50 protein-coding genes (2 of these 50 cut by a window edge) are annotated in these 55,481 nt (G+C 72.4%); 32 read left to right on the top strand and 18 right to left on the bottom strand.

The genetic code is table 11. The annotated features are described in order from the left end of the window. Positions 1–988 carry the 5' portion of a SpoIIE family protein phosphatase gene (locus ACZ7MX_RS19760; protein ID WP_472133788.1) on the bottom strand. It extends 686 nt beyond the left edge of the window, so 988 of the gene's 1,674 nt are visible here — the first part of the coding sequence; its start codon is at positions 986–988; the stop codon falls past the left edge of the window. A 211-nt stretch (positions 989–1,199) separates the two neighbouring features. Next, positions 1,200–1,916 (bottom strand): TetR/AcrR family transcriptional regulator, encoded by a 717-nt coding sequence (locus ACZ7MX_RS19755; RefSeq protein WP_472133986.1) that lies wholly within the window; start codon positions 1,914–1,916, stop codon positions 1,200–1,202. A gap of 749 nt (positions 1,917–2,665) precedes the next feature. On the opposite strand from ACZ7MX_RS19755, the gene ACZ7MX_RS19750 reads away from it, so the two are divergent. The 6 genes from ACZ7MX_RS19750 (at position 2,666) to ACZ7MX_RS19725 (ending at position 11,197) form a co-directional block, all read left to right on the top strand. Continuing rightward, positions 2,666–4,225 (top strand): APC family permease, encoded by a 1,560-nt coding sequence (locus ACZ7MX_RS19750; RefSeq protein ID WP_472133786.1) that lies wholly within the window; start codon positions 2,666–2,668, stop codon positions 4,223–4,225. A gap of 174 nt (positions 4,226–4,399) precedes the next feature. Further along, positions 4,400–6,130 carry an amidohydrolase gene (locus ACZ7MX_RS19745; RefSeq protein WP_472133784.1) on the top strand — a complete coding sequence of 577 codons (1,731 nt, stop codon included), beginning with the start codon at positions 4,400–4,402 and terminating at the stop codon, positions 6,128–6,130. A 209-nt stretch (positions 6,131–6,339) separates the two neighbouring features. Beyond that, a complete protein-coding gene (locus tag ACZ7MX_RS19740) occupies positions 6,340–7,809 on the top strand; it encodes an MFS transporter (RefSeq protein WP_472133782.1) in 1,470 nt (489 codons plus the stop codon). Positions 7,810–8,008: 199 nt separating this feature from the next. Beyond that, positions 8,009–9,334, top strand: a complete 1,326-nt coding sequence (locus ACZ7MX_RS19735; RefSeq protein ID WP_472133780.1) for an ABC transporter substrate-binding protein — start codon at positions 8,009–8,011, stop codon at positions 9,332–9,334. Then, positions 9,331–10,269: a carbohydrate ABC transporter permease gene (locus tag ACZ7MX_RS19730; protein WP_472133778.1), complete on the top strand. Its 939-nt coding sequence runs from the start codon at positions 9,331–9,333 to the stop codon at positions 10,267–10,269. Before ACZ7MX_RS19735 ends, ACZ7MX_RS19730 begins: the two co-directional genes overlap by 4 nt. Continuing rightward, on the top strand, positions 10,262–11,197 hold the full coding sequence (locus tag ACZ7MX_RS19725) for a carbohydrate ABC transporter permease (RefSeq protein ID WP_472133776.1): 936 nt from the start codon (positions 10,262–10,264) through the stop codon (positions 11,195–11,197). The genes ACZ7MX_RS19730 and ACZ7MX_RS19725 overlap by 8 nt, the downstream gene beginning before the upstream one ends. Positions 11,198–11,312: 115 nt before the next feature. Here the strand turns inward: ACZ7MX_RS19725 and ACZ7MX_RS19720 are convergent, their stop codons facing one another. Further along, positions 11,313–11,723 (bottom strand): organic hydroperoxide resistance protein, encoded by a 411-nt coding sequence (locus ACZ7MX_RS19720; protein WP_030416450.1) that lies wholly within the window; start codon positions 11,721–11,723, stop codon positions 11,313–11,315. Between the two features lie 127 nt (positions 11,724–11,850). On the opposite strand from ACZ7MX_RS19720, the gene ACZ7MX_RS19715 reads away from it, so the two are divergent. The 4 genes from ACZ7MX_RS19715 to ACZ7MX_RS19700 all read left to right on the top strand — a co-directional run bounded on the left by ACZ7MX_RS19715 (position 11,851) and on the right by ACZ7MX_RS19700 (position 15,978). Then, positions 11,851–12,300 (top strand): MarR family winged helix-turn-helix transcriptional regulator, encoded by a 450-nt coding sequence (locus tag ACZ7MX_RS19715; RefSeq protein ID WP_472133774.1) that lies wholly within the window; start codon positions 11,851–11,853, stop codon positions 12,298–12,300. Positions 12,301–12,529: 229 nt separating this feature from the next. After that, positions 12,530–13,795, top strand: a complete 1,266-nt coding sequence (locus ACZ7MX_RS19710) for a beta-ketoacyl-[acyl-carrier-protein] synthase family protein (protein WP_472133772.1) — start codon at positions 12,530–12,532, stop codon at positions 13,793–13,795. A gap of 9 nt (positions 13,796–13,804) precedes the next feature. Next, a complete protein-coding gene (locus ACZ7MX_RS19705; RefSeq protein WP_472133770.1) occupies positions 13,805–14,731 on the top strand; it encodes an alpha/beta fold hydrolase in 927 nt (308 codons plus the stop codon). A 530-nt stretch (positions 14,732–15,261) separates the two neighbouring features. Further along, positions 15,262–15,978: a transglycosylase SLT domain-containing protein gene (locus tag ACZ7MX_RS19700; protein ID WP_472133768.1), complete on the top strand. Its 717-nt coding sequence runs from the start codon at positions 15,262–15,264 to the stop codon at positions 15,976–15,978. An 86-nt stretch (positions 15,979–16,064) separates the two neighbouring features. Here the strand turns inward: ACZ7MX_RS19700 and ACZ7MX_RS19695 are convergent, their stop codons facing one another. Next, positions 16,065–16,256, bottom strand: coding sequence for a hypothetical protein (locus ACZ7MX_RS19695; RefSeq protein WP_472133766.1), 192 nt, complete (start codon positions 16,254–16,256; stop codon positions 16,065–16,067). A gap of 706 nt (positions 16,257–16,962) precedes the next feature. On the opposite strand from ACZ7MX_RS19695, the gene ACZ7MX_RS19690 reads away from it, so the two are divergent. From ACZ7MX_RS19690 to ACZ7MX_RS19680, 3 genes are all read left to right on the top strand, one after another. Next, entirely contained in the window at positions 16,963–17,619 is a 657-nt protein-coding gene (locus ACZ7MX_RS19690; protein ID WP_472133764.1) for a transglycosylase SLT domain-containing protein, read from the top strand. Positions 17,620–17,997: 378 nt separating this feature from the next. Further along, positions 17,998–18,870, top strand: a complete 873-nt coding sequence (locus ACZ7MX_RS19685; protein ID WP_472133762.1) for a lysozyme — start codon at positions 17,998–18,000, stop codon at positions 18,868–18,870. Positions 18,871–19,118: 248 nt separating this feature from the next. Next, entirely contained in the window at positions 19,119–19,568 is a 450-nt protein-coding gene (locus ACZ7MX_RS19680; RefSeq protein WP_472133760.1) for a spore-associated protein A, read from the top strand. Positions 19,569–19,617: 49 nt separating this feature from the next. Here ACZ7MX_RS19680 and ACZ7MX_RS19675 read toward each other — a convergent pair whose 3' ends face one another. The 3 genes from ACZ7MX_RS19675 to ACZ7MX_RS19665 all read right to left on the bottom strand — a co-directional run bounded on the left by ACZ7MX_RS19675 (position 19,618) and on the right by ACZ7MX_RS19665 (position 24,386). Continuing rightward, positions 19,618–21,060, bottom strand: a complete 1,443-nt coding sequence (locus ACZ7MX_RS19675; RefSeq protein WP_472133758.1) for a phytoene desaturase family protein — start codon at positions 21,058–21,060, stop codon at positions 19,618–19,620. 51 nt (positions 21,061–21,111) lie between these two features. Beyond that, positions 21,112–22,629: an SDR family oxidoreductase gene (locus ACZ7MX_RS19670; protein ID WP_472133756.1), complete on the bottom strand. Its 1,518-nt coding sequence runs from the start codon at positions 22,627–22,629 to the stop codon at positions 21,112–21,114. A 665-nt stretch (positions 22,630–23,294) separates the two neighbouring features. Beyond that, complete coding sequence (locus ACZ7MX_RS19665; RefSeq protein ID WP_472133754.1) at positions 23,295–24,386, bottom strand: LacI family DNA-binding transcriptional regulator; 1,092 nt, start codon at positions 24,384–24,386, stop codon at positions 23,295–23,297. A 284-nt stretch (positions 24,387–24,670) separates the two neighbouring features. On the opposite strand from ACZ7MX_RS19665, the gene ACZ7MX_RS19660 reads away from it, so the two are divergent. From ACZ7MX_RS19660 to ACZ7MX_RS19635, 6 genes are read left to right on the top strand one after another with little or no spacing between them, the layout of a single operon-like run. Beyond that, a complete protein-coding gene (locus tag ACZ7MX_RS19660) occupies positions 24,671–25,966 on the top strand; it encodes an ABC transporter substrate-binding protein (RefSeq protein WP_472133752.1) in 1,296 nt (431 codons plus the stop codon). Positions 25,967–25,978: 12 nt separating this feature from the next. Then, positions 25,979–26,848, top strand: coding sequence for a carbohydrate ABC transporter permease (locus ACZ7MX_RS19655; RefSeq protein WP_472133750.1), 870 nt, complete (start codon positions 25,979–25,981; stop codon positions 26,846–26,848). Continuing rightward, positions 26,845–27,708 carry a carbohydrate ABC transporter permease gene (locus tag ACZ7MX_RS19650; RefSeq protein ID WP_472133747.1) on the top strand — a complete coding sequence of 288 codons (864 nt, stop codon included), beginning with the start codon at positions 26,845–26,847 and terminating at the stop codon, positions 27,706–27,708. The genes ACZ7MX_RS19655 and ACZ7MX_RS19650 overlap by 4 nt, the downstream gene beginning before the upstream one ends. Before the next feature lie 50 nt (positions 27,709–27,758). Then, positions 27,759–29,066: a glycoside hydrolase 5 family protein gene (locus ACZ7MX_RS19645; RefSeq protein ID WP_472133745.1), complete on the top strand. Its 1,308-nt coding sequence runs from the start codon at positions 27,759–27,761 to the stop codon at positions 29,064–29,066. Continuing rightward, the gene (locus ACZ7MX_RS19640) at positions 29,063–31,147 is read left to right on the top strand and encodes an endo-beta-N-acetylglucosaminidase (protein ID WP_472133743.1); all 2,085 of its coding nucleotides are present in this window, start codon (positions 29,063–29,065) and stop codon (positions 31,145–31,147) included. The genes ACZ7MX_RS19645 and ACZ7MX_RS19640 overlap by 4 nt, the downstream gene beginning before the upstream one ends. Before the next feature lie 55 nt (positions 31,148–31,202). Continuing rightward, a complete protein-coding gene (locus ACZ7MX_RS19635) occupies positions 31,203–34,247 on the top strand; it encodes an alpha-mannosidase (RefSeq protein ID WP_472133741.1) in 3,045 nt (1,014 codons plus the stop codon). 24 nt (positions 34,248–34,271) lie between these two features. Here the strand turns inward: ACZ7MX_RS19635 and ACZ7MX_RS19630 are convergent, their stop codons facing one another. Further along, positions 34,272–34,544 (bottom strand): hypothetical protein, encoded by a 273-nt coding sequence (locus tag ACZ7MX_RS19630; RefSeq protein ID WP_472133740.1) that lies wholly within the window; start codon positions 34,542–34,544, stop codon positions 34,272–34,274. A gap of 229 nt (positions 34,545–34,773) precedes the next feature. Between ACZ7MX_RS19630 and ACZ7MX_RS19625 the strand changes: the two genes are divergently transcribed. From ACZ7MX_RS19625 to ACZ7MX_RS19615, 3 genes are all read left to right on the top strand, one after another. Next, the gene (locus ACZ7MX_RS19625) at positions 34,774–35,799 is read left to right on the top strand and encodes an alpha/beta hydrolase (RefSeq protein ID WP_472133738.1); all 1,026 of its coding nucleotides are present in this window, start codon (positions 34,774–34,776) and stop codon (positions 35,797–35,799) included. A gap of 77 nt (positions 35,800–35,876) precedes the next feature. After that, complete coding sequence (locus tag ACZ7MX_RS19620; RefSeq protein WP_472133736.1) at positions 35,877–36,071, top strand: antitoxin; 195 nt, start codon at positions 35,877–35,879, stop codon at positions 36,069–36,071. Positions 36,072–36,129: 58 nt separating this feature from the next. Continuing rightward, on the top strand, positions 36,130–36,708 hold the full coding sequence (locus tag ACZ7MX_RS19615; protein ID WP_472133734.1) for a GNAT family N-acetyltransferase: 579 nt from the start codon (positions 36,130–36,132) through the stop codon (positions 36,706–36,708). Positions 36,709–36,788: 80 nt separating this feature from the next. On the opposite strand, the gene ACZ7MX_RS19610 is transcribed toward ACZ7MX_RS19615, so the two are convergent. Continuing rightward, a complete protein-coding gene (locus ACZ7MX_RS19610; protein WP_030416471.1) occupies positions 36,789–36,992 on the bottom strand; it encodes a cold-shock protein in 204 nt (67 codons plus the stop codon). Between the two features lie 480 nt (positions 36,993–37,472). Here ACZ7MX_RS19610 and ACZ7MX_RS19605 point away from each other — a divergent pair, with 480 nt between their 5' ends. Further along, entirely contained in the window at positions 37,473–38,939 is a 1,467-nt protein-coding gene (locus ACZ7MX_RS19605) for an APC family permease (RefSeq protein ID WP_472133732.1), read from the top strand. 60 nt (positions 38,940–38,999) lie between these two features. Here the strand turns inward: ACZ7MX_RS19605 and ACZ7MX_RS19600 are convergent, their stop codons facing one another. Both ACZ7MX_RS19600 and ACZ7MX_RS19595 read right to left on the bottom strand, forming a co-directional pair. Further along, positions 39,000–40,346 carry a D-alanyl-D-alanine carboxypeptidase family protein gene (locus tag ACZ7MX_RS19600; RefSeq protein ID WP_472133730.1) on the bottom strand — a complete coding sequence of 449 codons (1,347 nt, stop codon included), beginning with the start codon at positions 40,344–40,346 and terminating at the stop codon, positions 39,000–39,002. 249 nt (positions 40,347–40,595) lie between these two features. Next, complete coding sequence (locus tag ACZ7MX_RS19595) at positions 40,596–41,225, bottom strand: class I SAM-dependent methyltransferase (protein ID WP_472133727.1); 630 nt, start codon at positions 41,223–41,225, stop codon at positions 40,596–40,598. A 139-nt stretch (positions 41,226–41,364) separates the two neighbouring features. Here ACZ7MX_RS19595 and ACZ7MX_RS19590 point away from each other — a divergent pair, with 139 nt between their 5' ends. Next, the gene (locus tag ACZ7MX_RS19590) at positions 41,365–41,769 is read left to right on the top strand and encodes a hypothetical protein (RefSeq protein ID WP_472133725.1); all 405 of its coding nucleotides are present in this window, start codon (positions 41,365–41,367) and stop codon (positions 41,767–41,769) included. A gap of 34 nt (positions 41,770–41,803) precedes the next feature. Here the strand turns inward: ACZ7MX_RS19590 and murJ are convergent, their stop codons facing one another. Together murJ and ligD are read right to left on the bottom strand one after the other, a co-directional pair. Continuing rightward, entirely contained in the window at positions 41,804–43,441 is a 1,638-nt protein-coding gene (gene murJ, locus ACZ7MX_RS19585; RefSeq protein WP_472133984.1) for a murein biosynthesis integral membrane protein MurJ, read from the bottom strand. Between the two features lie 63 nt (positions 43,442–43,504). Next, entirely contained in the window at positions 43,505–44,398 is an 894-nt protein-coding gene (ligD, locus tag ACZ7MX_RS19580) for a non-homologous end-joining DNA ligase (protein ID WP_472133724.1), read from the bottom strand. 30 nt (positions 44,399–44,428) lie between these two features. Here ligD and ku point away from each other — a divergent pair, with 30 nt between their 5' ends. Together ku and ACZ7MX_RS19570 are read left to right on the top strand one after the other, a co-directional pair. Continuing rightward, positions 44,429–45,523: a non-homologous end joining protein Ku gene (gene ku / locus ACZ7MX_RS19575; protein WP_472133722.1), complete on the top strand. Its 1,095-nt coding sequence runs from the start codon at positions 44,429–44,431 to the stop codon at positions 45,521–45,523. Between the two features lie 64 nt (positions 45,524–45,587). Then, positions 45,588–45,971, top strand: coding sequence for an RNA-binding S4 domain-containing protein (locus ACZ7MX_RS19570; protein ID WP_472133721.1), 384 nt, complete (start codon positions 45,588–45,590; stop codon positions 45,969–45,971). Between the two features lie 13 nt (positions 45,972–45,984). Here the strand turns inward: ACZ7MX_RS19570 and ACZ7MX_RS19565 are convergent, their stop codons facing one another. Next, on the bottom strand, positions 45,985–46,425 hold the full coding sequence (locus tag ACZ7MX_RS19565) for a YchJ family protein (RefSeq protein WP_472133719.1): 441 nt from the start codon (positions 46,423–46,425) through the stop codon (positions 45,985–45,987). A 230-nt stretch (positions 46,426–46,655) separates the two neighbouring features. Here ACZ7MX_RS19565 and ACZ7MX_RS19560 point away from each other — a divergent pair, with 230 nt between their 5' ends. Continuing rightward, positions 46,656–46,850, top strand: coding sequence for a hypothetical protein (locus tag ACZ7MX_RS19560; RefSeq protein ID WP_030412631.1), 195 nt, complete (start codon positions 46,656–46,658; stop codon positions 46,848–46,850). A 150-nt stretch (positions 46,851–47,000) separates the two neighbouring features. Beyond that, on the top strand, positions 47,001–48,695 hold the full coding sequence (locus ACZ7MX_RS19555) for a hypothetical protein (protein ID WP_472133717.1): 1,695 nt from the start codon (positions 47,001–47,003) through the stop codon (positions 48,693–48,695). 47 nt (positions 48,696–48,742) lie between these two features. Here ACZ7MX_RS19555 and ACZ7MX_RS19550 read toward each other — a convergent pair whose 3' ends face one another. Further along, positions 48,743–50,248, bottom strand: a complete 1,506-nt coding sequence (locus ACZ7MX_RS19550; RefSeq protein WP_472133715.1) for an SCO1417 family PLP biosynthesis transcription factor — start codon at positions 50,246–50,248, stop codon at positions 48,743–48,745. Between the two features lie 107 nt (positions 50,249–50,355). Between ACZ7MX_RS19550 and yczE the strand changes: the two genes are divergently transcribed. From yczE to ACZ7MX_RS19530, 4 genes are all read left to right on the top strand, one after another. After that, entirely contained in the window at positions 50,356–51,033 is a 678-nt protein-coding gene (yczE, locus tag ACZ7MX_RS19545; RefSeq protein WP_472133713.1) for a membrane protein YczE, read from the top strand. Further along, positions 51,030–51,830 (top strand): glycerophosphodiester phosphodiesterase family protein, encoded by an 801-nt coding sequence (locus ACZ7MX_RS19540; RefSeq protein ID WP_472133711.1) that lies wholly within the window; start codon positions 51,030–51,032, stop codon positions 51,828–51,830. The genes yczE and ACZ7MX_RS19540 overlap by 4 nt, the downstream gene beginning before the upstream one ends. Before the next feature lie 50 nt (positions 51,831–51,880). Next, complete coding sequence (locus ACZ7MX_RS19535; RefSeq protein WP_472133709.1) at positions 51,881–53,269, top strand: MFS transporter; 1,389 nt, start codon at positions 51,881–51,883, stop codon at positions 53,267–53,269. Positions 53,270–53,527: 258 nt separating this feature from the next. Next, positions 53,528–53,905, top strand: coding sequence for an RNA polymerase-binding protein RbpA (locus tag ACZ7MX_RS19530; protein ID WP_006601711.1), 378 nt, complete (start codon positions 53,528–53,530; stop codon positions 53,903–53,905). Positions 53,906–54,024: 119 nt separating this feature from the next. Here the strand turns inward: ACZ7MX_RS19530 and fxsA are convergent, their stop codons facing one another. The 3 genes from fxsA to lnt form a co-directional block, all read right to left on the bottom strand. Next, entirely contained in the window at positions 54,025–54,603 is a 579-nt protein-coding gene (fxsA, locus tag ACZ7MX_RS19525) for an FxsA family membrane protein (protein ID WP_472133707.1), read from the bottom strand. A gap of 79 nt (positions 54,604–54,682) precedes the next feature. Then, positions 54,683–55,438 carry a polyprenol monophosphomannose synthase gene (locus ACZ7MX_RS19520; RefSeq protein ID WP_472133704.1) on the bottom strand — a complete coding sequence of 252 codons (756 nt, stop codon included), beginning with the start codon at positions 55,436–55,438 and terminating at the stop codon, positions 54,683–54,685. Continuing rightward, a protein-coding gene (gene lnt / locus ACZ7MX_RS19515) for an apolipoprotein N-acyltransferase (protein ID WP_472133982.1) crosses the window boundary here: on the bottom strand, positions 55,435–55,481 show its 3' end. 1,627 nt of this gene lie beyond the right edge of the window; 47 of the gene's 1,674 nt are visible here — the last part of the coding sequence; the start codon falls outside the window, past its right edge; it ends in the stop codon at positions 55,435–55,437. Before lnt ends, ACZ7MX_RS19520 begins: the two co-directional genes overlap by 4 nt.

The raw sequence follows: 55,481 nt of genomic DNA, 5'->3' as shown, positions 1-55,481 counted from the left end.
GGGCCTGCCAGGGGTGGGGTGGGCCGGCCGTCCGCACCGGCTCTTGCGGGCCAGCCGCACGTTCCACCCCTCGGAAGCTGGCCGTCATCCGTTCCGCCCCCTGGGGACCTGCCACCCCTTGCGCCCCCTCAGGGCTGGCTACCCCTTCCGCTCCCTGGGGACTGACCGCCCGTTGCGTCCCCTCAGGAACGGCTGCCCCTTCCGCTCCGTGGGGACCGGCCGCCCGTTGCGTCCGTTCGGAATCGGCCGGTCGTTCCGCGCCTCGTTGAGCGGTCGGCCGTTCTGCTCCCTGGGGGCCGGCTGTGGGGGTCGTGGACCACTGGCTGCTGTCCCAGCGGACGGCTCCGTCGAGGTGGCGGGCGAGGTTGGGCAGGGTGGCCTGGCGGTGGGCGGCTGCGCGAAAGGCGCCGAGGAGGAGGGCGGCGTGGCCGTATGCGGGCAGGCCCTTGCCGCGGACGTCGCCGATGATCAGCCGGGTGCTGGCGAGGGTGCGTGCCGCGGCGAAGAGGTCGCCGCCCATTTCCGCCTCCTCCTCGGCCGGCAGGTACAGCGACGCGATCTCCAGAGGGCCGCTGCGTCCGGGCAGCGGGCGCAGCAGGACCTGCTGGGCCACCGCGGCGACCGAACGGCTCTTGATCAGGCGGCGCTCACTGCGGTCCCGGATGACGGCGAAGAGAACGACCAGCGCGGAGACGACTACCAGGGCGGCGATCTGCGCCTCGAGGTTCTCCGTGGAGAGGACGTGGCGCGCCACGCCGATGAACACCTGGGCGGCGACCGCGAGAGCCCCGATCGCAGCCGTCAGCCAGGGGCCGGCGAAGGCTGCGGTGATTGCGGGGGCCGCGACCAGGAGGGGCCCGAGGTGGATATGGGGCGGCGAGAGAAGGTCGATCGTGCAGACGGCCGCGATGAGGCCGATCGGGAGCAGCACCAGCAGATGACGCAGTTCCCGTCGTCCCCGGAGGAGCGTCAGCCGTCGAGAGGGCATGCCTCATGTTTGCACCGATGAGAGAGAAATGTCCGGGTTGATCCCATATGTGCGATCACGTTCCTCTATGGGTGAGGGATGGGTATTGGATCGGATCGCGTCGCGTGGCCAGAAGATCGAAGACCGAAGGCCGGAGACCGGAGACCGGAGACCGGAGAGCGGAGAGCGGAGTGCGGAGTGCGGAGTGCGGAGTGCGGAGAGTTGAGAAACCTCACGAAGCGCGGTTGGTCGCTTCTTGGCGTAGGGCCTTGAGGAGGAGGTCGAGGGCGGGTTCGACGGCGGAGCCGGCCATGAGGGGGAGGTGGTCGCGTACGCGGTGCAGGCTGGGGACCTCGTCGGCGGGGAGGGTGCCGTATGCGGCGTGCCAGGCCCGTTCGTCCGCCGCGCGCTGGGCGGGGGCCAGCAGCAGTACACCGGCGTCCAGCGCGGCGTGACCGAGGACCGTGTCGACGAGGGCGTGGTAGTGGCGGACCGCGCTCGCCTCGTCGAAGCCGGCCTGGAGCAGTAGGCCGATGCCGGTGTCGACGGCCCTTTGCTCATGTGGCCGGCCGGTGACGCGGAGGGTGCTGAAGACGGCGATCTGCGGGTGGCGCAGTGCGGAGCGGTAGGCACGCAGGCCGAAGTCGCGCAGGTCGGCGGCCCAGTCCCCGCTGGGCGTGAAGCCCGTCATGGATTCGCCGATGAGCCGGTCGGCCAGGGCGAGCAGCAGGTCCTCGGTGTTGCGGAAGTAGCGGTAGACGGCGGAGGGATCGGCGCCGAGCGCGGCGCCCAGTTTGCGTACCGTGAACGCCTGCGCACCGTGGGCGTCGATCAGCCGGCATGCGGTGTCGACGATGAGGTCGGCCGACAGCACCACGCCCGAGCTGGTCGGTCGGCGCCGTTTGCGCTCAGCCGGGACCCGGTCCGGTGGGACCCGGTCCGGTGGGATCCGGTCGGCCGGGATGCGGTCGGTCGGGACGCGGTCGCGGACGCGGTCACTGTCTGGCACGCCGAACCTCTTTCTGTGCTCCGTTGGGGACGCGCTGTTCCCTTCGGGATCTGCCGCCGGGTCTCGACCCGAGTCTCGGCCGGATCTCGCCCGGCCCGCCACCGCCCGATGCCTGCCCTACCGGCGCATTCTCAACCCCATAGCCCGGCGAGCTCCTTGCTCCTACCCAGGTCCACGTGTCCGGCGCCTCGTCCAACTCCTTGCCCCTTGCCCAATGCCCTGGCCTTGTACAGGTCCTTGACCTTGTCCAGGTCCTTGTCGGGCCCCGCAGTTGGGCCGCAGCAGGAAGCCCTAACAGGAGGCCCCAACAGGAGGCCGCCCTGCCTCGCTCGGGGGCGAGGCGGGGCCCAGTTAATCACCAGCCCCCTCACCCAGGTTACGTCAACACCGTTGACACAAGCTGGCGGGGGCTGTTTCATCGGCGGACATCAGCGCCCTCGCGGCCCGCTACCGGCGACCCGTACCGGCAGAGCCGCCTCATTGACGCCCATTGCCCCCTCCCTGCCGCTTCACTGCTGCCCCACTGTCGCCTCATAGCTCCACTGCCGCCTCAAGTCGCCAGTCGCCTCATAGCCACCTCGTAGCTCCCTTCGGGCGCAGCCCCTCCCCTTCCCCCTCCCGTACGCGCCCCACCCCGCCCCACCCCTCACCTCACCGCCTCGTCCCTCCCCCTCCAAGGAGTCGATGCCATGTCCTCCGCAATGCCACAGGAACCCGAGAACCGCGTGGGCATGCGCCGCGCGCTGGGGGTGAAGGACGGGGTGGCGATCGCCGCGTCCAGTACCGCGGCCACCACCAGCATCGGCATCGGGATGGGCTCGTTGGCCGCGTGCGCGGGGCGGCAGACGCCCGCGCTGTTGCTGCTGGCGTGTCTGCCCATCCTCGGCATCGCGCTCTCCTACGCCCGACTCAACCGCACCGAGCCGAACTGCGGCAGCGGCTACACCTGGGTCGGCCGGACGATCGGCCCCTGGCCCGGGTTCCTCACCGGGTGGGTGGTGCTGGTCGGCAATGTGGTGTTCATGGCGTACACGGGCGCGGTGACCGGGTCCGTGGTGCTGCAGTTCCTCAACAAGGCGGGTCTGCACAGCGTGTGGGGACTGCGGCTGGATCCGGGCTCGACCGGCATCAGTACCGCCGTGGGACTCGTCGCGCTGGTCGCCGTCACCGTGACCGCCATCACGGGCGTACGTGCCGCGACCCGGCTGCAGTGGTGGCTGCTGGTCTTCGAGTACGCGGTGCTGCTGGTCTTCTGCGGCTATGCCCTGGTCGTCGGGGACCAGCCGTTCTCGCTGTCCTGGCTGAACCCGTTCGACATCGGCTCACCCCAGGCGCTGGCGCAGGGGATGGTGCTCGCGGTGTTCATCTACTGGGGCTGGGACGCGGCGTTCAGCGTCAATGAGGAGACCCGCAGCGCCTCGGACGCGGCCCGTGGCGGGTTGATCGCCCTGGTGGTGATGGCGGGCCTGTTCCTCGTCGGCGCGGTCGCCTTCCAACGGGTGATGAGCACCGGCGAACTCGTCCGCAACGGACCGCAGGCGCTCACCTTCCTCGGCGGCAAACTGGCCCCCGAGCCCTGGGCCTCGCTGCCGTTGGCGGCGCTGATGTGTTCCGCCTTCGCCTCCCTGCAGTCGAGCGTCATCCCCACCGCCCGCGGTGCGCTGGCGATGGCGCGCGACCGGACGCTCGGCCCGGTGTGGCAGCGGCTGCACCCGCGCTACGGCTCCCCGGCCGTCGGCACGCTGGTCATCATGGCGATCGCCGCGCTGATCGCCGTCCTCGCCGTCGGCATCCCCCAGCTCAACGACATGATCCTCACCGCGGTGAACTCGATCGGTCTCACGGTGGCCCTCTACTACGGGCTCACCGCACTCGCCTGCGCGGTGCGCTTCCGCGACAGCCTGCGCCAGGGTGCGGTCCGCGCGCTGCGGGACGTGGTCGTGCCCGCGGCGAGCGCGCTGGTGCTGTTCGGGCTCGGCGGCTACCTCGTCTGGGACTACGCGACGATGAGTGACCACTTCGCGATGAGCCCGGACAACGGCTGGTTCATGCTGGCCCTGCCGGCCCTCTTCATCCTGCTGGGACTGGCGGCCGCGGCCTGGGCCAAGTGGGTACGACAGGCACCGTACTTCCGTACCGGGCAGGGGACCGACGCGGATGCGCTCACCTTGCCGATGGACGGGGACGGGGGCGGGGCCATCGCCCTGGCCTCGCCGCCTCCCCCCTTGCCCTCGCCTTCGGACGGCTGACGACCGCAGCGGCAACAATGATCAGCAAACCACCACCGGAAACCAGCAAGCCGTAGGCCGTAGGCCGCAAGCCGTAAGCCCCCATCAGCAACCGGCACGACCACCGGCGACCGGCACGACCACGACCACAATCACCAGCATCACCCCACCCAACACCCCTGGAGCACCCGCAAGATGGCCCCCCGCACTCCTGCCCCCACCTCCCCCACCACCACCGCATCCCCGACCACCGCTGCCTCCCCCACCACCGCATCCCCCTCCCCCGCCGACCTCGTCTTCCTCTCCGGTCCCGTGCACACCGTTGACGCCGCGCGCAGCCGGGCCGGGGCGGTGGCCGTGCGCGGGGAGCGGATCGTCGCCGTCGGGCACGATGCGGACGTACGGGAGTTGATCGGGCCGGGAACGGAGGTCGTCGACCTCCACGGCAAGCTGCTGATCCCCGGGTTCCAGGACGCGCATGTGCATCCGGTGGGCGGCGGAATGGAGTTGGCGCAGTGCGATCTGAGCGCTGCGGAGACCGCGGACGCGTACCGGGAGCTGATCGGCTCGTACGCGGCCGCGCACCCTCAGGCGCCGTGGATCATCGGCGGTGGCTGGTCCCTGGAGGCTTTCCCGGGCGGGATGCCCACCCGCCAGTTCCTGGACGCCCTCGTACCGGACCGGCCGGTATTCCTCGTCAACCGCGATCACCACGGTGGCTGGGCCAACTCCCGTGCCCTGGAACGCGCCGGGGTCACCGCCGGTACGCCGGACCCGTCCGACGGGCGTATCGAGCGGGAGGCCGACGGCCATCCGTCCGGCATGCTGCAGGAGGGGGCGATGCGGCTGGTGGCGGACCTGATCCCGGAGCCGACGGTCGCCGAGCGGACCGCCGGACTGCTGAGGGCGCAGCGTCTGCTGCACAGTTACGGCGTGACCGCCTGGCAGGACGCGATGCTGGGCCGCGCCCCGGGCATCGCCGACGCCGTCCCCGCGTATCTGGCCGCCCGGAGCGAGGGCCGGCTGACCGCGCGGGTGACCGGGGCGCTGTGGTGGGACCGGGCACGGGGAGCCGAGCAGATTCCCGAACTCCTCGCCAAGCGGGAGGAGTTGACGGGTGGGCGGTTGCGGGCGACGAGCGTGAAGATCATGCAGGACGGGATCGCGGAGAACCACACGGCGGCCATGCTCGGCCCCTACCTCACCGCGTGCGGCTGTGCCTCCGACAACAGCGGGATCTCGTTCATCGACCCCGAGGAGCTGCGGACGTACGTCACGCTGCTGGATGCGGAAGGGTTCCAGGTGCACTTCCATGCCCTGGGCGACCGGGCCGTGCGGGAGGCGCTCGATGCGGTCGAGGCGGCCCGGCGGACGAACGGGTGGCGCGACACCCGGCCGCATCTCGCGCATCTCCAGGTCGTCCACCCCGATGACGTGCCGCGTTTCCGCCGGCTCGGGGCGACGGCGAACATCCAGGCGCTGTGGGCGGCGCACGAGCCGCAGATGGACGAGCTGACGATTCCGTTCCTGGGGGCGCAACGGGCGTCCTGGCAGTACCCGTTCGGCGATCTGCTGCGGTCGGGGGCCACGCTCGCGGCGGGCAGCGACTGGCCGGTCAGCTCGCCCGATCCGCTCGCCGCCCTGCACGTCGCGGTCAACCGCCGCATCCCGGAGGCGTCGCCCTCGGTGCCGGCCTTCCTGCCCGAGCAGCGGCTCGACCTGGGGTCGGCGCTGGCCGCCTACACCGCGGGCAGTGCCTACGCCAACCACCTCGACGAGACCGGCAGCATCCAGCCGGGCAAGCTGGCCGACCTGGTCGTCCTGGACCGGGACCCGTTCGACGGACCGCCGGAGGAGATCGCCGCGACCCGGGTTCTGCAGACGTTCGTCGGGGGGCAGCGGGTGTACGCGGCCGATAACGCCTGAGGCAACGGAAGTCACCTCTCCCCCTGCTACTTGGGCGTTCCTCCACACCCGCGCCGCTTTCCCGGGCGTGGTTTCGGAGGACGTGCGGATAGTTCCGGATGGTCGGCCTCCGGTCTACTGAGGGCGGTCTGCGGACGGGGGAAGACGGGGGAGAGATGGGCAGGGGGTGCGGGGCCGGCACGGTTCGACGTGGCGCGGGCGGGGACGGCGTGACGGCCACGCGCTCCAGATCAGCGTGGGCCGGGGTGCGGGCGGTGGTGGGGATCGCCGGGGTGGGCCTGCCGGTGCTCTCGTTCCTGGCGCGGTTGCCGGCCGCGCTGTGTCCGATCGGCACGCTGTTGCTGCTCACCGAGGTGGACGGAATCGGCCGGGCCGGTGTCGTGGCGGGGATGCTGTGGCTCGGGCAGGCGGTGGGCGGGGCGCCGGTCGGGCGGCTGGCCGACCGGCGGGGGCACCGGCCGGTGATCCTGGTGGCCTCGCTCGTCAACGCGGGCGTGATCGTGGCGCTGGTGGGGGCCGTGCTCGCCAGTCTGCCGGCGGCGGTGCAGGCCGGGCTGGCGGGACTGACCGGGGCGACGATGCCGCAGGTGGGGCCGCTGTCCCGGACGCGGTGGAGCGTGCTGACCGCGTCCCGTGCGGAGGATCCCGGACGGCGGGAGCCCACCTCGGCCCATAGGGAGCCCACCTCGGCCCATGAGCTCGCCTCGGCGCCTGCGGAAGGCCCCGACGGTCAGGAGCTCGCCCCGGCCCATGAGCTCGCCTCGGCCCCTGCGGAGGGCCCTGACAGCCACAAGCTCACCTCGTCCCGTCCGGCAGGCCCCGACGGGAAGGAGTTGACCGGGCGTGCGCTGTCCCTGGATACGACGATCGACGAGATCAGCTTCATGGTGGGGCCGGCGCTGGCGGCCACCGTCGTGGTCCTGTTCCACCCCGCGGCGGGCCTTCTGCTGGCTGCCGTGCTCGGTGCCGTGTGCGGGGTGCTGTTCGCGGTGCATCCGACGGCTCCGGGACCGGTGCGGACCGGACGGGTGGCGGCCGCCGGGGTGCCGCTGGTGTCGTCCGGGCTGATCGTGCTGTGGGTGATGGCGCTGGGGCAGGGGGTGATCTGGGGCGGCGCGAACGCCGGTGTCAGCGCGCTGAGCAAGGAACTGGGCGATGCGGGCACGGCCGGGTTCGTGTGGGGCGGGATGGCGGTGACCAGTGCGCTGGCCGGGCTGGTCACGACGGCGTTGCCGGTGAAGCGGGATCTGACGGTCCGGCTGCGGTGGGCGATCGTGGCGCAGACGCTGCTGGTGTTGCCGCTGCTGGCGGTGGCCGGGTTCGTCGGGGCGTCGCTGGTGATCGCGGGGATCGGGGTGGCGGTGGCGCCGCATCTGATCGCGGTGTTCGGGCTCGGTGAGCGCATCGCGCCGGCCGCGCGGATGGGCGAGGCGATGGCCCTGTTGGGGTCCGGGCTGATCGTCGGGCAGTGCGTGGCGGCGGTGGTGGCCGGTCCGCTGGCCGAGGCGTACGGGTACCGGACCGCGTTCGGGCTGAGCTGCGGGGCGGGGCCGGTGGCGTGTGCGGTGGCCCTGCTGTTCGTACGGGGACCGCGGTTCGGTCCGTCGTCCCACGGGAGCGTGGGCGTTCCGCCGGCTCCGGTGGAGGCGGTGCAGGAGCCCACCGGCCGGTCGTCGTAGGGCCTGCCACGCGGCACCCGCCCTCAACTCACCTCCGCCGGAGGCGCATTGGGGGCAGCCGGTCCGCCCCCGCCCGCCGTGCACTCCCTTGACGCCTCCGCCTCTCAGGCTTTAACTCACACCGGAAGTCAAGCCTTGAGGCCGTTCAGGACCTGAACATGGCCGGCCCTCGGACTCCTCAGAGAGAGGCGTATCCGTCATGCGCATACTCCGGGTCGCGACCGTCTCCGCCCTCGTCGCCGCGCTCGCCGCGGCGGCCTCGGGCTGCGGTGGCGGTACGAGCCCAGTGGGCGGGGGCAGTAACGATTCCCCCAGGACGTTGACGTACTGGGCGTCCAATCAGGGGCCGAACGTCGAGGCGGACAGGAAGATCCTGGGTCCTGAGGTGAAGAAGTTCGAGCGGCGGACGGGGATCAAGGTGAAGCTGGAGGTCATTGCCTGGCCCGATCTGCTGAACCGGGTCCTGGCGGCCACCACGTCGGGCCAGGGCCCGGACGTGCTCAACATCGGCAACACCTGGTCGGCGTCGTTGCAGGCCACCGGCGCGCTGCTGCCGTGGGACGAGGAGAACTTCGCGGCGATCGGCGGACGGGACCGGTTCGCGGCACCGGCGTTGGCCGCGACGGGGGCGGCGGGCAAGGACCCGGCCGCGGTGCCGCTGTATTCGCTGACGTACGCGCTCTACTACAACAAGCGGGTGTTCAAGGATGCCGGGATCAGCAAACCCCCGGCGACCTGGGACGAGTTGGTCGCGGCGGGCAAGAGGGTCCGGAAGGCGTCGAAGGGCGGCAGGTGGGGGCTGGGGGCCGAGGGCGGGCAGCTGGCCAACAACGTCCACCAGGCGTTCGTGCTCGGCAAGCAGCACGGTGCGGACTTCTTCGACGCGGCCGGCAGGCCGGCGTTCACCTCGGACGGTGCGGTCGCGGCGGTCGAGCAGTACGTCGATTTCATGGCCAAGGACAAGATCATCGCGCCGGGGAACGCCGAGTACGGCCAGAACCAGTCGTTGCGGGACTTCGCGACCGGCCGGACCGCGATGGTGCTGTGGCAGGCCGCGGCGACGACGTTCGCGGCGGACGGGATGAAGCCGTCGGACTGGGGCGTCGTGCCGGTGCCGGTGCCGTCCGGCCGCCCGGGAGCCGGCCGGCGGATCAACTCGATGCTCGCCGGCATCAACGTCGCGGTCTTCAGGAACACCCACAACCTCGACGGCGCCCGGAAGTTCGTGAGGTTCCTGACGGGCGACGCCGAGCAGCGGCTGCTGAACAAGGCGTACGGTTCGATCCCGCCGGTCAAGGCCGCCCAGCGGGACCCGGCGTTCGGCCGGCAGGACACCAGGGTGCTGCGGGAGACGCTCACCAGGAGCGCCGCGCCGCTGCCGCAGATCCCCGATGAGGCGCAGTTCGAGACGTCGGTGGGCACGGCGATCAAGGACCTGTTCGCCGAGGCGGCGGCCGGGCATCCGGTGACCACGGCGTCGGTGCGGGCCCGGCTGGCCGAGGCCGAGCAGCAGATGGCGAAGTGAGCGGGCCCGCTGTGGTGCGTTTCGCCCGGCTGCGCCGTGCCGGCCTGCCGTATGTGCTGTTGCTGCCCGCGCTGGTCGTGGAGGTGCTGGTCCATCTCGTGCCGATGGTGATCGGCGTCGTGATGAGTTTCCGGGAGCTGACCCCGTTGTTCCTCGGCAACTGGGGTGCGGCGCCCTGGAAGGGGCTGGGCAACTACCGGCTGGTCGTGGACGTGGACGCTCCGGTGGGTGCCGCGTTGCTGCACTCGTTCTGGGTGACCTGTGTGTTCAGCGTGCTGGCGGTCGGGCTGTGCTGGCTGCTCGGTACCGCGGCGGCGGTCTTCCTTCAGGAGAACTTCCGCGGCCGGGGTCTGCTGCGGGCGGTGTTCCTGGTCCCGTACGCGCTGCCGGTCTATGCCGCGGTGATCACCTGGGCGTTCATGTTCCAGCGGGACGGTGGGCTGGTCGATCATGTGCTGCACGACCAGTTGCACCTCACCGGCGGCCGGCCGTTCTGGCTGCTGGGCGACAACAGCTTCGTGGCGCTGCTGGTGGTGGCCGTGTGGAAGACCTGGCCGTTCGCGTTCCTGGTGGTGATGGCCGGGTTGCAGGGCATTCCGAAGGACCTGTACGAGGCGGCGGCGCTGGACGGGGCGGGGATGCTGCGGCAGCTGTGGCGGATCACGCTGCCGTCGCTGCGGCCGGTCAACCAGGTGCTGGTGCTGGTGCTGTTCCTGTGGACGTTCAACGACTTCAACACGCCGTACGTGCTGTTCGGGAAGGCCGCTCCGGGGTCCGCCGATCTGCTGTCCGTCCACATCTACCAGTCGTCGTTCGCCACCTGGAACTTCGGCACCGGTTCGGCGATGTCGGTGCTGTTGCTGCTGTTCCTGCTGGTGGTGACGGCCGGCTACCTGCTGGTGACGTCCCGCGGAAGGAAGCACGCCGATGGCTGACACCGCCGCCCGCACGCGCCGCCCGGCCGTCCGTGCGCCGCGCCCGCCGGTCCGCGGACGCCCCCGGGCCCGGCGCGGGGTCTCGCCCACCGCGCCGCCGCGGTCGTTCCGCTGGGCGCGCCGGATCTTCCTGACCGCGCTGACCGGCTTCGTGCTGCTGCCGGTGTACGTCATGCTGAGCAGCTCGCTGAAGCCGCTGCGGGACGTCTCGGGCGGGTTCCGGTGGCTGCCGAGCGGGCTGACCGTCCGGCCGTACCTCGACATCTGGCGGACCGTGCCGCTGGCGCACTACTTCGTGAATTCGCTGATCGTGGCGGGGTCGGCGACGGTCTGTTCGGTGGTGATCGCGGTGTTCGCGGCGTACGCGGTCAGCCGGTACCGGTTCCGCGGCCGGCGGGCGTTCACGGTGACGGTGCTGTCCACGCAGATGTTTCCGGGCATCCTCTTCCTGCTGCCGTTGTTCCTGCTCTACGTCAACATCGGGAACGCCACCGGTGTGGCGCTCTACGGTTCCCGGGGCGGTCTGGTCCTGACGTATCTGACGTTCTCGCTGCCGTTCTCGATCTGGATGCTGACCGGGTACTTCGCGTCGGTGCCGCGGGAGCTGGACGAGGCGGCGTACGTGGACGGCTGCGGGGCGCTGGGGGCGCTGCTGCGGGTGGTGGTGCCGGCCGCGCTGCCGGGGATCGTGGCGGTCGCGGTGTACGCGTTCATGACGGCGTGGGGCGAGCTGCTGTTCGCCTCGGTGATGACGAATGACACCACCCGCACGCTGTCGGTCGGGCTGCAGGGTTACGCCACGCAGAACGACGTGTACTGGAACCAGGTCATGGCCGCGTCGCTGGTGGTCAGCGTGCCGGTGGTGGCCGGATTCCTGCTGTTGCAGCGCTTTCTGGTCGCCGGGCTGACCGCCGGGGCCGTCAAATGACCGGCGCCGGCCAGGGAGTACGCGGCGCCGAGGAGCGAGGTCGCCGGGAACGGCGCCGCGTATCCGGACGGGGTCCGGCCGGACGGGGCGGCGGGGTGCGCCGCTCGCCGGGTGTCTACTCGATGACCAGCTCGACCGGGATGTTGCCGCGGGTGGCCTTGGAGTAGGGGCAGAACTCGTGGGTGGCCTCGACCAGCCGGCGTCCGGTCTCGCCCGCCAGGGTGTCCGGCAGCTCCACCCGCATGACGACGCCGAGGCCGAAGCCCTCGCCGTCCTTGCCGAGGGAGACCTCGGCGGTGACCGACACGTCCTTGGTGTCGAGCTTCATGCGGCGGGCGACGTTGCTCATCGCGCTGGCGAAGCAGGCCGCGTAGCCGGCGGCGAAGAGCTGCTCCGGGTTGGTGCCGGCGCCGTTGCCGCCGAGCTCGGGCGGCAGGGCCAGGGCGAGGTCGATCGTGCCGTCGGAGCTGACGGCCCGGCCCTCGCGGCCGTTGGCGGTGGCGGCGGCGGTGTACAGCGCGTCCATCGTGTGTCCCTTCACGTGCGGGGCGGCCGCTTCCCGGCCGCCCGACGGGTCCCACTGTCGCAGAGATTTAAGTTGTGCGCAACTAGATTGCGCACAACCTAAATGCCTGCCCGGCTAACCTGGAGCCATGACCACGCTTCCGCCGGACGCCGAACTGCTCCGCCTCGACCACCAGGTCTGCTTCTCCCTGCACGCCGCCTCCCGGGCGTTCGGCGGCGTCTACCGGGACGCCCTGAAGGACCTCGGCCTCACCTACCCCCAGTACCTGGTCATGCTGGTCCTGTGGGAGCACGGCGCACAGCCGGTCAAGGCCATCGGCGAGCGGCTCCGGCTGGACTCCGGCACCCTCTCCCCGCTGCTCAAGCGCCTGGAGACGGCCGGTCTGGTGCACCGCGAGCGCAGCACCGAGGACGAACGGTCGGTCACCGTCCACCTGACCCCGGCCGGCGACGAGCTGCGCGCGGCGGCCCTGCCGGTCCCCCGCCGGATACTGGCCGCCACCGGGCTGACCGTCGAGGAACTGCGCACCCTGCGGGGCCTGTTGGGGCGGGTGACCGGCGCACTCGACGCGTCCTGAGGCCCCCGCGCGCCGCGGCCGGCCGGCCGGCGTGCCCGGCCTTCCGGCTCCCCCATCACCCCATTGAGTTACCAGGGTTGGGGGCTCAACAGGACGAAGGCGTATAAAGAGTGGCCAAACCGCCGGGCCACCGGCGAGACCCGTCCATGACGCGGTGGGCGGCACGCCAACAAGCGGAGGAACGCCTCGTGAATGCGGCAGAAGTTGTCCACGCCCCGCCGGCCCAGGAATGTCCCGTCCAGCGATTTCCGGTCACGGCGTGACGGCCCGCCGGCAGCCGTTCTCCGCGGCGGTGACGGGGCTGGGCATGGTGACCGCGGCGGGCGCCACCGCGAAGGCCACCTGGCACTCGGTCACCCAGGACACCCGGCCCGGCGGGGTGCATCCGCACCCCGAACTCGCCGATCTGCCCTGTGACTTCATGTACACCGCCGACCTGGACACCACCGAGCAGCTCGGCGTGGCGGCCCAGCGGCTGATGGACCGCTTCTCGCAGCTCGCAGTGATCGCGGCCCGCGAGGCGATCACGGACGCCCGCCTGGACCCGGAGACCTGGGACGGCTCCCGGGTCGCGGTGGTCATCGGCTCCGCACACGGCGGCCTGCCCTACTACGACCAGCAGAGCGCGGCGATGGCCGAGCGCGGCGCCCGCCGGGTCTCCCCCAAGCTCGCCCCGCTGACCGTCGTCAACGGCGCCGCCAGCAGCGTCTGCATGGACCTCGGGGTGCGCGGCCCCAGCCTGGGCGTGGCGACGGCCTGCTCCTCCGGGACCGTCGCCCTGGGCACCGCCCATCAGCTGCTGCGCACCGGGGCCTGCGACATCGCCATCGCCGGCGGCGCCGAGTCGCCGATCTCCCGGCTGCTGATCGCCAGCGCCTGCCGCATGAAGGCGGTCTCCACCCGGCGGGAGGACCCGGCCGCGGCCTGCCGGCCGTTCGATGCCGCCCGGGACGGTTTCGTGGTCGGCGAGGGCGCCGGTCTGCTCGTACTGGAGCGGCCCGAGCACGCGGCGGCCCGCCGGGCGCCGGTCCGTGCGCACGTCAGCGGTTACGGGGCCTCCAGCGACGCCTATGCCGCGGTCGCCCCGGATCCCGACGGCAACGGCATCGAGCAGGCGCTGCGCACCGCGATGGCCGACGCGGGGGTGCGGCCCGGTGACGTCGGACACGTCAATGCGCACGGCACATCGACGGTGGTCAACGACCTGATCGAGGCCACCATGCTGCGGCGGGTGATCGGCGACCATCCGCTGGTCACGTCCACGAAGGCGATGACCGGCCACACGCTGGGCGCGGCCGGCGGCATCGAGACCGCGCTCACCGTGCTGGCGCTGGAGGAGCAGCTGGTGCCGCCGACCGCGAACCTCGACGTGCCCGATCCGCAGCTGCCGCTGGAGATCGTGCGGCAGCAGCCGCGGCGGGCGTCCTTCGACTGTGCGGTCAAGACGTCGCTCGGCTTCGGCGGGCACAACGCCGCCCTCGTGCTGACCCGCTAGGCGGCGGCCATGCACGCCGAGACGGTCCGGTCACTGTCGGTGGACGGAGTGGGCTTCGCCTACCGGCGGCTGCGCGCCGCGGCGCCGGTCACCGAGCCCGTGGTGGTGCTGGGCGGGGCGCTGCAGGGCATGTTCGGCTGGCCGCAGATGGAGGACCGGCTGGGCCCGGTGGCGGACCTGGTGACCGCCGATCTGCCCGGGATGGGCAGCGCCGATCCGCTGCCGCCGGGGCCGGCCCACGGTCTGCTGTGCGCCGCCCTGGAGCGGATCATCGACGACCTGGAGGTGCCGCGGATCAACCTCTTCGGCTTCTCCTACGGCGCGGGCCTCGCCCACGGGTGCGCCCGGCGGGTGCCCGGGCGGATCGCGCGGCTGGCCCTCGGCGGCGTTCCCGCGCACCTGAGCGGCGGGCAGCTGGCGCTGTGGCGGCGGGCCGCCGGCCACCTCGCGCGGGGTGACGCCGGCACCTTCGCGACGGTGGTCACCGAGGCCCTGATGTGCCTCGACGAGGACCGGTACGTCACCCGGCGGGCGCCGGCACGGCGGTACGTCCGGCGGTCGGTGCTGCACGCGGTGCGGCACTCGCCCCATGCGGCGGATGCGCTGGGTCGCGCACTCACCGACCGCCCGGACTTCTCCGAGGTACCGGCCGGGGTCCGCACGCTGGTCTTCAGCGGTGAGCACGACACGGTGACGTCGGCGGAGCGGCAGCGGGCCTTCGCCGCGCGGATTCCGGGCAGCCGTTTCCTGACCGTCCCCGACACGGATCACTGGGTGGTGCTCGAACGGGCCAAGGACGTCGCGGAGTTGGCGGCCCGGTTCTTCACCGACGGACCGCTGGAATGCGCCCCCGCGCTCGCCCCGGTGCCCCGCCCGGCGCCGCCACCGGCCCGTTGTCCCGCTTCGCCGGAGCTTCCTTCCGTCGCGGTGGGATAACCCCGGTTGACCGGGCGCCCGAGGTTCCCCGCGGGTTTGTCCCCGGCGATACGGGAAAGCGCCCCCTGCGGACTTCGCAGGGGGCGCTTTTTTGTCTCGCGCGGGGCTGCGGGCCTTTTGCGCGGGGATCTGTGGGCCCTTGTGCGGGGGTCTGCGGGCCGGGCCGCGGGTGTGAGCGGGGTAACTCCGGCGGGGGTCCCGAGCGGGGCGCGGGGGCGGTTCCGGGTGATGCCGGGCACGCGACGTACGTCACGTACGGCCCTTCCTAGTCGACCGGCGCAGGGGAAGTGACGCCTGCAATTCGGGGGAAATCCGGAATTTATATCGGACATCTCTCCTCAAGTCACGAAGAGAGGTAGTACAACACCTCTTTGCCACCCTCCAGGGCGGGCGCTAACCATGTTCCGGGTAGCACCGAGAACGTCTGCGAACTCCGCCGGAGCGGCGAGCGCGGCAACGACCCTCGGTCCTCACGCGCCAACCGAAGGCCGCCTCCCCCGCCACCAAGCCCTGGAAGAGGTCACATCCGCATGTCCCGCTTCGCCCTGCCCCGCGCCGCCCGCAACGTCCGCATCACCCGCGCCCACAAGGCTTCCGCGGCGCTGGTGGCCACCGCGAGCTGCGCCGCCGCGCTGGCGTTCACCGCCGCGCCGAGCGATGCCGCGACGCCGTCCGCGCACGCACCGGCCGCGGTCAAGCCGGTCAGCGCCGACGGAATGCCGCTGACCGCCAAGGACCGCGCCGACGACGGCAAGAAGGACCGGGTCGTGGCGTCGACCGTCGCCGACGGCCTGAAGGTCACCGCCGTCGAGAAGCAGGGGCACACGGCCAAGGCCGCCGCCAGCCGTTCCGTCGAGCGCAGGACGATGGCCCAGGCACCGAAGGCCACCCCCAAGGCCAAGCCGAAGGCCGCCCCCAAGCGCTACGCGAACAACCTCGACGGCTGGATCCGCCAGTCGCTCGACATCATGCACGCCAAGGGCATACCGGGCTCCTACGAGGGCCTGCACCGCAACATCATGCGCGAGTCCAGCGGCAACCCCAACGCCGTCAACGACTGGGACATCAACGCCATCAACGGCATCCCGTCCAAGGGCCTGCTCCAGGTGATCCAGCCCACCTTCGACCGCTACCACGTCTCCGGCACGGCCGACAACCTGGTCGACCCGGTGGCCAACATCACCGCCGCCGCCAACTACGCGGCGCACCGCTACGGCTCGATCGACAACGTCAACTCGGCCTACTGAGCCGCCAGTAGCACCTCCACGTCCAGTGGCCCTGCCCGCATCGCGCGGGTGGGGCCACTGCCGTTTTCCGGCCTCCGGACCGGCCGTCAGTAGCGGCCGTGCCGGGCCGGGCCGCCACCGAACAGCGCGTCGAGCACGTCGCCGGCGAAGCGAAGTCCCGCCTCTTCCCTGGGAGAGAGGTGATGGTGGTCGTCGACGGGCGCCGCGGCCGCGGACCCCGCGGCGAGGACGCCGGTCACGAGAAGGCCGGTGGCAACAACGGCGATACGACGGAACATGAGCACACCCCTACGGTGAGTGACGACTGTGTGCGTGACACTGTCAAGGAGCCGGGGCCCCGCCGTCGTGCGACAGTCCGGGGCGCTGCTGCGAACGGACCAGCAGCACCGCCGTATTGCCGTAGCGGGGGCGTCCCCAACGGCCGAGCCCGCGCGGTGCCGCGGGGCGCACGGGGCGGAAATACACCGCGGTCCGTCGTACGTGAATTGGCGCACAAATGCCGCTCTTTTGGGCTCAGCAGCAGTGCCCTGCACCACATTTATCGAATCCCGCTGGCCCACAACGGGCAGCCGGGCGGATGAATCGGCCGCGGGCGGCGCATGAAACGGTGCGGCCCGGCGGTAATTGCGGTGTGAGCCAGGCAACTTAAGCACCCCGATAACGCGGGCTTTCCGGCCGCTTCCAGGTGACCCGCGGCACGCGATGTACGTCACTTACGACCATGCCTAGTCGAGGGAATCCGCCGCTTTTCCAGGTCAACGCGGTGGGAAACGCTCATTACTTCAGAGAGCCGGGTTTTCTCACGAAGATGGGTAGTACAGAGCACCATTGCCTCGATTCCGGACCGTCGCTAAACATGGATTCCGACGCGCCGAGAGCGAGTCGCGGTGAACGCCCCAACGGCGAACGCGGCAAAGACCTCCGGTACGCAACGCGCCGCCACAGGCCGCTCCCCGATCCCGTACCTGGAAGAGGTCACTCTGCATGCCCAGCTTCACCCTGCCCCGCGCTGTCCGTATGACCCGCATCACCCGTACCCACAAGGTCGCCGTGGCCGTTCTGGCCGCCGCGGGTGCCACCTCGGGTCTGGCGCTCACCTCCGCCCCGGACACCGCACAGGCTGCGTCTGAGCACGCTCCGGCCGCGGTCAAGCCCGTCAGCGCCAACGGCCTGCCGGCCAAGAAGGCCGACGACGCCCGGACCGGCCGCCCGGTGACCGCCTCGGTCGCCGACCACATCAAGGTGACCGCCGTCGCCAAGCAGCACACCGCCCAGCAGGCCGCCAACCGCTCCGCCGAGCGCAAGGCCGTGAAGGCCTACCCGAACAACCTCGACGGCTGGATCCGCGAGGCGCTCGACATCATGCACGCCAAGGGCATCCCGGGCAGCTACGAGGGCCTGCACCGCAACATCATGCGCGAGTCCAGCGGCAACCCCAACGCCGTCAACGACTGGGACATCAACGCCATCAACGGCATCCCGTCCAAGGGCCTGCTCCAGGTGATCCAGCCCACCTTCGACCGCTACCACGTCTCCGGCACGGCCAACAAGCTGACCGACCCGGTGGCCAACATCACCGCCGCCGCCAACTACGCGGCCGACCGCTACGGCTCGATCGACAACGTCAACTCGGCCTACTGAGCCGACGGCGAGCAGCCGTCGCCGGCGATCACGCCGGCTTCACCGGACCACCGGGTCACGGGAGAGACGGATCACAAACGCGGGCCCGACCGGCTCGCCATGAGGAGCAGCTTGCGAAGCGGCGGAATGGCGCGTTCGCCGCTGCGCGCGGAGCGGGCCCCGGCACAGCCGGGGCCCGCTCTGTCCGTCCGGGGACCGGCCCGGACGGCCGGGGGTGACCGGCCCTGCCCGCCGGACGGGTGAGATGCGGGGCCGGTCGGCGGACTGACGGCCTGTTGCGCCATAGAGTCAGGCAGTTCTGCGTATAAGTCTCTTATCGGCAGAATTCTGCTCAAATCCTGCCGTACCTGACTCAACCGAAGGCCTCGGAGGCATGCGATGCCCTTGCGCAGATCCGGTCCGGCCCGCCGTAAAGTCGCCACGGCCGGAACGCTCGTTTCTCTCCTCTCCGTGCTCGCTCTGCCCGTCGCACTGCCCGGATCGGCCACGGCGACCGATGCCGCGAAGAGACCCGCCCATCCCGACGCGGACTGGATGGGCTCCACCATCGCGCTCCACGAGGGCGTCGACCGGGCCGGCGGCATCGAGCCGCGGGCGTCGTACGGCAGGAGGGGGGTGGCCGGGGTCGACGTCTCCAGCCACAATCACAAGGTCGGCTGGTGGTCGCTGCGCAGGTCGGGGGTGCGCTTCGCGTACGTCAAGGCCACCGAGGGGATCAACTACACCAACCCGTACTTCACCCAGCAGTACCGGGGCTCGTACAAGTCCGGAATGATCCACGGCGCCTACCACTTCGCGCTTCCCGACCACTCCAGCGGTGCCACCCAGGCGCGCTACTTCGTCAACCACGGCGGCGACTGGTCCCAGGACGGCAGGACGCTGCCCGGCGCGCTCGACATGGAGTACAACCCCTACGGCGCGACCTGCTACGGCAAGAGCGCCAAGGGGATGGTCAGCTGGATCCACGACTTCGTGCGCACCTACCGGGAGGAGGCCGGGCGCGACCCGGTCATCTACACGTCCACGAACTGGTGGAAGCGGTGCACCGGCAACTCCGGGAAGTTCGGCCGGAGCCATCCGCTGTGGATCCCGCGCTACGGCTCGTCCGTCGGCACGCTGCCGGGCGGCTGGCAGTACCACAGCATCTGGCAGCACACCTCCTCCGGCCACCCGGTCGGCGACCGCAACCGCTTCAACGGCAGCTACAGCCGGCTGAAGGTCCTCGCGTACGGCGACGACGAGGACGACTGACCGGCGGCCCACCCACCGCTCTGCTCCCGGCCGGTCCCCGGCGCCCGATCTCGGGGCGCCGGGGACCGGCCGCTCGCCGTCCGGCGCCCTGCCGGGCGCGCACCGGCACACCGCCCCACCGGCACCCGGCATCGACCACTCAATTCGAACAACGGGCAATTCCCGCGACGCTACAACCTTTACGTACCGCTCCGGGTCCAACACTGCGAAATGACCACGCGACGCACCCACCCGACGGGGGCATTCCCATGAAGCGTTCACGTGCCATCGCAGGATCCGCCGTACTCGCCGTGGCAGGACTCGCCACGATGGCCACGGCGACCACCGCAACCGCCGCACCGACCGCCGCCGCGTACAACGGGGCCTGCGGCAGCGGCTACCGTGTGGTGAATTCCGTACCGGTCACCGGAAAGGGGACCGTGTACCTGACGTACAGCGCGAAGACCGGAAAGAACTGTGTCGTGACCGTGCGGAACAAGCCCGGAAAGCCGGTGTACGTCTACACGTACCTCACGGCCACCGACGGCAGTTCCGAATGGGTTTACGACAGCGGGCAATACACCAGCTACGCCGGTCCGGTGTATCTCCCGGCAAAGGGCCGGTGCGTGGACTGGGGCGGCGCGATCGAGACGGTGAGCGTCAGCGTCTCGGGCTCCAACTGCGGCCGGATGGCGGCCGGCGTGGTCACCCACCGCTGACCGCGCGGCGGCCGACGGCGGTCCCCGGCAGCCCGCCCGGGGGCCGCCGTCAGCGCATGCCCAGCGCCCGCAGCGCCGAGCGCGCCGCGTTGTGGCCGCACATCCCGTGGGCGCCGGCGCCCGGCGGGGTCGCCGCCGAGCAGAGGTACACGCCGGGCACACCCGTCGCGTACGGGTCGAGCGCGATCCGCGGACGCATCGTCAGGTTCAGCGGAGTGTTGGCACCGCCGATGATGTCGCCGCCCACGAAGTTGGCGTTGCCGCGCTCCAGATCGGCGGTCGAGGTGGCGGTGAGGCCGACGATCCGCTCCCGGGTGCCGGGGGCGAACCGCTCGAACTGCGCGAGCATCGCGGCGGTGGCGTCGCCGCGGTAGCCGTGCGGCACATGGGCGTACGCGGAGACCGGGTGGACGTCGCCGGCGGAGCGGCCGGGGTCGGCGAGGTACTGCTGGGAGACCAGGAGGAACGGGCGCTCGGGCATCCGCCCGCGGTGGATCTGCCGCTCGGCGTCCGCGATCTGCGCGAAGCTGCCGCCGAGGTGGACGGTGCCGGCCCGCCGGCAGGCGTCGGCGCGCCAGGGCACCCCGCCCTCGACCGCCAGGTCGAGCTTGAAGGCGCCGGGGCCGTGCCGGTAGCGGGTGTAGGCCCGGCGTACCCGGGGCGGCAGCCGGTCGCCGATCACGGATGCCGCGGCGGCCGGCGCCAGGTCGAGCAACACCGTTGCCGCGGGCGGCAGTTGGCTCAGGGAGCGGATCGTCACGCCGGTCTCGATCCGGCCGCCGGCGGCGGTGAGGAGGCCGGCCAGCGCGCGGGCGATGGCCGCCGAGCCGCCCTTCGCGACCGGCCAGCCGAACCGGTGGCCGGCCGCGATGATCATGAGTCCGACGGATGCGGCGGCGGGCCCGTTCAGCGGTCCGAAGAGATGCGCCGCCACCCCGCCGTAGAGGCCGCGCGCCTCCTCCGTGCGGAAGCGGCCGGCGAGCGCGGTGGCGGGCTGCAGGGCCCGCAGCCCGAAGCGGGCGAGCCGGACCGGGTGCCGGGGCACCCGCAGGAGGGGCTTCATGACGGCGTCGGTGAGCACCTCGGCGTCGGCGGCCGGCGGACCGAACAGCCGCCGCCATGCCGGACCGTCGACGCCGAGCCCGTCCGCCGTCCGGGCCAGGGACCGGTACAGCGCACCCGCGCCACCGGAGTCGACCGGATGGGCGAGGTCGATCTCCGGCCAGCACCACTCCAGCCCGTGCGCCGCGACGTCCAGCGTGCGCAGCCAGGGCGACCCGGCGCCCATCACATGCGTCGAGGAGCAGTGGTCGAACAGCAGGCCGGGGGCGAACAACTCACCGCTGCGGACGCCGCCGCCGATCTCGTCGGCCGCCTCGAAGACCGTCACCTTCAGGCCGGCCTGTGCCAGCGTGACCGCCGCGGCCAGCCCGTTCGGTCCGGCGCCCACCACGACCGCCGCGTCTCGTGCCCGTCCCACCCGTTTCGTCATGCCGTCAGCATGCCAAGGCGTACGCGGAACCGGCGTGCAGGGGTGCGGAGTTCACGCCGGGCGGGTGGCGGCCGCGGCCTCGGCGGCGGCCGCGATGTTGCGGGCCATGCCGCCGAACACCACGGCGTGGAAGGGCGCGACGCACCACCAGTACGCATGGCCGGTCAGCCCGTGCGGATGGAACAGCGCCCGCTGGGCGTAGCGGGTGCGGCCCTCGGCGTCGCGGGTGACCGTCATCTCCAGCCAGGCGAGGCCGGGGAGCCGCATCTCGGCGCGCAGTCGCAGCAGCCGCCCCGGCTCGGCCGCCTCGACGCGCCAGAAGTCGAGCGAGTCGCCGACCCGGAGGCGGCCGGCGTCCCGTCTGCCGCGGCGCAGCCCCACCCCGCCGGCCAGCCGGTCCAGCCAGCCGCGCACCGCCCAGGCGAGCGGGAAGGAGTACCAGCCGTGTTCTCCTCCGATGCCCTCCACGACCTGCCAGAGCGTCTCCGGCGGGGCGTTGACGGTGACCTCCCGACGGTCGGTGTAGAGGCTGCCGCCGGCCCAGTCGGGGTCGGTGGGCAGCGGGTCGCTGGGCGCGCCCGGTACGGCGGCGCCGGACCAGCGGGTGGTGACCTGGGCGTCCCGCACCCGGCGGAGCGCCAGCTCCACCGCGTCGTCGAAGGGCAGCGGGTGGCCCGGCGGGTCCGGGTCGGGGACGTAGCGGGCGATGTCGTGTTCGTGGCAGACGACCTCGTGGCGCAGCGACTCGGCCAGGGGCCGGGCGATGCCCGGCGGGACGGGGGTGACCAGGCCGATCCAGAGGCTCGACAGGCCGGGGGTGAGCACCGGGACGGGCAGGATGAGCCGTTCCGGCAGCCCGGCGGCGCGCGCGTAACGCTGCATCATGTCGCGGTAGGTGAGGACGTCCGGGCCGCCGATGTCGAAGGTGCGGCTGACGCCGGCGGGGAGCCGGGCACAACCGACCAGGTACCTCAGCACGTCACGGACGGCGATGGGCTGGATGCGGGTGCGCACCCAGCTCGGCGTGATCATGAGCGGCAGCCGTTCGGTGAGGTAGCGCAGCATCTCGAAGGAGGCGGAACCGGAGCCGATGATGACCGCGGCGCGCAGCACGGCGGTGGGCACGCCGGAGGCCAGCAGGATGCCGGCGACCTCGGCCCGGGAGCGCAGGTGGGGTGAGAGGTCCCGCTCGGGGATGCCGCGCGGGGTGAGTCCGCCGAGGTAGACGATGCGGTGCACGCCGGCGGCGCGGGCCTCGTCGGCGAAGATCCGCGCGGCCCGCCGGTCGGTCTCCTCGAACCGCCGGCCGGTGCCGAGGGCGTGCACGAGGTAGTACGCGATGTCGACGCCGGCCAGCGCACGGCGCATCGAGCCGGCGTCGGTGACGTCGCCGCGGACGATCTCCGTCTCCCCGGCCCAGGGGTGGTCCCGCAGTTTCCCGGGCGTCCTGGCCAGCGCCCGGACGGTGTATCCGGCGGCGAGCAGCTCGGGTACCAGGCGGCCGCCGAGATAGCCGGTGGCGCCGGTGACCAGGGCCCGCGGTGCGGCGGGGGCGCCCGTGTCGGCCATGGGTGGACCTCCTCCCGTTTGCGCATTGCGGCACTTCCCACGTACCTGTCTGCGGCGCCCCGGGGCGCTGCGCTTTGCGGCGCCTCCCACGTACCAGTCTGTCCCGCCGCGGGGCGTCTCGCCGTTGCGCGCTTTGCGGCGCCCCGCACGTACCGGGCGCTGCGCTTTGCGGCGCCTCCCACGTACCTGTCTGTCCCGCCGCGGGGCTCGCTCGCCGTTGTGCGCTTTGCGGCGCCCCGCACGTACCAGTCTGTCCCGCCGTCGGGCCTGGTCGCCGTGGCGCCTGCGGCGGGCTGGGTGGGTGTCGGGTGCGGTTCTGGCCCTCCAGACTTCGTCCTCCGGTCCAGCCCCTCCCGTGAGTGGGAAAGTAAAGGCCGGTGGGGGTGCACGTGGTCCTAGGTGCGGGCAGTGAACGGAACCACGCCCGCCCCCACGAAAACTCCCACCAACGGGAGGGGACAGACCGGAGGACGAAGTCTGGAGGGCTGTCACCGCACCCGACAAACAAACGCCCGCCGCTGGGGGTACCTCCCACGCCCTTTAGGCAGTGGGGGAGCAACGGCGAGACGCCCCCCGGCGGGAGAGACGGGTACGTGCGGGGCGCCGCACAGCGCAACGGCGAGCAAGCCCCGCGGCGGGACGGCCAAGTACGTGGGAGGCACCCCTCACCCGCAGGGGCCCGTGCTCTCCCGGGCCTCCAGGTGGGGGAGTTCGCCCTGGACGGTGCGCGGCGGGCCGCCGTCGAGGACGGTGAGGAGCTCGTGGGCGGCGAGCCGGCCGAAGCCGGGGGTGTCGCGGACCAGCGCGGTCAGGCGGGGGTGGGTGACCCGGCAGAGCGCCGAGTCGTCCCAGGCCACGATGGACAGCGCGGCGGGGACGGGGATGCCGCGCTCGGCGGCCACCGAGGCGCCGGCCACCGCCATCACGTCGTTGTCGTAGATGATCGCCGTGGGCGGCCGGGCGTCGTCCAGGATGCGGCGGGTGGCCTCGGCCCCTTCCGCGTCGGAGTAGTCGGTGGTCACCGAGCGGACCTGCCGCTCGGTGAGGCCGCGGAGCGCCGCCTCGGTGCGCAGCGAGCGGATCCGGCGGGCGGTGTGGGCGAGGTCGGGCAGGCCCGCGACGTGCACGATCCGGCGGTGGCCGAGGCCGTGGAGGTGATCCAGGACGCGGGCCATGGCCCGGGCGTCGTCGGCCCAGACCGTGGGAAGCAGCGGTGGCCGCGCGGCGTCCTGCTCCTGGTCCGCCGGTGCGGGGCCGGCCGGGCCGCCGATGGCGACGGCGGGCAGGCCGAGCGTGGCGAGGAGTTCCGGGCGGGGGTCCTCGGTGCGGGGGTCGACGACGAGGACGCCGTCCACCCGGCGTTCGGCCCACCAGCGGCGGTAGAGCGCGCACTCGGTGTCGAGGTCCTCGACGACCTGGAAGAGCAGGGCGATCTTCCGGGCCGAGAGCACTTCCTGGATGCCGGAGACGAGCTGCAGGAAGAAGGATTCGACGCCCAGGGTGCGGGCGGGGCGGGCGAGGACGAGCCCGAGGGCGCCGGCGCGTTCGCCGGAGAGGGCGCGGGCGGCGCTGTTGGCCTGCCAGCCGAGTTCCTCGGCGACCCGGCGGACCCGGGCGCGGGTGTCGTCGGAGACGCCCGGCCGGTCGTTGAGCGCGAAGGAGACGGCGCTCTCCGAGACCCCGGCCCGGCGGGCGATGTCCTTGATCGTGGGCCGGCGCGCCGGCCTGCGGCGGGCGGCCTCACCGGGCGCTGTCATGGCGGGCTCTCCTCGTGCTGAACCGCATTAGTGCGGCATGGGTCCGGCTCAGTCTGATCAGCGGGGGACGGTGTGTCAAACGTGCGCCCAATCCCTCGTCGCGCCTTTTGAAGTCCCGCCCGCAGCACGGGTATTGACACTCACTAAAGCGCATTAGTAGCGTCTGCCGCGTTGTCGCCCGAGGTCCTGCGGAATACCCGCCGAAACGGCCTGGAACGCTCTCTCTCCCGGGGCCGGTGCGCGGCATTTCGTGCGGTCCGGTCCGAGCAGAGGAGCCGCCAGCCATGCGCAGAGTTACCGTTCCCCGCCGAGCCGGTGCCGCGGCCGTGGCGCTGGCCGTATCGGCGCTCACGCTGACCGCCTGTGGTGCCGGCGGCGGAGCCGGGGACGACGCCTCGGGGAAGGTCGAGGGCCAGGTCACCTTCCAGACCTGGAACCTCAAGGCGAATTTCAAGGATTACTTCGAGGGGCTCATCAAGGACTTCGAGAGGAAGTATCCGGATGCCCGGGTGAAGTGGATCGACCAGCCGGCCGAGGGATATCCGGAGAAGCTGAGTGCGGACGCGGCCGGCGGCACCCTGCCCGACGTGGTGAACGTATCACCGGATCTCGCCTATCCGCTGGCGAAGGCCGGGCTCGCACTCGACCTGGAAAAGGCCGCCGGGAAATACCGCGGAGAATATCTCGACGGGGCCTGGAAGAGCCATGAGATGCCGGGCCTGCCGGGCGTCTACGCCTTTCCCTGGTATCTGAACACCGGGCCGATGTTCTACAACAAAGAGCTCTTCAGGAAGGCCGGACTGGACCCGGACAAACCGCCGGCCACCTATGACCGGCTCTTCACGGACGCGGTGGCGATGGCGAAGAAGAGCGGCCGGAAGATAGCGATGCTCGCCGGCACACCGTCGATCGAGGACTTCGGCCGGTACGGCGTACGGCTGATGAACGCCCGGGGCACCGAGTTCACCTTCAACGAACCCAAGGGCGTCGAACTGCTTCGGCATTACCAGGAGTTGTACGCGGCCGGGGCGCTGGACTCCCAGGCGCTGACCGCACAGGCCGAGTCGGCGGGGCGGAAGTTCGAGCAGCAGTCCGTCGCCATGAACCCGGGCAGCGCGCTCGATCTGCAGAACTTCAAGAAGGACGCGCCGAGCCTGTACCGGCACATCGGCATCACCGACGCGGTCAACAACACCGGTAAGGCCAATATGTACGTCCAGGGCCTGATGGTGAACGCGCAGAGCAAGGTGAAGCCGGCGGCGGTGGCCTTCGCGCACTTCGTCACCGACAAGAAGAACCAGATGGCGTTCGCCAGGAAGGTCACGATCTTCCCGAGCACCAAGGGCTCGCTGGACGATCCGTACTTCACCAAGGAGGACGGCACCGATGCGACCCGGGTGCGGGTGGCCTCGGCCAAGTCGCTGAAGACCGCGGTGAATTACACCCCGGTGCTGCTGAGCGACCAGATGAAGACCGTGCTGCGCAATGCGGTCGCCCGGGCCGTGCAGGGCAAGCAGTCGCCCGAGGCGGCGCTGGACGGTGCGGTCGCCGAGTGCAATCGCCTGCTGAAGACCGGCTGAGCCCGGGCCGCCGTGAAAAGGCACCGTTCCGCGAGTCCCTGGCTGTTCCTCGCCCCCGGACTGCTGATCGCCCTCGCCTTCGGTCTGTATCCGTTCCTCAGCACGGTGGCGCATTCCTTCACCGATGCCCGCACGCTCACCGCGGGGCAGTTCGTCGGGGGCGCGAATTACCGCGAGCTGATCCACGACGCGATGTTCTGGACCGGGCTGCGCAACAGCGTGCTCTACGTCCTCGGGGTCGTACCGCTGCTGGTGATCCTGCCGCTGCTGCTGGCGATGCTGGTGCAGCGGCAGATTCCCGGGATCGCCTTCTTCCGGGCCGCGTTCTACACCCCGGTGGTCGCCTCCGTCGTGGTGGTGTCGCTGATCTGGGTGTGGCTGCTGGACGACCGGGGGCTGATCAACGCGCTGCTGGAGGGGCTGGGCTTCGGGACCGCCCACTTCCTCAGCGATCCGTGGCTGCTGCTGCTCAGCGCCATGGCGGTCACCGTCTGGAAGGGCCTCGGCTACTACATGATCATTTATCTGGCGGCGCTGGCCAACGTCCCCGGGGAGCTGCACGAGGCCTGTGCGGTCGACGGGGCCGGCGCGGTGCGCCGCTTCCTGACCGTGACGGTGCCCGCGCTGCGTTCCACGATGGTGCTGGTGGCCGCGCTCTCGTCGGTCAGCGCGTTCAAGGTGTTCTCCGAGGTCTATCTGATGGCCGGCCCGACCGGCGGGCCCGGCGGCGAGGACACCACGCTGGTGATGCTCGTCCAGCAGGCCGGCACCGGCCTGTCCGGCCGGGTCGGCTATGCCTCGGCGCTGTCCGTCGTGGTGTTCGTGATCACCCTGGGGCTGATGCTGCTGGTGCTGCGCGCGAACCGCAAGGAGGGGGCATGAGCGCGGCCGCGCCGCGGTACGGGCGCACCGGGCGGCGGCCGCCGCGGTGGCAGTCGGCGCTGCGCTACGCGCTGCTGCTCGCCGTACTGGCGCTGACCGTCGGGCCGTTCCTCTGGCAGCTGTCCACCTCCCTCAAGGGCCCCGGTGAGGACATCTACCGCTATCCGCCGAGCCTTCTCCCGCATCAGGTGACGCTGGCGAACTACGCGGGCGTCACCCGGATCATCCCGGTCTGGGACTTCGCCCTGAACTCCCTGAAGGTCGCGACCGCCAATGTGCTCACCAACTGCGTGGGCGCGGCGCTCGCCGGCTATGCGCTGGCCCGGCTGCGCTTCCGGGGCCGCCGGGCCGCGCTGGTGGTCTTCCTCATGGCGATGCTGGTCCCGGTCGAGAGCATCATGATCGCCCAGTTCGTGACCCTGCGGTCACTGCAGCTCAACAACACCCTGCTCGGGGTGGTGCTGCCGGGCTGCATCGGCGCGATGAACGTGCTGCTGATGCGCAATGCCTTCGCGGCGCTGCCGTACGAGGTGGAGGAGGCGGCGTTCGTCGACGGTGCCAACGCCTGGCAGCGGTTCGTGCGGATCGCGCTGCCGTCGGTGCGGGGCACCCTGGCGGTGGTGGCGATCTTCGCCTTCATGGGGGCCTGGGACGACTTCCTGTGGCCGCTGATCGTGCTGAGCGACCAGTCGAAGTTCACCCTGACCATCGGCCTGAACTTCCTGCACGGCACCTTCGCCGACAACCAGCGGCTGGTGGCGGCCGGCACCGTCATCGCCGTGCTCCCGCTGATCGTGCTCTTCGCCTGCCTCCAGCGCTCCTTCTTCCGCGGTGTCGGCGAGGGCGCCGTCAAGGGCTGAACCCGCCGGCCCGGACGTCCTTCCGCCACCTTCGACCCCACAGGAGTCCCATGCGATTCGGCGTCAACTACACGCCCACCCAGGGCTGGTTCCACCACTGGCTGGACTTCGACCTCGACGCGGTGCGCGCGGACCTCGACTCCGTCGCCTCGCTCGGCCTGGACCACATCCGGGTCTTCCCGCTCTGGCCGCTGTTCCAGCCGAACCGGGCGCTGATCCGGCCGCGCGCCGTGGAGCAGCTGGTGCAGCTCGCGGACGCGGCGGCCGAGCGCGGGCTCGATGTCGCCGTCGACGGGCTGCAGGGGCATCTGTCCAGCTTCGACTTCCTGCCCGCCTGGACGCGGACCTGGCACCGCCGCAACCTCTTCACCGACCCGGAGGTCCTGGCGGGCCAGGAGGAGTACCTGCGCGCGCTGGCGGCCGCGCTCGCGGACCGTCCCCACTTCCTCGGGATGACGCTCGGCAACGAGATCAACCAGTTCTCCGACGGCCCGCACCCGGACCCGGACCACCTCACCGGCACGGAGGCCACGGCCTGGCTGGAGCGGATGCTGGCGGCCTGCGAGCGCGGCGCGCCGGGCCGTATGCATCTGCACGCCGCGTACGACGCCGCCTGGTACCGCGACGGCCATCCGTTCACCCCGGCGCAGGCGGCCCGGCTGGGTGCCGTGACGGCCGTGCACTCGTGGGTGTTCAACGGCACCGCGCAGCGCCACGGGCCGGCGGGCACCGCCACCGAGCAGCACGCCGCCTATCTCGTCGAGCTGTCCAAGGCGTGGGCGAGCGACCCGCACCGCCCGGTGTGGCTCCAGGAGGTCGGCGCGCCGGCACCGCACATCCCCGCGGAGCGGGCGGCGGACTTCACCGCGGCGACCGTCGCGGCCGTCCTGGACTGCCCGGATCTGTGGGGCGTCACCTGGTGGTGTTCGCACGACGTGTCCCGGTCGCTGGCGGACTTCCCGGAGCTGGAGTACGGGCTCGGGCTGCTCCGCACCGACCGTACGGTCAAGCCGGCCGGGCGGGCGCTGGCGGCGCTGGCCGCCGAGTGGCGCGGACGGGAGCACCGGCCGCCGGTGCGGAGCTGCGCGCTGGTGGTGGACGTGGGCGGGGCCGACGCGGCGCCGCACCGGTCGGTGTGCGCGCCCGGCGGACCGGTCTTCGAGGCATGGGCGGAGCTGGCCGCCCAGGGCGCCCGGCCGGCCCTCGTACTGGCCGAACTCGCCGAGGACCGGGAGCATGTGGGCTCCCGTGGCATCACCGAGGTCGTTTCACCCGACGAGGTGCGCGCGTCCGGCGGCCCGGCCCGCGCCGCGCGTCGCCGGCCGCCGTCCGTCCCGTACCGGAGGAGCACCTCATGACCCACCGCCCGCTGCCCGTCCCCCGCCGTCGGGTGCTGCTGGCCGGGGCGGGCGCCGCGGCCGCCCTGTTCGGCCCGCCCGTCACGGGTGGTGCGGCGGCCGCCGGCCGGCACCGCACCGCGGAACCGCTCCAGCCGTACGCGTCGTACTGGTTCCCCGCCTCGCTGCCCGAGGGCACGCCCGGGGACGGCGTGGTGTGGCGCAGCCTCGCGGCGTGGACGCCCGGGTCCGACCGGGACCTGCCGTTCAACACGGCGACGGTGCCGCTCGCCGAGCGGTTCACGCCGGTGCCGGCGAACTCCTCGGTCCGTGCCGGACAGGCCCGGATCAGCGCGCTGGCGGCCTTCGGCCCCACCGCGGGCAATCCCTCGCAGGGCTCGGCGACCGCGGACACGTACGCGCCGACGCACTGGGCGTACCTCGACGAGCTGGTCTTCTGGGGCGGCTCGTCCGGCGAGGGCCTGATCCTCGCGCCGAACGCCCCGGTCGTGGACGCCGCGCACCGCAACGGCGTGCCCGTCCTGGGCACCGTCTTCCTGCCGCCGGCCGCCTACGGCGGGCAGCTGCGCTGGACCCGCGACCTGGTGCGGAAGGACGGCGCCGGCCGCTTCCCGCTCGCCGCGAAGCTGGCGCAGGTGGCCGCGGCGTACGGCTTCGACGGCTGGTTCGTCAACGCGGAGACCGGCGGCGGGGACGCCGCGCTCGCCGCCGACATGCAGGGATTCCTGCGGGCGCTGCGCGCGGCGGGCGCCCGGCACGGGCTGCGCCTCACCTGGTACGACGCGATGAACCGGACCGGGCAGGTCGGCTGGCAGGGCGCGTTGAACGACCTCAACCGGCCGTTCTTCCAGGACGCCGCCGGGCCGGTCGCCGACTCGGTGTTCGTCGACTTCCGCTGGACCGCCCGGTCGCTCGCGGACTCGGGCCGTCTCGCCGGTCGACTGGGCCGCAGCCGTTATGAGTTGTGGGCCGGGGTGGATGTCGAGTCGGCCGGCTGGGACACCCGCACGGACTGGGAGGCGATCGTCCCGGCCGGGCGCGACCACGTCGTCTCGTACGGCTTCTACCGTCCGGAGTGGACGCTGACGCATCTGCCCGAGGGGCGTACGCCCGGTGAGTTCCATGCCGCGGACGACCGGTTCTGGTCGGGTGAGGCCCTGGATCCGACCGTGCCGGGCGGTGCGGGGGACGGCTGGCGGGCGCCGGCCGCCGTGGTGGCGGACCGGTCGGTGCTGACCGCGCTGCCGTTCGCCACCACCTTCAACACCGGGCACGGGCTGCGCTGGTACGAGGACGGGCGCGCGGTCTCGGACGCGCCCTGGAACCACCTCGGGTTGCAGGACGTGCTGCCGCCGCGGCGCTGGGCGGTGCGCACCGCGGGCGCCCGCCCGGAGGTCTCGCTGGACTTCGCCGCGGCCTGGCGCGGCGGCAGCAGTCTGCTGGTGCGCGGTGCGGCGGACGGCCCGGTGACGCTGGAGCTGTTCCCCGCGCGGCTGCCGGCCGGTGCGGAGACGGTGGTCGGCCTCACCCATCGCCTCGATCCGTCGTCGGGGCCGGTGACCGTCGAGGTGGCGGTGGCGCTGCGGGACGCGCCGGCGCCGGGCGAGTCCGCTCCGTACGCCTTCCTGCCGGCGGGCACGCTGGAGCCGGGCGGCGGCTGGCGCACCGACACCGTGCGGCTCGGTTCGCCGGTCCCGGGGACGGTCCGTGCGCTGGGGGTGCGGCTGACCGGCCGCGGCGGCGGTGCGGTGGCCTGGCGGCTGGGGGCGCTGGCGGTCCATGACCGCGCCGGGGCGCCGGCCGCGCCCGCCGGGCTGCGGGTCACCGGCCGCGCCACCACGGACGGGGCGCTCGGCCTGCGGCTGCGCTGGGAGCGCGCCGCCGGGCCGGTGCGCCACTACGAGCTCCACCGCCGCTTCCCGGACGGGTCCCGGCAGTTCCTCGGCGGGACCTGTGGCACGGCGTACTACGTCAGCGGGCTGCGGCGGGCCGCGGACGAGCCGGCCGCCCGGCTGGAGGTGCGCGCGGTGCACGAACTGTTCACGGTCTCGGCGCCCGCCCGCACCGATGTCCCCTGGTGACCGTCCGTCCTTCCTGCCCGAACCTCCTCGATTCCCGACGCTACGGAGCCCTCGCATGCATGACGATCGCGCACTGGTCGAAGCCCGGCTCAAGCGGGTCCTGGACGAGCGCATCCGGCCGGCGCTCTACCCCGAGTCGGTCCCCCTGGAGGTCGCGGCCTGGGTCGCGCCCGGTGAGCCCGTGCCCGTGGCGGAGGGCCTGGCCGCCGCGCACGCGCCGGTGCAGGTGGGTGATGCCTGGGGCGCGCCGTGGGGCACGACCTGGTTCCGGGTCCGCGGGCAGGTGCCGGCCGAGTGGGCCGGGCGGACCGTGGAGGCGGTGCTGGACCTCGGCTTCGACGAGCGGATGCCGGGGTTCCAGTGCGAGGCGCTGGTGCACCGGCCGGACGGCAGCCCGGTCAAGGCGCTCAACCCGCGGAACCAGTGGGTGCGGGTGGGGGCGCCGGTGCGCGGCGGGGAACGCGTCGAGTGGCATCTGGAGGCCGCGTCCAACCCGGTGATCCTGGATGTGCATCCGTTCCTGCCCACGCCGCTGGGCGACCGGGAGACCGCGGGCAGTGCGCCGCAGTACCGGCTGGCGCGGATGGATCTGGCGGTGTTCGACACCGAGGTGTGGGAGCTCGTCCAGGACCTGGAGGTGCTGGGCGAGCTGATGGCGGAGCTCCCGGTGGACGGCCCGCGGCGCTGGGAGGTGCTGCGGGCGGTCGGCCGGGCGCTGGACGCGGTGGATCTCCAGCAGGTCAACGTGACGGCCGGGGCGGCACGTTCGGAGCTGCGGGAGGTGCTGGCGGCGCCCGCGGGGGCCTCGGCGCACCGGATCAGCGCGGTGGGGCACGCCCACATCGACTCGGCGTGGCTGTGGCCGCTGCGCGAGACGGTCCGGAAGGTGGCGCGGACCACGTCGAACATGACGGCGCTGCTGGAGGACGAGCCGGAGTTCGTCTACGCCATGTCGCAGGCGCAGCAGTACGCCTGGATCAAGGAGCACCGGCCGGAGGTCTACGCCCGGGTCAAGCAGGCCGTGGTGGAGGGCCGGTTCGTGCCGGCGGGCGGGATGTGGGTGGAGTCGGACACCAACATGCCGGGGTCCGAGGCGATGGCCCGGCAGTTCGTGCACGGCAAGCGGTTCTTCCTGGAGGAGTTCGGCGTCGAGAACGAGGAGGCGTGGCTGCCGGACACCTTCGGTTTCGCCGCCGGGCTGCCGCAGATCATCCGGGCGGCGGGCGCGAAGTGGCTGCTGACCCAGAAGATCTCCTGGAGCCAGGTCAATTCCTTCCCGCACCACACCTTCCGCTGGGAGGGCATCGACGGCACCCGGATCTTCACCCACTTCCCGCCGGTGGACACCTACAACTGCCAGCTGTCCGGCGGTGAACTCGCCCACGCGGTACGGAACTTCAAGGACAAGGGGGTGGCCCGGCACTCGCTGGCGCCGACCGGCTGGGGCGACGGGGGCGGCGGCACCACCCGCGAGATGGTCGCCAAGGCCCGGCGGCTGCGCGATCTGGACGGGTCACCGACGGTGGTGTGGGAGAAGCCCGCGGACTTCTTCGCGCGGGCGGAGGCGGAGTACCCGCAGGCGCCGGTATGGGTGGGTGAGCTGTATCTGGAGCTGCACCGCGGGACCCTGACCAGCCAGGCGAGGACCAAACGCGGCAACCGGCGCAGTGAGCAGCTGCTGCGGGAGGCGGAGCTCTGGTCGGCGACCGCCGCCGTGCGGTGCGGGCACCCGTATCCGTACGAGGAGTTGGACCGCCTCTGGAAGACGGTGCTGCTCCACCAGTTCCACGACATCCTGCCCGGTTCGTCGATCGCCTGGGTGCATCGGGAGGCGGCGGCGACGTACGCGGCGGTCGCCGCCGAGCTGGAGGGGCTGATCGCGGGCGCACTGACGGCACTGGCCGGCCGCGGGGACACCGGCCTGGTGGCGAACTCCGCGCCGCACGCCCGGGGCGGGGTGGCGGCCGGTGCGCTGGCACCGCCGGTGACCGAGGGCCCGGAGGTGTCCGTCGCGCCCCGCGACGACGGCGGTTTCACGCTCACCAACGGGCTGCTGCGGGTCGGGATCGACGGCCGCGGGCTGGTGGTCTCCGCGTACGACCTGGCGGCCGGCCGCGAGACGGTGGCTCCCGGGACGGCGGCGAACCTGCTGCAGATCCACCCCGACTTCCCCACCATGTGGGACGCCTGGGACGTGGACGCGTTCTACCGCGATGTGGTCACCGACCTGACGGACGCGGACGAGGTGGTCCTCGGCGCGGCGGGCCCGGACGCCGCGACGGTGCGGGTGTCCCGTACGTTCGGGGACTCGCGGGTGGCGCAGCAGCTGACGCTGGCGCGCGGGCAGCGGCGGCTGGACGTCGACACCGAGGTCGACTGGCACGAGACGGAGAAGTTCCTCAAGGCCGCGTTCCCGCTGGACGTGCACGCCGAACGGTACGCCGCGGAGACCCAGTTCGGGCATCTGTACCGGCCCACGCACACCAACACCAGTTGGGAGGCGGCCAAGTTCGAGGCGTGTGCGCACCGGTTCGTGCACGTCGGGGAGCCGGGCTGGGGCGTGGCGCTGGTCAATGACGCGGTCTACGGCCATGACGTGAGCCGTACCGTCCGGGACGACGGCGACCGCGGCACCACCACGACCGTGCGGCTGTCACTGCTGCGCGCCCCGCGCTTCCCCGACCCGGAGACCGACCAGGGCCGGCACCGTTTCCGCTACGCGCTGGTGCCCGGCGCGGGGCCGGCCGAGGCGGTGCGCGAGGGCCACCGCATCAATCTGCCGGAACGCCGGATCACCGGTGCGGGCGCGGTGCCGCCGCTGGTCACGGTCGACAACGACGCGACGGTGGTGACCGCGGTGAAGCTCGCCGACGACGGGAGCGGCGATGTGGTCGTCCGCCTCCACGAGGCCCACGGCGGGCGCGCCACTTCCGTCCTCACCACCGGGTTCGAGCTGGCCGGCGCGGTCGCCACCGATCTGCTGGAGCGCCCGTGGGAGGACGGTCCGGCGCTCGACCGGGAGGGGAACGCGGTACGGATGCGGCTGCGCCCGTTCCAGATCGTGACGCTGCGACTGCGCCGGGCGGGCGGCGCCCGGTAGCCGGTCGTCGCGGCGGGGAACGGATCAGGGCGTGTCCCCCCGATCCGGCCGCAGCAGGGAGCGGGCGCGGCCGGCCCGGGCCCCCCGTCCCGGGCTGCGGCCGTGGTCCGCCGCCGGCGCGTGCGCGGCGCCGCGGCCCGGGTCCCCGGCCGGATCCAGGCCCAGCATGTCCATCAGCATCGACAGGTCCGCCGCGTCCCGCGCCCGGCCGGCCAGCGCCTTGCGGGCGAGCCGGCGTTCCTCGTCACCCGGTGCGGCGCGGGCGGGGTCCTCGGCATTGCGGTGTTCTTCGCTCACCGCTGCATTCTCGGCCGGACCGCGGTGCCGTGCCCGTCGAGCGCTCCCGCGGCGCCCGCTGCGGAACCGACCCGGGCGCGTAGGGCCGTTCGGGTGAACCGGTCCGCGCCAGGGCCGCGCGCCGCATCGTCCGGCCGGCCGGGCGCGAGGGAACCCGCACCACCCCTTTTCCCTCTATATGAGCACGTGCAAGGGCACGTGCCGTTGATCCACCGCCCCGGAGTCCCCGTTGAAACACCCCTACGCCGTCGCGCTCGCGGCCGCCCTCGTCGCTTCCTGCGCACTGCTCACCGGCTGCTCGGAGACCGGGCAGCCGGTCGACTTCAACGCCGGCGGCAAACCCGACGGGGCCGCGCCCGTCAAACCCGTGGACGCGGACACCCGTATGCCGACGGGCCCGAAGAGCGACTTCCGGGTCACCCGGACGCTGGACGACGGCACGCACATCGCCCGGACCACGCTCAAGGGCCGCAAGTCCGGGGTCACCGGCAGCGTCTGGGTGTGGGCACCGAAGGAGTACCAGGACCCGAAGTACGCCAAGAGCGGATTCCCGGTGCTGATCGCCCTGCCGGGCGGTCTGGGCAGCCCGCAGGACGCCGACGGCGTCACCAACTACTGGGTCGGCGGCGACATCAAGCTCCAGGAGAACCTCACCCGGTGGACCGCGGAGGGCAAGAGCCTGCCGTTCATCGTGGTGATGCCGATGCTCAACCCGGACACCCGCTACCACGACGCCAGCGACATACCCGGCCGGCAGAAGATGGGCACCTGGCTGACGGAGGACGTGGTGGACCTGGCGAAGGCCACCTTCCGCACCTACCGGTCCCGCGACGGCTGGGCCTTCATGGGCTCGTCCTCGGGCGGCTTCGCCGGGCTGAAGTCGGTGCTGAAGCACCCGGACAAGTTCAAGGCGGCGATCGCCAGCGGACCGGACATCGTGCCGGACTCCCCGATGTGGGCCGGGCACCAGGCGGAGAAGGACGCCAACGACCCGGAAAAGCTTGCCCGCCGGCTGCTCCAGAAGGGCGGCCCGGACGTGTACCTCGCCTTTCAGGTGGGGACCCGGGAGTCCGCAGCCGTCACCCTGCCCGTCCAGAAGTTCCGCACTACCTACGGCAAGGGGCCGATCCACACCTCGCTGCAGCTCATACCCGGTGGCCGGCACAACGCCTGGGACTACCAGAAGGGCATGGCCGACGGCTCCCTGAAGTTCATCAGCGACCACCTGAAGGCCCCGGTTCCGAGCGGTTCCTGACTCGGGGCGCGCGGATGCAGATCACCTGAGTGGGGGAGATCCTGGAGGGGCGGGGGCCGTCCCGAGGAGGTCACACCATGTCCGTGATGGACAAGCTCAAGCAGCTGCTGAAGGGGCACGAGGAGCAGGCCGGCAAGGGCGTCGACAAGGGCGGCGACATGCTCGACGAGAAGACCCAGGGGAAGTACTCCGGGCCGGTCGACACGGCACAGGACAAGCTCAAGGGGCAGCTCGGCAACGACCAGGGCCGGGAGCGGCCGCCGGGGACCTGACCGAACGGGTTCCCCCGAGGGCGGTGCCGGGCCGCCGCCCCGCCCGTACGCTGTGCGGATGATCTCCGCGTCGTCCGCCCGGCTGACCCCTGACGTCCTGCTGCGCCCCGCCACGGCCGAGGACGCCGCCGGCCTCGCCCGGTCCTACCGGCGCAGCTGGGACCATCTTTGCCGCTGGGAGCCGGACCGGGCCGACGCGTTCTTCACCACCGACGGCCAGGCGGCCCGGCTGCGCGGCCTGCTCGCCGAGCGGAACGCCGGGCAGACCATGCCGTGGGTGCTGGAGCGGCAGCCGGACGACGGTGCCGGGGAGCCCGAGGTCGTCGGTGCGATCACCCTGACCGGGATCGTGCGGGGACCGTTCCGCAGTGCCAACCTGGGCTACTGGATCGACGCGGGCCAGCTGCGCCGCGGCCTGGCCTCGGCCGCGGTCACCGCGGTCTGCGCCGCGGCCGATGCCGAGCTGGGCCTGCACCGCGTCCAGGCGGGCACCCTGGTCGACAACCTCGCGTCCCAGCGCACGCTGCTGAAGTGCGGTTTCACCGCGTTCGGCACGGCCGAGAACTATCTGCACATCAACGGCGCCTGGCGCGACCACCGGCTGTTCCAGAAGATCCTCAACGACCGCCGCCCATAAGGCGGCGGGCACCTCCGGACGCGAAGGGGCGCCCGCCCCCGGACGGGAACGGGCGCCCCTTGCCGCGTGCTGCGGACGGCTCAGGCCAGCCGGATCTTCTCCGCCTGCGGGCCCTTGTGGCCCTGGGTGACCTCGAACGTCACCTTCTGGCCCTCCTGGAGCTCGCGGTAGCCGGTGGCGTCGATGTTGGAGTAGTGCGCGAAGACGTCGGCGCCACCGCCGTCCTGGGCGATGAAGCCGAAGCCTTTCTCGGAGTTGAACCACTTCACGGTGCCGGAAGCCATACCTGTCTCCTTCGTTCAAGGGGCTCGGATCGGGTCCCGCGACTTGCGGCACCCGGAGGTGATCGCCTTGGGTCCGGAGACGCACCGCACACGCACACGCACAGCAAGAACGCCCGTGAATGCGACACGGGCGCCCGGTACTTCGGAACCACGACAGCTGTTCAGGACGCTACACCGAGCAACGCCCGGCGGGCGGCAGGTCCGTGACGGACGCGTCGCCCTTCACCGGGCCAGGGCCATCCCCTGTCCTCCGTATACCTGACCTATCGGATACCCGTACGAAACCGGCGAGGCCGCCCGGGTGCCTGACGAAAGGCACGGCCTCACGCCTCCGGACGGCCCGATCTCGGAGGCATGGACCGGTGCCGAACGTGTCATATGTGGGTGGAACAGGCCGATCTGATGAGAATGAGCCCGTTGGTCGAGGACCCCTCAGGCGCTCGGAGTCGAAGGGGCACGAGCGAAGACGAGGTGGCCGAGGTGGCGGAAGCTTCGACGGACGCGCAGGACGGCGAGGGGTCCGTCGAACGCGGGGGCTACGAGCAGGAGCTGAAGCGGACGCTCGGCTCCTTCCAGGTGTTCGCGATCTCGTTCGCGTTCATCTCGGTGGCGGTCGGGGTCTTCTCGACCTACGACGACGTGCTGCAGAACGCGGGGCCGGTAGGGATCTGGCTGTGGGTCGTCGCGACCGTGGGACAGGTGCTGGTGGCGCTGGTGGTGGCGCAGCTCGCCGGCCGCATCCCCCTGAGCGGCTCCTCCTACCAGTGGGCCTCGCGGCTGGCCAACCCGAAGATCGGCTGGGGTTTCGGCTGGCTGACCTTCTGCTATCTGGCGATCGCGGTGGTGGCGATCGACAACGCGCTCGCGAGCCAGGCGTTCATGCCACTCGCCGGCATCGCACCGGACGAAGGGACCGCACGCCTGATCACGCTCGCGGTGCTGCTCGTCCAGGCCGTGCTCGTGGTGGCCTCGACGCGCCTCGTCAGCGTGATCAACGCGGGCGCCGTGGGACTCGAACTGGGGCTGGTCGTGGTGCTGGCGCTCGCCCTCGCCATCGCCGTGGCGGTCACCGGCCACGGCGCGGCCGGCAACCTCCTCTCACGCGGCGTCACCGTGAACGCCCCCCACTACTTCGAGGTCGGCGGCGGATTGATGATCGCGATGATCATGGGTCTCGCCACGCTCGTCGGCTTCGACTCCGCGGCGAACCTGGCGGAAGAGGCCAAGGACCCCCTGCGCAGCGTTCCGCGCGCGATCGTGGGATCCGTCGTGGCCGCCGGCGTGCTGGGCATCGTGTTCCTGATCTGCCTCACCGTCGCGATCGAGGACATCCCACGCATCACCGCGAGCGAGTCCCCGGTGGCGGCCATCATGCGTGAGCAGCTGGGGCCGGCGATGGAGCGAACCCTCCTGATCGCGATCACGGTCGCGTTCTTCGGCGCCGGGATGGTGGTGATGACCGCCTGCTCACGCATCGTCTTCGCGATGTCCCGTGACGCCCGCTTCCCCGCCCATCGGCTGATGCGCCGGGTCAGCCCGCGCACGCACACCCCCGTCCCGGCGACGATCCTGATCTTCGCCGTGGGCATCGTCCTGATGGTCGCGCTGCCGGGCGCCGCACTCCTGCAGCTGATCACGGCGTCGACGATCCTCCCGGCGATCATCTACGGCGCGACCACCGTCCTCTACCTGGCGGTGCGCCGCCGACTGAGCCGCACGAAGGGCGCGTTCGACCTCGGCCGGTTCGAGCTGCCGGTCGCGGTCTGCGCACTGCTGTGGTCGGTCGCCTCGCTGGTGATGCTGGTGTCACCGGCCGAGGCTCTGGTCCCCGCCCTGATCGTGGTCGGTCTGCTCCTCGCGGGCGGGACCTTCTTCGTCGTCATGCTGAAACTCGACCGCGCAGCCCTGGAGAGCGAGCCGGGAGACGTGAACGTTTACAAGCACTGACCGAAGGACCCTCCGACGTCCGACGCCCGACGCCCGGCGTTCGGCGCTCGGCGCTCGGCGTCAGGGGCCCTGCCGATCCGCAGCCGTTTCCACACCGGCTTCCACACCGGCTTCCACACCCGCTTCCGGACCTGCTTCCGGGTCCTTCCCGGCCGCCGTTTCCGTGGCCGGGGACGGCTTGCGGCGCCGCCACCACAGCCCGGTGCCGAGCCCGGCGGCCGCGATCACCCCGACGGCCGCGGCCGACGTCAGCAGCCACCGCCGGCGTCCCGCGCCGTCCTCGCCCCCCGGGGCACCGGCCACGTGCAGGGGCTGCAGCGATGCCGGCCGGTGGGCGACGTGCCCGGCCCCGGCGTCCCGCCAGCCCGGGGCGACGCCCGGCAGCATGGCCACCGCGGCGGCGCGCGGAGCCACCTCGAAGCCCCAGTCCAACAGCGCCCGGGTCTCCTCGTAGACCGCGTTCGAGGCGCCGGACTGCGGGTTCATCACGGTGACCAGCAGCGTCCGGCCGTCCCGCCGGGCGGCCGCGACGAGGGTGTTGCCGGCGTGCGTCGTGTAGCCGTTCTTCACTCCGATCAGTCCCTCGTACGGGCGTACGCCGTGCGAGCCGACCAGCAGCCGGTTGGTGTTCTGGATGCCGAACGCGTCCGGGCCGCCGCCCTGCGGGAGTTGGGCCCGTTTCGTGGCGGCGAACTCCGCGAAGTCGGGGTTGGTCAGCCCGGCCTGCCCGAAGAGCGACAGGTCGTAGGCGGAGGAGACCTGCCCCGGGGTGTCGAAGCCGTCCGCGGACTCCACCCGGGTGTCGCGGGCGCCGAGGCGGCGCGCGGTCTCCTGCATGTCGTCGATGGTCTTGTTCCAGCCACCGTTCATGGCGGCCAGGGTGTGCACCGCGTCGCTGCCGGAGCTGAGGAAGACGCCGTGCCACAGGTCGGCGACGTGGTACGGCACCTCCTCCTGGAGCCCGGCCATCGAGCTGCCCGCCTCGATGCCGGCCAGGTCCTCCATGGAGACGGTGTGCACCGTCCCCTGGGAGAACTTCGGCAGCACGGTCAGCGCGAACAGCGTCTTGAGCGTACTGGCGGGCGGCAGCGGCCGATGGGCGTCCTTGGCGGCCAGCACCTTGCGGCTCCCCAGGTCCGTCACCATCCACGACAGCGCGGAGACCTTCGGCGGCTCCGGTACGTCCCGCCGGGCCACGAACTGCACTCCACGCCGGTCCAGCCGGTTCCCGGCATCGGCCGCGGGGCGGGCCCCGGCCCGCAGATCGTCGACGCCGTACGGGCCGTCGGCCCGCACACTCCGGCACGCACCGGTGGCCAGCGCCGGAGCGGGCACGACCAGCAATCCGGCGGCACAAACGGCCGCGACGGCCACGGCTCTGACGGGGACCCATCTCGCGCTCGACATGAGGCCACGCTAAGAACGACGGGGGCGGGGCGCTGGTTGGCCTACGCCATCTGGTGACTTCCCACGTACCTGGCTGTCCCGCCGCGGGGCTCGCTCGCCGTTGCGCTTTGCGGCGCGCCGCGCGTACCCGTCTCTCCCGCCGTCGGGGTTGCTCCCTGTTGCGCCTGCGGCGGGCTGGGTGGGTGTCGGGTGCGGTGACGGACCTCCGGTTGGGGGAACCGGCTCACATCGCGGCGTCACATCGCGGCCTCAGCCCCGCGGTTTGTCCCACACCAGCGAATAGCGCCACAGCAGATGACGCCGGTACCGGCTGCCCGGCAGGCAGGTGCGGGCGGCGCGCCGGACCTCGCCCCACGTCATGGTGCTGTCCACGACCGGCATGCCGGGCGGCCCGGACTTGCCGCCGTGGCGGCGGGCCTGGATGCGGGCGGCGGGGAGGCCGGCGCCGCTGACGAGCCAGTCCCAGGGGGTTTTGTTGGCCGCCAGTCCGAGGATGACGAGACGGCCGCCGGGCGCCAGCAGACCGGTCAGGCGACGGGCCGCGGCGGCGAATTCCGTGTGGTGGATGACGGCCACGGCCGTGACGAGGTCGTAGCCGCCCGGCAGGGCACCGTCCGCCATGAAGTCGGCGGCCACAAAGGTGACGTTGGTGGCTGCGGCACTGCTCTCGCGGGCCTGCCGCAGCATCGCGGCGGAGCGGTCCACGCCGGTCACCTCGCCGATCCGCCGGGCGAGTTTGCGGACCAGCAGGCCGTCACCGCAGCCGACGTCCAGCGCCCGCGCACAGCCGTCCGGCACCGCGTCCAGCACCAGCCGGTGGTAATGCACGTTGTGGTTCCAGTACGGATCCGGCGGCGCCGGTGCGTCGGTGAACGGCATCGGGTCACCCTAACCAGACCGGCCGGTTCCGCGTGGTCCCATCGGGTGAATCCGTGCGTGCGCCGCAACCAGGCGGGGCATTCGCGGCTTCCGGAGGATTGTCGGAGCTGATCCGTTCCCACGAGCCGTGGAGGTCCCGATGCCGCTCGACCGTCCCACTCCCCCGCCGTACGGCGCGGCACCGGAGTACACGCTCGCCCCGCCGCGCGCCGAGGACCGTCTGGACACCCTCGCGCTGCCGCTCGATCTGCGGCTGCCGCCGCCCCGCCCGGAGGACCGGGTGCCGGGCGGGCCCTGGCGGGCCGATGGCCGGCCGCTGCCGCCGCCGCGTCCCGAGGAGCGGCTGCAGGGCCCGGTGGCACTGCCCGATCATCGGCGACCGGACCTCCGGGCCGCGCTGACCGCCGCCGGCATCGCGGCGGACGCCGGGGACGCGGTCGCGGTCGCGGAGATCGCGGGGCTGGGCGACGCCACGGTCCGGGCCGTCATCGGCTGGATCGAGGCGGCCGGCCGGGCGTCCTGGGCCCGGCGGGCCGCCGTGTGACCGGCCGGCGCGAGGTGAGCGACCGGTCCGCGGTTCAGCGCAGGCCGGGCACGGTGCGCAGTTCGGTGACCTTGAGGAGCCGGGCGAGTGCCAGGAAGAGCAGGGCCATGCTGAGGCCGCCGGCGGCCAGCGCCAGGACGGGGACCCAGAGGTGCGGGACGGGGGCCCCGGAGCACGCCCGGGCCACGGCCCAGGCCACCGCGCCGGCCACGGCGGCGGCGCCGGTCAGCTTGCCGTAGGTGCGGCACAGCCGGCGGCCGTCGAGGCGCCCGGAGAGGCGCCGGCGCAGCAGCAGTGCGGTGAGCAGCAGTCCGGCCCCGTACGCGACGGTGTAGGCGGCGGCCATGCCGGTGACCGCCCAGCGGGCCGGCAGCAGCAGGTGGCAGGCGGTGGCCAGGGCGATGTTGAGGGCGGCGATGCCGGCGCCCGTCCAGAACGGCGTGCGGGTGTCCTCGAAGGCGTAGAAGCCGCGCAGCAGCAGGTACTGGGCGGAGAACGGGATCAGGCCGAGGCCGAACGCCTGCAGCATGTGGCCGGCGGGTGCGGCCGAGTCGGCGTTCACCGAGCCGTGGGCGAACAGCAGTTGGGCGGTCTGCGGGCCGAGCGCGACGAAGAAGAAGGCGGCCGGGACGATGAGCACGCCGCTGACGCGCAGGGCCCGGGAGAGGTCGTTGCGCAGGTCGTCCAGGCGGTGTTCGGCGACCGCCCGGCTCATCCGGGGCAGCAGGGCCGTCACCAGTGAGACGGTCACGATCGACTGCGGCAGTGTCCAGATGGTCTGGGCGTAGCTGTAGGCGGTGTATCCGACGCCCGCGGTGGGGAGTTGCCGGTCGGCGGCGCCGGCGTAGTGCGTGACGACGGTCATCGCGGCCAGGTTGGCGAGCACGAACAGCAGGGTCCAGCGGGCCGCCGCGATGCTCTTGCCGAGGCCGCTGCCCCGCCAGTCGAAGCGCGGGCGGAAGCGGAAGCCGGCCGCGCGCACGAACGGGACCAGGGCCAGGGCCTGCAGGGCGATGCCGCCGGTGGTGGCGAGGCCGAGCAGGTCGATCTGGCCGGGGGTGATGTCCTCGATCCGGTCGGGACCGGCCAGCAGCCCGAGGTAGAGGCCGAACATCGTGATCAGCACGACGTTGTTGAGGACCGGCGTCCACATCATCGCGCCGAACTTGCTGCGGGCGTTGAGGACCTGGCCGAGGATGAAGAAGAGCCCGTAGAAGAAGATCTGCGGGAGCAGGAAGCGGGCGAAGACGACGGTGAGCGCGAAGGCGGCGTGGGTCCGGGGTGTGTCGGGGGTGTAGAGCGCGACGATCTGCGGGGCGGCCCACACCGAGAGCAGGGTGCCCACCGCGAGCACGCTGAGGACGAGGGTGACCAGCCGCTGTTCGTGGGCCCGGCCGCCGTCCGGGTGCTCGGCCCGGGCCCGGACCAGCTGCGGTACGAGCACGGAGTTGAGGGCGCCGCCGATCAGCAGGGTGTAGAGGCTCATCGGGACGACGTTGGCGGTGTTGTAGGTGGTGGCGAGCAGTCCGGTGCCGAGCGCGGCCGCCTGGAGGCCCTGCCGGAACACTCCGGTGGCGCGGGACGCCACGGTCCCCACCGCCATCAGGAGCGAGGAGCGGGCCAGCCCGCCCGCGGGTTCCTGTTCCCCCGTGGTCGCCTCGCCGGCGGTCATCTCCCGGCCGGTCACGCGCAGTTGCTTGGTGTCGTCCGATGTCCCCTCGATCATGGGGACAATCTATGCCGCTCCCGGCAGCGGTCGGGCGCGGTCGGGGTCGAGGAGCGGGGCGAGCAGATCGCCGTGGGCGGCGCAGCGGGGGGCGATGTCGCTGAAGAGGAAGGTGAGTTGGGCCGGGTCGGTGCAGTCGGCCACCTCGTCCCAGGTGACGGGGGTGGAGACGGTGGGGGTGGCGCGGGCGCGCAGGGTGTAGGCGACGGCGGTGGTCTTGGCGGCGGAGTTCTGCGAGAAGTCGATGAAGACCTTCCCCGGGCGCAGCGACTTGGTCATCTTGTGGACGACGAGGTCGGGCAGGGCCCGGGCGGCCTCGACGGCGAGGTGCCGGGCGTAGGCGGTGACCCGTTCGGAGGGGGCCGGTTCGATGGGCACGATGAGGTGCAGCCCCTTGGAGCCGCTGGTCTTGGCGTGTACGTCCAGGCCGTCGGCGCCCAGCCGGGCGTGCAGCCACCGGGCCGCCAGGCAGCACTCCACGATGGTGGCGGGCTCACCGGGGTCCAGGTCGAACACCAGCCGGTCGGCGATGCCGGGCGCGCGGCACGTCCATTGCGGGGTGTGCAGTTCGACGACCAGGTTCGCGGCCCAGACGAGGGCGGCGAGGCCGTCGATCACGACCTGCCGGGTGGGTCCGGACGTCGAATGGGGGACCTCGCAGGTCTTCACCCAGGAGGGCGTGCCGGGCGGCACGTTCTTGGTGAAGAAGCGCTGGCCGTCGGGCCCGTCGGGATAGCGCAGGAAGGACAGCGGCCGGTCCCGCAGGTGCGCGAGCAGCGCGTCCGCGGTGGTGGTGCAGTAGTGCAGCACCTCACCCTTGGTGGTGCCGGTCTCCGGATAGAGGACCTTGTCCAGGTTGGTCAGCGAGAGGCGCCGCCCCTCCACCATGGTGATCGGCGACATACGATGAGAATCCCACACAAGGGATGAAATATGCGTTCTATCTGGAATGGGTCAATTTCCTTCGGACTGGTCACCATCCCCGTGAAGACGTACAGCGCCACGGACCGAACCTCGTCCGTCTCTTTCGTCCGTATTCACGAAAAGGACGGTGCGCAGATCCAGTACCGCAAGATCTGCGAGCTCGATGGTGAGGAAGTCCCGAACGAAGAGGTGGGCAAGGGCTACCAGCCGCCGGGCGACGACATCATCGTGCCGGTCAGCGACGACGAACTGTCGCGACTGCCGATGCCGACGTCCAAGACGCTGACGATCCTGTCCTTCGTCGACCCCGGCGAGATCGACCCGCTCCAGTTGGACAAGGCGTACTACCTGGGCCCCAACGGGGCGGCCGCCACCAAGCCGTACGCCCTGCTGCGGGAAGCGCTGGAGCACCACCGGAAGGTCGCGATCGGCAAGGTGGCGATGCGCGGCCGGGAGTCGCTGGCGATGCTGCGCGCGTACGAGGGGGCGATCGTGATGCATGCGCTGCTGTGGCCCGACCAGATCCGGCCGGCCGCCGGCGTGGCTCCCGAGGCCGTGCAGGTCCGCGAGAACGAGCTGTCGCTGGCCGAGACCCTGATGGATTCCCTGGGTGAGCTGGACCCGGCCGAACTCCACGACGAGTACCGGGAGGCCGTGGAGGAGCTGGTCGCGGCCAAGCTGGAGGGCGAGGAACCGGTCGCTCCCGCCGCCCCGGGGCCGTCCGCCCGGGTCTTCGATCTGACCGCGGCGCTGGAGAAGAGCGTGCGGGCGGCGCGGGAAGGGCGGACGGACACCGCGGAGGGCGAGGCGGAGTCGGCGTCCGTGACACCGATACGGGGGCGGAGGCCGGCGGAGAAGGCCACGGCCAAGAAGGCGCCGGCGAAGAAGGCCGCCGCCAAGAAATCCACGGCGGCGAAGTCCACGGCGAAGTCCGCCCCGGAGAAGAGCGCGGCGAAGAAAAGCACGGCGCCGAAGACGGGAGCGGCGAAAAGCGCGACGACGAAACATACGACGGCGAAGAGCACGGCGGGCAAAAGCGCGGCCAAGAAGAGCGCCGCGCAGAAAAGCACCGCCAAAAGGGGCTCGGCCAAGAAGTCCGGCTAGGTCCGTCCCTGGCGGGCCCCGGCCGCGCGCTTTCCTCCTCCCCCGCCCGTTCTAGAGTTTCGGTATGGCTTCAGACGAGGGGACCACCCGTATCGACAGCTGGATCTGGTCCGTGCGGCTCACCAAGACCCGTTCGCTGGCCGCGGCGGCCTGCCGGGCGGGACACGTACGGGTCAACGGCGAGCGGGTGAAGCCGGCGCACGCCGTGCGCAGCGGCGACGAGGTGCGGCTGCGGCACGCCGGCCGGGAGCGGATCGTGGTGGTCTCGCGGCTGGTGCGCAAGCGGGTGGGCGCGGCCGTCGCCGCGGAGTGCTTCGTCGACAACAGCCCGCCGCCCCCGCCGCGCGAGGAGATCCCGCTGATGGGCCTCCGCGACCGCGGCACCGGGCGTCCCACCAAGCGCGACCGCCGGGAGATCGACCAGCTGCGGCGTCGCGGCATCGACTGACTCCGCGGGTTCCTCAGGCGTCCGGGAGCGCGTCGAGGTAGACCCAGGCGCCGTCCTGACGGACGAAGCGGCTGTGCTCGTGCTGGCTGTCGGCGTGGCCGTGCAGGGTGTGGTGCGCGCGGAATTCCACCGTGCCCTCGGTGTGGAAGGCGCTGCCGCCGGTGGTCCCGAGGATCTCCAGCCCCGTCCAGCGCTGCGCCGGTTCGAGGTCGAGGGCGGCCGGCCGGGTGGACGGGTGCCAGGTGCGCAGCAGGTAGCCGGTGTCGCCGACGGCGAAGGCGCTGTACCGCGAGCGCATCAGCCGCTCCGCGGTCGGGGCGGTGGCGGCGCCCTGGTGGAAGGGGGCGCAGCAGTCGCCGTAGGTGGCGGCGCGGCCGCAGGGGCAGGGCGCGGCGGGGGTCACGGCGGCGGGGCGGCGCGGCGGGCCGGCCGGCTTCTTCTTGGACTTCGGCACCCCACGATTGTGCCGGGTCGGCGGGGGCGGTTCGCGACGGGCCGGGGTGTACGGAGGGGCCCGGCCGGGCGGCGGTGACGGACACGCCGGGGCGACACACCCTGAAGCTGCGCCCATATAGGGAATTTCAACGACAAATCACCCGTTTGCGGCTTCTTGTGGCTTGATGCGACCTGTGAGGCTGGAAGAACTCAAGGTGACCGTCCCCACCACCCAGGAGAGAACACCCCATGATTCTGTCCATTTCCGGCGTCGTCCTGCTCGGTGTCATCGTCTTCCTGTTCTTCCGCAAAGACGGCCTCAAGTTGTCCCACGCGCTGGTCTCGGCGCTCTTCGGGTTCTATCTCGCGAGCTCCGCCATCGCGCCGAGCATCAAGGCCGGCGGGGCGAGCCTGGCGAGCCTCCTCGGGGGGATCAAGCTTTAGAGGCGCCTCCCCCGGGGTGGCCCCCTGGGGCCCCGTTGGGGTCCCTTCCGATCAGCGGCCAGGGTGCGGGCCGGTCGCCACGCGCCGCCCGCCCCCGGCCCGCCGCCCGACCGAGCTCCTCCGACCACCGCACGAGCACCTGGAGACGATGTGGCCCGGCGTCCTCTGCCCCGCGTCCTGACCGACCGCGTACCCCTCGCCCGTGTGACGCAGAGCGTGTCGCTCCTGCGCGGGCGCGATCTCGCGCGCAGCGCCGCCGACGGCGCCTCGGACGTGTTCCACCCGCTGATCACCATCGGCCGGGGCCTGCGCCGGCTGGCGGTGGCCGGCCGGGGACGGTGGGCCGAGACGCCCAAGGAGCAGCGCGGACCGGCGCTGTTCTTCATCGGCGCGTGCGTGCTGATCGTGGCGCTGGTGCCGTACGGGCCGCTGCTGGCGCTGATCGCGACGATGATCGCGGGGGCCTGGGCGGGGCGGGAACGCGTCCCGGTGGAGACCGGCCCCAGTGAGGCGGAGACCGAGCGGCTGCGGGCGCTGTACGAGGCGCTGGTGCCGTATCTGGCCGTCGAGGGCGACCCGAGTCCGCTCTACGCGCCCGGCGGCGACTGGACGGGGGTCTTCCCCGAGTACGCCTTCGACGACGGGCGGCTGGCGCGGCTCCGGCTGAAGTACCCCCCGTACTTCACCGATGGTGAGGACCAGTCCCGGGTCCGCATCGAGCAGGTGCTGTACGCCAAGGCCGGCCGCGGCCGGGAGTACCACTTCGCCTGGGACGAGCTGACCAACCAGCTGACCGTGACCGCGCTCGCCGCGCTGCCGACCGACATCGCCGCGCAGCGCTTCGTCACCTCGCCGGGTGAGACGGTGCTCGGGTTCACCGATGCCGACGCCGTGCGGCGGACGCTGCCGGTCGACGGCGACGGGGGGACCCGCGACGCGCCCCCGGTGGTGTGGCGCACCGGCCAGCGCTCCACGGAGCCGCATCTGCTGGTCATGGGGCCGCCGGGCGCCGGCAGTACGACGCTGCTGCGCTCGATCGCGCTGCAGGCGCTGCAGCACGGCGAGTTGCTGGTCGTGGACGGCGGCGGCGCCGGTGAGTTCGGCTGCCTGGCCGGCCGCCGGGGCGTGCGGGGCGTGGAGAGCGGACTGGCCGGGGCGCTGACGGCGCTGGAGTGGGCCGCGCAGGAGACCGAGCGGCGGCTGGTCACCGCGAACCGCGCGCGGCAGGCCGGCCGGCCCGTACCGGAGGAGGTCCGGCGGCCGCTGTGGATCCTGGTGGACCGGCCGTCGGCACTGACCCACCTCGCGTCCGCGGAGGGCCGGGAGGATCCCCAGCGGTGGCTGCAGGTGCCGCTGCGGCACGGCCGGGCGGCCCAGGTGACGGTGGTCGTGGCGGAGCAGTTCGAGAACGCCGAGCTGCTCGGCGAGGCCGTGCGGTCGCACACCAAGGCGCGGGTGGTGCTCGGGTCCGCCACGGCGGAGGAGGTGCGGGCGGTGCTCGGGGCGCCACCGCACACCACGCCGACGGCGAGCGTGCCGCCGGGGCGCGGCTACGTGCGGCTGGGGACCGCCGAGGTGCTGCGGCTGCAGGTGCCGGCGACCCCCGACCCGTTGGACGAGGCGACCGGCGAGGCGCACCGGCAGGCCGTCCTGGCCCTGCTGCCGGAGCGGGTGGTCCCGGCCGGCGAGGAGCGGGCCGTCCCGGCCGGCGAGGAGCCGCCGGGGGACGCGTCGGCCGCCGCCGCCGAGCCGGTGGGACCGGCGCCCCAGGTGTCGATCGTCAAGGGCGGCGAGTCCCTGACCGCCCGGGGCGGCTCGGTGGAGGCACTGCGCGCGGAGGGTTGATCCGCTTGCCACGCCCAGCAGTTGACGATCCGTCAGGAAGCGAACCGTCAGGCAACGAACGAGTGCCGTGGTTCGGTGTCCACCGGCGCGCCCGTGGCGACCAGTTGCGCGGCGCCCGCCAGCCGGACCGCGGCCTCCTCGGCAACCGCCCCGCTGACCGTGAACGGCAGCCGGACGAAACCCTCGAAGGCGCCGTCCACGCCGAACCGCGGGCCGGAAGGCACCCGTACACCCAGCCGCTCCCCCGCCTCGGCGATCCGCGAGCCGGACAGTCCGCCGGTGCGCACCCAGAGCGTGAGGCCGCCGTGCGGCACGCTGAACTCCCAGTCCGGGAGGTGGCGCTGGAGCGCGGCGACGATGGCGTCGCGGTTCTCCCGGGCCTGGTCCCGCCGGATGCCGACGGCCTGCTCCCAGCCGTCGCCCTCCAGCAGCGAGGCGATGGCGAGCTGTTCGAGGACCGGTGAGCCGAGGTCGGAGTAGGCGCGGGCGGCGACCAGGCTGCGGATGATGTCAGGAGCGGCGCGCACCCAGCCGATCCGCATCCCGGCCCAGAACGCCTTGCTCGCCGACCCGACGGTGATCACCGCGCTGCCGGCCGGGTCGAACGAGCAGACCTGCGGCGGGGTTTCGGTCTCCGGGTCGAGCCGGAGCTCGGTCATGGTCTCGTCGACGACGAGCAGGGTGCCGGCGGAGCGTGCGGCGTCGACGAGGCGGCGGCGCTGGTCCTCGGTGGCGAGGGTGCCGGTGGGGTTGTGGTAGTCGGCGACGACGTACGCCATGCGCGGCGCGGCGTCGCGCATCACCTGGCGCCAGACGGGGATGTCCCAGCCGGCCAGCCGCTCCGCGAGGGCGACCGGGACGAGCCGGGCGCCGGCGTCCCGCATCAGCTGGAGGATGTTGGCGTACGAGGGCGAGTCGACGGCCACCCGCTCGCCGGGGCTCGTACAGAGGCGGCAGATGGCGGCGACCGCGCCCATCGCGCCCGTGGTCACCATGATCTGCTCGGGCATGGTGGGGATGCCGCGGGCGGTGTAGCGGTCGGCCAGGGCCTGGCGCAGGACGGGCAGGCCGGCCGGGTAGTCGCCGTGGGTGTGGGCGTAGAGCGGGAGGTCGCCCATCGCGGCCTGGACGGCGCGGGTGAGCCAGGGCTCGGGGGCCGGGAGGGCGGCGCAGCCCAGGTCGATCATGGAGCCGGCGGCCTCGGGGGGCAGTGGCTCCAGGCCGCGGGTGGGCAGCGGGTTGCCGGCGGGGACGGCGGTCCAGCTGCCGGAGCCGCGCCGGGACTCCAGGAAGCCCTCGGCGCGCAGCGCTTCGTAGGCGGCGGCGACGGTGGTGCGGCTGACGCCGAAGGCGGCGGCCAGTTCGCGTTCGGCGGGGAGCCGGGCGGCGACCGGTATCCGGCCTTCGAGCACGAGGAGGCGGATGCCGTCGGCGAGGCCGCGGTAGGCGGGCAACCGGCGTCCGCCGCCCGCGAGTTGGACCTCGCGGGAGTCCTGCGACCGGAGCAGCCGGGCGAGTTGGGGCGCGCCGACGGCTGAAGTCCACTGGGCCATGAAGATCAGTCCACCTTCCCGCAATTGGCTCTACTTCGCGAGCCCGGACATGCCACATGGTGTCATGCCTCGGTCCAATCCTGCCATGAGGGGGAATTTTCGTGTCCATGACGAGGGAATCCGGTCCGTCGCGCGGAATGCTGGCGCGCCGGCTGGTCCAGCTCTACACGGGGCTGGTGCTGTACGGCGTGAGCATGGGGCTGATGCTCCGAGCCGATCTGGGCCTGGAGCCCTGGAGCGTGCTGAACCAGGGCATATCCCGGCATACGGGTCTGTCGATCGGCACGGTCACCGTCGTCTTCGGCGCGCTGATCCTGCTGCTGTGGATCCCGCTGCGCCAGCGCCCCGGCCTGGGCACGGTGTCGAACGTGGTGATCCTCGGGGTGGTGATGGACCTGACCCTGGCCCGGGTCCCGGAACTGTCCTCCCTCGGCGCCCGCATCCCGCTGCTCGCCTTCGCGGTCGTCCTGAACGGCGCGGCGACCGGCCTCTACATCTCGGCCCGGTTCGGGCCGGGCCCCCGCGACGGCCTGATGACCGGGCTGCATCTGCGGACCGGCCGCCCGGTGCGGCTGGTGCGGACCGGCATCGAGGTGACGGTGCTGGCGGCCGGCTTCCTCCTCGGCGGCTCGGTCGGCGTCGGCACGGTCCTCTACGCCCTGGCCATCGGCCCGCTGGCGCAGTTCTTCCTCCGCCGCTTCGCGATCTCCGGGCTACCCCCGGCACCCTCCCGTGTGGTGGCCGGCACCGGGTCTTCACCTGCGCGCGCGATACTGCGGAAGTGACCACCGCACCACGCCTCCGCCACGCCTACCTCGACCACCCCGCACCGCTCCCCTTCGCCCACCGGGGCGGGGCCGCGGACGGCCTGGAGAACACCGCCGCCGCCTTCCGGCGCGCGGTCGGCCTGGGCTACCGCTATCTGGAGACCGATGTGCACACCACGTCGGACGGCAGGCTGGTGGCCTTCCACGACCCGACCCTGGACCGGGTCACCGACAGCCGCGGTGCCATCGCGGAGCTCCCCTGGCGGGCCGTGCGCCAGGCCCGGGTCGACGGCCGCGAGCCGCTCCCGCTCTTCGAGGAGCTGCTGGAGGAGTTCCCCGAGGCGCGCTGGAACGTCGATCTCAAGGCGGAGTCCGCGCTGGAGCCGCTGCTGGACCTGCTGCGCCGTACGCACGCCTGGGACCGGGTGTGCGTGGGCTCGTTCTCGGAGGCCCGGGTGGCCCGGGCGCAGCGGCTGGCCGGCGGCCGGATGGCCAGCTCGCTCGGCACCCGCGGCGTGGCCGGCCTGCGGATGCGCTCGTACGGGCGCGGGGCGCTGCCGCTGGACCGGCTGCTGGGCACGGCCGTGCGGCGCAGCGCGATCTGCGTCCAGGTCCCCGAGCGGCACACCGGCATCCCGGTCGTCGACGCGCTCTTCCTGCGCGCCGCGCACGCCCTGGGCATGCAGGTCCACGTCTGGACCGTCAACGACGCGGATCGGATGAAGGCCCTGCTCGACCTGGGGGTGGATGGCATCATGACCGACCAGATAGAGACGCTGCGGACGGTGCTGACCGAGCGGGGGAGCTGGGTCTGACGCCCCCGGGCCGTCCGCGGTGCAACGGGGACGGGAAGACGGGGGTGGGCGTGCAGAGCGCAGAGGCCGTGGCCGGGGTCGTCGACGAGACGGCCGCCCGGCGCCGCGAGCAACGCGGCTGGTACTGGTACGACTGGGCGAACAGCGTCTACTCGACGAGCGTGCTCACGGTCTTCCTGGGGCCGTACCTGACGTCGGTGGCCAGGGCCGCGGCGGATCCGCACGGCTTCGTGCACCCGCTGGGCATCCCGGTGCGCGCCGGTTCCTTCTACGCGTACACGGTGTCGGTGTCGCTGCTGGTGTCCGTACTGGTCATGCCGCTGGCCGGGGCGCTGGCCGACCGGACCGGCCGCAAGAAGCCGCTGCTGGGCTCGTGCGCGTACACCGGCGCCGCGGCGACGACCGGCATGTTCTTCCTGGGCGGTGACCGCTATCTGCTGGGCGGGGCGCTGCTGGTCGTCGCGAACGTCGGCTTCGTGGTGTCGTCGATGCTCTACAACTCCTTCCTGCCGCAGATCGCGACGCCCGACGAACGGGACGCGGTGTCCTCGCGGGGCTGGGCGTTCGGCTATGTCTCCGGGGCGCTGGTGCTCGTTGCCGACCTCGTCCTCTACGGCGCGCACGATTCCTTCGGCGTCTCCGAGGGCGTCGCCGTGCGCATCTGCCTGGCCTCGGCCGGGCTGTGGTGGGGCGCGTTCTCGCTGATCCCGCTGCGGCGGCTGCGCGACCGGCGGGCGGCGACGGCCCCCGGCACCGGCTCCGGCCCCGGCCGCGCGGAGACGGGCGGCGGTCCGCTCGGCCAGGGCTGGCGCCAGCTCCGGGGAACCCTGCGCGACATGCGCCGCCACCCGCTCACGCTGTCGTTCCTGCTGGCCTATCTCGTCTACAACGACGGCGTGCAGACGGTGATCACCCAGGCGTCGGTCTACGGCTCCGAGGAGCTCGGGCTGGACCAGACGACGCTGATCATGGCGGTCCTCCTGGTGCAGGTGCTGGCCGCGGCGGGCGCCCTGCTGATGGGCCGGCTGGCCCGGCGGCACGGCGCCCGGCGGACGATCCTGGCCTCGCTGGCGGCCTGGACACTGACGGTCGCGGCCGGCTGTGTGCTGCCCGCGCGGGCGCCGGTGTGGTTCTTCGCGCTGGCCGCCGGCATCGGGCTGGTGCTGGGCGGCAGCCAGGCGCTGTCCCGGTCGCTGTTCTCGCATCTGGTCCCGCGCGGCAAGGAGGCGGAGTACTTTTCCGCGTACGAGATGAGTGACCGCGGGGTGAGCTGGCTGGGCCCGCTGGTGTTCGGGATGGCCTACCAGCTGTCGGGGAGCTACCGGGCCGCGATCGTGTCCCTCGCGGCCTTCTTCGTGATCGGGTTCGTCCTGCTGGCGAGGGTGCCGGTGGGGCGGGCGATCGCGGCGGCCGGGAACCCGGTACCTGACCGGATTTAGCCCCAGGGCGCGCGGGCCGGTAGTATACGCCTTTGGCTCACCAGGCGGACCGTTACTGCGCGCTCAAGCATGCAAGGCGCTGGGTGACATCTGCTGCCAGATGTGACAAACCGGGCGCCGGTGGGTACAACAAGGGGCGGCACGACGGGCGACGCACATGTCCCGATTACGGGAATCTTCACCGCCGACCGGACGTTGACCGGATGACGACGACAGCGACACCTGTCCTGTGGGCGACAAGCCCGGGAGGCACGATTCATGAGTGAGCGAGCTCTCCGCGGCACGCGCCTCGTGGTGACCAGCTACGAGACCGACCGCGGCATCGACCTGGCCCCGCGCCAGGCGGTGGAGTACGCATGCCAGAACGGACATCGATTCGAGATGCCGTTCTCGGTTGAGGCCGAGATTCCGCCGGAGTGGGAGTGCAAGGTGTGCGGTGCACCCTCGCTCCTGGTGGATGGCGACGGCCCTGAGGAGAAGAAGGGTAAGCCCGCGCGTACGCACTGGGACATGCTCATGGAGCGGCGCACCCGCGAGGAGCTGGAGGAGGTGCTGGCCGAACGGCTGGCGGTCCTTCGTTCCGGCACCATGAACATCGCGGTGCATCCGCGCGACACCAACCGCAAGTCCGCCTGACGGCACGACCTGCGGCCGCACCACCAGCGCGTAAGGGCCGGGGCCACTGCACTTGTGCAGTGGCCCCGGCCCTTACCGTCTTCGGCGTGCGCCGACCGGCTCCTCGGCCGGTCGGCTCCTCAGCCGGTCAGCGGCGGATCCTGGCGGCGCGGGGGCTCGTCGTCGCGGATCACCTCGCCCTGGACGACCTTGCCGTCCGGCCGGTGCATCCGGGCCTGCTGGAAGGCGTCACCGAACGACCCCGGAGTGTAGGAGACCGGCCGGTTCAGCAGCTTCTCGGCCCGCCGCCGGATCAGCCGGCCGGTGGGCGGGAACAGGCACAGCAGCCCGAGGACGTCGGACACCAGCCCGGGGATCATCAGCAGCAGACCGCCGGCCATCGGCAGCGTATTGCCGCCTGCCTGGCGGTCGTTGCCCGGCGACGCCGGCTGCTCGGCGGCCGGATCGGCGCCCTGCCGGAGACCCTCGGTGAGGTTCTGCCAGGCGCGGCGGCCGGCCCGCTTGATCACGTACCCGCCGACGACCACCCCGGCGACCAGCAGCAGGAAGACGGTCAGGCCGTTGGTGGCCCCGGCGACCAGGGTCAGCAGCCAGATCTCCAGCACCATCCAGGCGGCGATGCCCAGGGGGGCGAACCGGCGGGCGCGCGAGCGCTGGGGCGGGCGGGGACTCGGCGGGGGCATGGCTCCGAACGTCATGCCTCAAGTGTGCCTGGCGCGCCCCGCCGGACCGCCCGCGGACGACGGGAACGGATCAGGTCCGGGCCCGGCGCCGGGGTCAGCGGCCGCGGAGCTTGTCCAGCCGGGAGCCGACGCCCCAGGCCGTCACCCGCCACAGTGCCTCGACGACGATGTTCCGGCTCATCTTGCTGTCGCCGTGCTCCCGTTCGACGAAGGTGATCGGCACCTCGACGACGTGGTAGCCGGCCTGCACGGCGCGCCGGGCGAGGTCGACCTGGAAGCAGTAGCCCTGGGAGGCCACCTCGTCGAGCCCGAGCCCCTGGAGGGTCTCCGCCCGGAAGGCGCGGTAGCCGCCGGTGATGTCGCGCAGCGGCAGGTCCAGCACCAGCCGGGAGTACGTGCTGCCGCCGCGGGAGATGAACTGGCGGTACTTGGGCCAGTTGACGGTCCGGCCGCCGGGCACCCAGCGCGAACCGAGGACCAGATCGGCGCCCTTGAGGGCGGTCAGCAGCCGGGGCAGTTCCTCGGGCTGGTGCGAGCCGTCGGCGTCCATCTCGACGAGCACGCCGTAGCCGTTGTCGATGCCCCACCGGAAGCCCGCCAGATAGGCGGCGCCGAGCCCTTCCTTGCCCTTGCGGTGCAGGACGTGCACCTGCTCGTCCTCGGCGGCCAGTTCGTCGGCCAGCTTGCCGGTCCCGTCCGGGCTGTTGTCGTCCGCGACGAGGATGTGCGCCTCGGGGACGGCGGCCCGCACCCGCGAGACGACCGGCTTGATGTTCTCCGCCTCGTTGTACGTCGGGATGATCACCAAGGTGGTGCCGAGCGGACCGTACCGCCGCTGACCGTCTGTCACTGCTGCCCCTTCTCGTCCTTCGTACGCCCGCGCCGGCCGCCGA

The sequence above is a fragment of the Streptomyces sp. NPDC107765 genome, assembly GCF_055657085.1.
Note: the sequence above shows the minus strand (reverse complement) of the source record. Positions and strands in the feature narration are given on the sequence as shown.

Excerpts from the sequence above, each read along its gene's own strand:
- ACZ7MX_RS19690 (WP_472133764.1), top strand. The coding sequence starts at position 16,963 with ATGCCCAGCTTCACCCTGCCCCGCGCTGTCCGTATGACCCGCATCACC.
- ligD (WP_472133724.1), bottom strand. The coding sequence starts at position 44,398 with ATGTCGCCGATCACCATGGTGGAGGGGCGGCGCCTCTCGCTGACCAAC.
- ACZ7MX_RS19590 (WP_472133725.1), top strand. The coding sequence starts at position 41,365 with ATGCCGCTCGACCGTCCCACTCCCCCGCCGTACGGCGCGGCACCGGAG.
- ACZ7MX_RS19710 (WP_472133772.1), top strand. The coding sequence starts at position 12,530 with ATGTCCCGTCCAGCGATTTCCGGTCACGGCGTGACGGCCCGCCGGCAG.
- ACZ7MX_RS19750 (WP_472133786.1), top strand. The coding sequence starts at position 2,666 with ATGTCCTCCGCAATGCCACAGGAACCCGAGAACCGCGTGGGCATGCGC.
- ACZ7MX_RS19720 (WP_030416450.1), bottom strand. The coding sequence starts at position 11,723 with ATGGACGCGCTGTACACCGCCGCCGCCACCGCCAACGGCCGCGAGGGC.
- ACZ7MX_RS19550 (WP_472133715.1), bottom strand. The coding sequence starts at position 50,248 with ATGGCCCAGTGGACTTCAGCCGTCGGCGCGCCCCAACTCGCCCGGCTG.
- ACZ7MX_RS19680 (WP_472133760.1), top strand. The coding sequence starts at position 19,119 with ATGAAGCGTTCACGTGCCATCGCAGGATCCGCCGTACTCGCCGTGGCA.
- ACZ7MX_RS19670 (WP_472133756.1), bottom strand. The coding sequence starts at position 22,629 with ATGGCCGACACGGGCGCCCCCGCCGCACCGCGGGCCCTGGTCACCGGC.
- ACZ7MX_RS19735 (WP_472133780.1), top strand. The coding sequence starts at position 8,009 with ATGCGCATACTCCGGGTCGCGACCGTCTCCGCCCTCGTCGCCGCGCTC.
- ACZ7MX_RS19665 (WP_472133754.1), bottom strand. The coding sequence starts at position 24,386 with ATGACAGCGCCCGGTGAGGCCGCCCGCCGCAGGCCGGCGCGCCGGCCC.
- murJ (WP_472133984.1), bottom strand. The coding sequence starts at position 43,441 with ATGACCGCCGGCGAGGCGACCACGGGGGAACAGGAACCCGCGGGCGGG.
- ACZ7MX_RS19705 (WP_472133770.1), top strand. The coding sequence starts at position 13,805 with ATGCACGCCGAGACGGTCCGGTCACTGTCGGTGGACGGAGTGGGCTTC.
- ACZ7MX_RS19675 (WP_472133758.1), bottom strand. The coding sequence starts at position 21,060 with ATGACGAAACGGGTGGGACGGGCACGAGACGCGGCGGTCGTGGTGGGC.
- ACZ7MX_RS19700 (WP_472133768.1), top strand. The coding sequence starts at position 15,262 with ATGTCCCGCTTCGCCCTGCCCCGCGCCGCCCGCAACGTCCGCATCACC.
- ACZ7MX_RS19725 (WP_472133776.1), top strand. The coding sequence starts at position 10,262 with ATGGCTGACACCGCCGCCCGCACGCGCCGCCCGGCCGTCCGTGCGCCG.
- ACZ7MX_RS19660 (WP_472133752.1), top strand. The coding sequence starts at position 24,671 with ATGCGCAGAGTTACCGTTCCCCGCCGAGCCGGTGCCGCGGCCGTGGCG.
- ACZ7MX_RS19570 (WP_472133721.1), top strand. The coding sequence starts at position 45,588 with ATGGCTTCAGACGAGGGGACCACCCGTATCGACAGCTGGATCTGGTCC.
- yczE (WP_472133713.1), top strand. The coding sequence starts at position 50,356 with ATGACGAGGGAATCCGGTCCGTCGCGCGGAATGCTGGCGCGCCGGCTG.
- ACZ7MX_RS19615 (WP_472133734.1), top strand. The coding sequence starts at position 36,130 with ATGATCTCCGCGTCGTCCGCCCGGCTGACCCCTGACGTCCTGCTGCGC.
- ACZ7MX_RS19645 (WP_472133745.1), top strand. The coding sequence starts at position 27,759 with ATGCGATTCGGCGTCAACTACACGCCCACCCAGGGCTGGTTCCACCAC.
- ACZ7MX_RS19635 (WP_472133741.1), top strand. The coding sequence starts at position 31,203 with ATGCATGACGATCGCGCACTGGTCGAAGCCCGGCTCAAGCGGGTCCTG.
- ACZ7MX_RS19560 (WP_030412631.1), top strand. The coding sequence starts at position 46,656 with ATGATTCTGTCCATTTCCGGCGTCGTCCTGCTCGGTGTCATCGTCTTC.
- fxsA (WP_472133707.1), bottom strand. The coding sequence starts at position 54,603 with ATGACGTTCGGAGCCATGCCCCCGCCGAGTCCCCGCCCGCCCCAGCGC.
- ACZ7MX_RS19685 (WP_472133762.1), top strand. The coding sequence starts at position 17,998 with ATGCCCTTGCGCAGATCCGGTCCGGCCCGCCGTAAAGTCGCCACGGCC.
- ACZ7MX_RS19715 (WP_472133774.1), top strand. The coding sequence starts at position 11,851 with ATGACCACGCTTCCGCCGGACGCCGAACTGCTCCGCCTCGACCACCAG.
- ACZ7MX_RS19745 (WP_472133784.1), top strand. The coding sequence starts at position 4,400 with ATGGCCCCCCGCACTCCTGCCCCCACCTCCCCCACCACCACCGCATCC.
- ACZ7MX_RS19595 (WP_472133727.1), bottom strand. The coding sequence starts at position 41,225 with ATGCCGTTCACCGACGCACCGGCGCCGCCGGATCCGTACTGGAACCAC.
- ACZ7MX_RS19610 (WP_030416471.1), bottom strand. The coding sequence starts at position 36,992 with ATGGCTTCCGGCACCGTGAAGTGGTTCAACTCCGAGAAAGGCTTCGGC.
- ku (WP_472133722.1), top strand. The coding sequence starts at position 44,429 with ATGCGTTCTATCTGGAATGGGTCAATTTCCTTCGGACTGGTCACCATC.
- ACZ7MX_RS19650 (WP_472133747.1), top strand. The coding sequence starts at position 26,845 with ATGAGCGCGGCCGCGCCGCGGTACGGGCGCACCGGGCGGCGGCCGCCG.
- ACZ7MX_RS19640 (WP_472133743.1), top strand. The coding sequence starts at position 29,063 with ATGACCCACCGCCCGCTGCCCGTCCCCCGCCGTCGGGTGCTGCTGGCC.
- ACZ7MX_RS19695 (WP_472133766.1), bottom strand. The coding sequence starts at position 16,256 with ATGTTCCGTCGTATCGCCGTTGTTGCCACCGGCCTTCTCGTGACCGGC.
- ACZ7MX_RS19620 (WP_472133736.1), top strand. The coding sequence starts at position 35,877 with ATGTCCGTGATGGACAAGCTCAAGCAGCTGCTGAAGGGGCACGAGGAG.
- ACZ7MX_RS19530 (WP_006601711.1), top strand. The coding sequence starts at position 53,528 with ATGAGTGAGCGAGCTCTCCGCGGCACGCGCCTCGTGGTGACCAGCTAC.
- ACZ7MX_RS19600 (WP_472133730.1), bottom strand. The coding sequence starts at position 40,346 with ATGTCGAGCGCGAGATGGGTCCCCGTCAGAGCCGTGGCCGTCGCGGCC.